This window comes from Citrobacter sp. A316, from assembly GCF_002042945.1.
Lineage (GTDB): Bacteria > Pseudomonadota > Gammaproteobacteria > Enterobacterales > Enterobacteriaceae > Citrobacter > Citrobacter portucalensis.
The window spans coordinates 1-55,515 of sequence record NZ_MVFZ01000010.1; the positions used below are offsets into that span (position 1 = coordinate 1).

The window sequence follows — 55,515 nt, forward strand, 5'->3', positions numbered from 1 at the left end:
AATTGAAAATCACTTATTAAAAGATGATTCTATACCAATGGTGAATATAATATTTAATATTGGTTTCTTTATTGTTAAATCTTCAGGGTGTGTTAGATGAATTAATCTTGACTGTGGTTTTTGTTTATTATTTCAATCCAATCGCTAAGTATTGTAGCTTATTGTTTTTTATGTTATTTATTTTATGAAATAATTCAATTTGCAATATATTTTAGTAAATAAAGTCTTATGATTATTATTTTGGTTACATTTTGTTACATTTTGTTACATTCTCAGTGTTCATTAATATCCTTTTATTTTGTGATGATAAGAGGGAGCACAGATTTTCGACATCTGTGTTTATGGAAAGTTCATACAATAGAGGAAATAAAATGAAAAAAATTACAGTGGCACTTTCAGCTATCACAACAGCTATGATTATGGCTGGTTCAGTTCAGGCAGCTGAAGTTTATAATAAAAATAGTAATAAACTTGATCTTTACGGTAAAGTTGTAGGCTTACATTATTTTTCTGATAACGGTAAACAGGATGGGGATAAAACCTATGTTCGTTTAGGCGTTAAAGGTGAAACTCAAATTAATGATATGCTGACCGGATTTGGTCAGTGGGAATATGAGTTTAAAGGTAACCGTGCTGAATCAGGAAATAGTTCTAATTCTGACAAAACCCGTCTGGCTTTTGCTGGTTTGAAATTCGGCGAGTATGGTTCAATTGATTATGGCCGTAACTATGGCATTTTATATGATGTAGGTTCTTATACCGACGTTTTGCCAGAGTTTGGTGGTGATACTTACACCAATACGGATAACTTCATGACAGGTCGTACATCGGGTGTTGCTACTTATCGTAACACTGATTTCTTCGGTCTGGTTGAAGGTTGGAATTTTGCTCTGCAGTATCAGGGGCAAAATGGTAATGGTTCAGAATCAAACAACGGTCGTGAAAATCTTAAAGAACAGAATGGTGATGGCTGGGGTATTTCATCATCTTACGATTTTGGCATGGGCGTCAGTATCGTAGGTGCGTTTGCTTCTTCAGATCGTACAAACGATCAGACTCAAAAATCTACTGCTCAGGGTGAAAAAGCAGAAGCCTGGACCATTGGTGCAAAATATGATGCTAATAACATTTATTTAGCGACAACTTATGCACAGACTTACAATATGACACCTTATGGTGATTCAAGACTAAATATTGCTAACAAAACTGACAACTTTGAAGTTACCGCACAGTATCAGTTCGATTTTGGTTTACGCCCTGAAATTTCATACCTGCTGTCAAAGGGTAAAGATTTAGGTCAGGTTGTTAACGGTAAACCAGCTAATGACAAAGATCTTGTAGAATATATTTCTGTTGGTGCGAAATATTACTTTAATAAAAACATGTCTACTTATGTAGACTACAAAATCAATCTGCTTGACGATAAAGATGCGTTTTACACAAATAATGGCATTAACACCGATGATGTTGTTGGTGTAGGTATGGTTTATCAGTTCTAATTTTGATGAATTCAGACGGGGCAAATTGTCCCGTCTGTTTTGCAGAACCCGCCAGTTCTGTATAGCAAGTTGCTGTAACTAATTTATCCTCATTTTATGCCTTGATTTTTATATTTCTAATTTCAATTGGGACGCGTAAGCGTCCTTTTTTTATGTTGGAGATTTAATGAATGCCATTCCTGTTGACACACTGAATGAAACTACCAGAACCGAACAGTCCGCCCGTATTGATTTATGGGAAATCGACCTGACGATGTTTGGTGGTCAGCGCTATTTTTCTGTAACGAACCGAACGAGAAGGGCGAACCGGTCACCTGGCAGGGACGACTTTATGAGGCATATCCTATTCAGGGTACGCCTGTAAGGGGTATGACAGGAGTAACCTTTATAATAATTTAAGGAAGATACTCCATGTAGCTTCCGCAAATCACTATTGAAAAAAGTGGGGCGCGATAAGTCGCCCCAATGCTTGCATGATACTCAACTTCTTTATCGTTATTTAAGGAACATACGGGCCGTATTTTCCGCAAATAACACTAAAAAAATGGGCCGCACACAGCCCGAATACGAGTCAAAGCAATTTCATCCAATCAAGAAAGGCGTGTTTCACCAAGGTTCGTACCACCACTGATCCTGATGCCTGCTCTTTATGTCATGAGCAGGAGGGAGCATATTTGATAAATATCAATAATGCAGCCATGTATGGCAGAACTGACAGCGTTTTCAGATAATGTCAAAAGATGGTTTTACCCGAACATCAGCATCGGGGAAGGTCCGGTGAACCCTCCTGGTTAACTCACCTAGAATGATATCTTTTGCACCGGGCAAACCATCAAAATTCCTTGTGTCATAACCGAGTTCCACGAACATTGCTTATTGCCTCTTTTCTGGATGGATATACAGTATTTGTGCTGTGTTTTTATCTGGTATTCAAGAGAGGGCGTAATGATGCCACGACGCAGCGATATTGAAATAGTCTGGTATGCTTCGATACAGCAAGAGCCGAATGGTTGGAAGATCGTCACCACGCAACGGTTTGTCCAGGAACTGAGCAAGGTTAACTGGAACTGGACGATGAAGCAGGCCAACGAATGGAATGAGTGGTATGTGACAACCTTTCGCGATTTATCAACGCAGGAAGGCGAGAACCGTACCTTTTAGTTGTTTAATCCAAACGGAGGGCTTTAGCTATGGGCTTCCCTTTACCTGCCAGTGATTATGTTGAAACAAGGATCTCCCTCGATTAGCAGCTAATCAGCCAGCCTGCAGCGACTTATTTCATGCGGGCATCGCGTTCACATTTTAGAGAAGGGATACTCCAGGAGGCGCTGCTTGTTGTGGATGTGTCGCTTTCAGACTGTGATGGCTCGCTGCTGATATGTGCAATAGACGAGGAATTCAGGATCAAGCGATATCGAACTCACCCTCAGCCCCACCTGATAAATCTGGAGAACGGGAGCGCTGCCAGAAGATGGTGATGGCTACAATTCCTCACACGCAATATTTGGAGTTATCACGTACATCATTAATGATGCCAGGAACGTGGAATTTGATGACTGCCCGGTGATGTGAATAGTTGAAACTTTACGATAAACTCGATGTTTTGTGTCGAGGTTTTCCCCGATTATTCCCGTTGCTTCCCCGTTCAGAAAACAGACATAAAAAACCAGCCGTAACAGGCTGGTTCTGACCCTGGCCCAAAATCAGTACAGTGGTAAATCAGAGATCTTCGTCTTTCCGGAGACTTCGGATAAATTCAGCCGGAGTCATGTCATTTAATGATGAATGCGTTCTCTCATGATTGTATTCCCTGCGCCAGTTGTCGAGTTTGTCCTGCGCATCTTCCAGTGACAGGAACCAGTGAATGTTCAGACACTCATCCCGCAGACTTCCGTTAAATGATTCAATAAACGGGTTATCTGTCGGCTTTCCGGGGCGCGAGAAGTCCATGGTCACTCCGTGTTCATACGCCCATTTATCCAGACTTTTCGAGATAAACTCGCTGCCGTTATCTGTCTGAATACGTACCGGCAGGCGCTTACCCAGCACCCGTAACCCTTCCATCACACCGACCACGTCCTCACCTTTCAGCGATTTTCCGGCATGGATCGCCAGACACTCCCGACTAAAATTATCGACTACAGTCAGCGCCCGGAAACTCCGTCCGTTAAACAGATTATCCGACACGAAATCCATACTCCAGCACTGATCAATATGGGTCAGGGCCGGACGTTGCTGGCGATGTGCTGCACTGACATGTCTGCGGGGGCGCTTTCTGCGCAGTTTGAGGCCTTCCAGACAGTAAATCCGGTGTGTTTTCTTATGGTTAACAAGCCAGCCTTCCCGTCGCAGCTGGATATGAATAAGTGGACACCCATACCGTATCTGGGTTTCCGCTATTTCCCGGATACGCAGGGCTATCGCCCGATCGTCACGCCGACTCTGCCAGTGGTAGACCGTTCTGCTCTGCGTCAGCAACCCGCATCCCCGGCGGACACTGATACGATATGCTTCCTGCAGAAAATGCACTGCCTGGCGCTTCTGAGCCGGCCTCAGAACTTTTGCTTCAGTACCTCCTGCAGCATCTCTTTATCCAGACTCAGGTCAGCTACCAGCTTCTTCAGCCGCTGGTTTTCATCTTCCAGCTGCCGCAAACGTCGCAGTTCCGTCACGCCCAGACCGGCGAATTTCTTCTTCCAGTTGTAAAAGGTGGCCTCAGAAATGCCCATCTTTCTGCAGACTTCCCCGACACGAGTGCCGGTTTCGGCCTGTTTCAGCGCAAACGCGATCTGTTCTTCGGTATAACGGGTCTTTTTCATAGCAATAAGCCTCTCTGTGAGCAGGAAGAAAGACCGGAGACTTCAGTTTAGCCTGGTACTGTTTTCAGGGAGGAGATCACGTATGAACGGCAACAATGATAATTAATGCCTGGCTACGGGGAAGGGCGGCTATCAGAGCCTGGTACTCATGAAGTAAAAGTGGGTCGGGATCATTTTTAGATAACTTGAGTCGCGACACTCCTTCATAAGGAGCATGCAATATAAACTGGCTTCGGTTTGCGAGCTTAAGCATTTCTGATAAAACCGCCATCTGTTTATTGAATGTTGAGGGGGCGGCCCTACCAGGCCGGATTAGGCATTGTCGGGTTGGCATTTCGCAACCTGAAACTGATAGCCCACCCGGACTCCGGGGGAGGCAAAGCCTCCCAGATGTTGTGCAAGTGCAACCGCAAGCGTGCTTCCGTCGGGATTGCGGTGGGTGCTATGGCCAACATTCCGCATGTGATCCAGAGTTAAATAGTACGGTTAAAAGTAACTTCAACATTAAATCAAGAAAACGACAAGATTAACGTTAATAGGATTATTTACATGCCAACTATTCTATTTTTACCTTCTGCTTTTGCCTGATAAAGATTTTCATCTGCATTTTTTAGCACTTGTTCAACTGAGCCCATGTTTTTGCTTGATGAAATTCCTGCACTGAATGTTACACTCAATTCGAGTTCACGCCATTTTCGCATTGAAACCATTTTTAACCATGTGTCAATGAGTTGATAAAAATAATCATAATCTTCACCCTCATAGATAACACATAGTTCTTCACCGCCAAACCTGTAAATATTGTGTTCGTTGCCGATTACCTGCATGCCTATTTTACTGACTACTTTCAATACACTGTCACCGATATCATGTCCGTACATATCATTGATTTTCTTGAAATCGTCAATATCAATCATGGCCAAATAAAATGTTTGTTTTTTGTTGAAGAGGCTTCTCGTGTCCTCATCAAATTTTCTACGATTGAAAATATTAGTTAAACCATCAGTTGTTGACTCATACATTGCTCTTTCAAGGTGTTTTTTGTTCTCCTTGATATTCTCATAAATAGAGCTAATTGTAATCTTATCTTTCTTAGGGTTAATTCCATGTATCCCCATATATAATCTGGAGATTATTTTTTCCATGTACAATTTAACTAAGATAACCACCACCATATAAAACAATATGCAAGAAAGCATAACAATCCAGAATGTTTTCTTTGCAACTCCAGTTATATCGTTATAATCATTTTCACTAACCACAGTGAGGGCTAGCCAGTCGGGGTTGTTGTATGCTTTATAAAACACAAATACCTTTTCCTGGTCATCATAAAAATCACCTTCAATATTAGATGCCAGCTCCAACCAGTTTTGAGGGATATTTTTCCTTAAGATTTCCATTTTATTAGCGCTCAGCACGATCTCACCATTAGAGGAAGTGATCAAAAACCTACCATTATATGGAGGTGTTTTATTATTGATAGTGGAGCTTATAGACTTTAAATCCAAATCAAAAGCTATATTCCCGATGAGTTTAGATTGCTTGTTGAACAAGTTCATACTGACCGTGATTGCTTTTTTCTTTGATTTGGATGTTCCATTGATATCATCAAAGATAGAACTATATGGCTCTGAATAACTAATAAAGTCTTTAGTTGCTGTTAGTGGATACCATGGTCTTGAGTGTGGAGAAAAATCAACTAACTCTGAGGTTGGATATGTTTTATATTTATCATTTGAATTGGAAACCATAACGTTGCTAAAAAAAATAGTTGAGTCTGTGATGGCTGGAATGACTGTGTTTAAATCAGTAGGTTGGTCAGATAAATATTTTTCAATATCTTCCTCATCTGTATTTGCAGAAAGACTTCTGAAAACTAATTTTATTTCGTTTAAAGGAGTTTCAATGTTAGCTTTTGATGCGTTAACTGTAAACCGAGACATTGTGTTTTTAAATTCATTTCGGCTGCTTAAATCAATATAAAAATATGTGTAAGCGCACATCACGATAAAAGGAATGAGTGGTATGAAAAATAAGCAAGCAATCGTACTGTTAGTGTTGTAGCTTTTCATACTTAATATCTCAATGAAAGACATTATAAAATTTGCGTGTAATTCTATCATGGTAATAATTTATTATCATTAGTCGCTGATAGAAACTATTCTGGTTGTCCATTTTTTGAGCTTTTATGCCTTTCGTTAATGTTGACAATACTCATTGTCAACATTATAAAGACGCGAGTCCGTACCATGAGAAGTAGAAATTATCCAAATTAGGCAAGCTTTTTGATTTGTATGATGATTGACAGTTAAATAATAAAAGCTAAAATCTAGCTTCTTCGCCCATTAATAGAAAAATGCCCATAGGTATAACGGCTTATCCCACCACGCCAGCCATATGTCAGACTGAAAATATAGGATACCAGCTGATACGAGATGATTTGAACCTCCGCAACCCCATAATAGCGGGCTACCATCTTGAGGGATAATCTCGCGGGTAATAAAAAAGCCGGAAACGCTTACACGTATCCGGCTTACTACGATATGAACGGAAGACCGGAACAGGCACAAGCGCGCTCCGGCACCAAACAGATTACTTCAGTTCATCAACCATGGTGATGGCGCGACCAATATAATTGGCAGGCGTCATTGCTTTCAGGCGAGTTTTCTCTTCTTCCGGCAGCGCCAGACCATCGATAAACTGCTTCATACCTTCGGCGTCAACGCGCTTACCGCGGGTCAGTTCTTTCAACTTCTCGTACGGCTTCTCAATACCGTAGCGACGCATCACGGTCTGAATCGGCTCTGCCAGAACTTCCCAGTTATGGTCCAGTTCATCCAGCAGATGATCGCGATTCACTTCCAGTTTGCTCACGCCCTTCAGCGTGGACTGATAGGCGATCAGCGCATAGCCAATACCTACGCCCAGGTTACGCAGAACGGTAGAGTCAGTCAGGTCACGCTGCCAACGGGAGACCGGCAGTTTGCTCGCCAGATGCTGCAGAACCGCGTTAGAGAGACCCAGGTTACCCTCGGAGTTTTCGAAATCAATAGGGTTAACTTTGTGTGGCATGGTGGAAGAGCCGATTTCACCCGCGATGGTTTTCTGTTTGAAATGGTTCAGCGCCACGTAACCCCAGACATCGCGGTCAAAGTCGATCAGGATAGTGTTGAAACGGGCGATGCAGTCGAACAGCTCAGCAATGTAGTCGTGCGGCTCAATCTGCGTGGTGTACGGGTTCCACTGGATGCCCAGCGAGGTGACAAACTCTTCGCTGAACTGATGCCAGTCAACTTCCGGATAAGCGGCGATGTGGGCGTTATAGTTACCGACTGCACCATTGATCTTACCAAGAATTTCAACCTGGTTGAGCTGACGATACTGACGCTCCATACGGTAAGCCACGTTAGCCATTTCTTTGCCCAGCGTAGACGGAGTGGCTGGCTGACCGTGGGTACGGGAGAGCAGAGGAATATCGCGATACTGTACAGACAGATCTTTCACCGCGTCGATAAGCTTACGCCAGTACGGCAGAACCACTTCGTCGCGTGCGGTTTTCAGCATCAGCGCGTGAGACAGGTTGTTGATGTCTTCTGAGGTACACGCAAAGTGGATAAATTCGGAAACAGCGTGCAGTTCCGGGATATCCGCCACTTTCTCTTTCAGGAAATACTCAACTGCCTTCACATCATGGTTGGTCGTACGCTCAATGGTTTTGATGCGCGCAGCATCTTCTTCATTGAAGTTAGCGACGATCGCATCAAGGAAACCGATTGCGTCGGCAGCAAAAGCAGGAACTTCCTTGATCGCTGCGTGCGCGGCCAGTTTTTGCAGCCAGCGTACTTCAACCTGTACACGGAATTTCAGCAAACCGTATTCGCTGAAAATCCCGCGCAGCGCGCTGACTTTATCGCCGTAGCGTCCATCGACAGGGGAAACGGCGGTCAGTGAGGATAATTCCATAGATCACAACTCCGGGGTTAAATGAGCAAGAATTTGTTTTGCCTGAGTCGTCAGGCGATTACGAGAAAACATGAGTTGCAGACGGCCTCCACCAACCTGATGCCAGAGCACGGCAGCACGGATGCCAGCCAGCAGCGAAGCGCGTACTTTAGCCTGTACCTGTGGGCTCTGAAGGATGGCCGGGGAGCCCGTGACCTGAATACGTGGGCCGAGAGGGCTGATGACGTCAACATAAATGCCAGCCATCGCACTCATCAACGTTTCTGACTGCAAATCAAAATGGTCCAGCTGGCGCTGCAAGCCGCTGATACGGTCTCCCAGCGTGTTCATAGCGCCCTTGGCCGCTGACAGCTTACGCTCCAGCACCATCAGGCTCAGCGTATAGCGGGTGAGTTCCGCGTTCAGTCCCTGACGACTGCTGGCGTTCAGCACGCCAAGCAGCGTTTCAAGGCCAAGACGCAGGTTGGCTTCGCTACCGCCAAACACGCCCAGCGTAGAGCTGGGATTCAAGTCGATGACACTGTTCAGTGAAACGTGTAATGCATCGGCATCACAATGCCCCTGGTGCGCCAGTTCCTGCACCAGGCGTGCCGACTGACAAATGCCTGCCAGGGCGAGGGTGATGTCATAATAATTCTTTGCCACGTTCACTGCTTCCTTGTATCAAATGTGTAAGTAATTATACCGGCAGAGGCAATCGTTGTTCGATAATGCCGCCGCCGAGGCACACTTCGCCATTGTAAAAGACGGCCGACTGACCCGGCGTGACCGCCGCGACTGGTTCGTCGAAAATGACTTCAATACGCTCAGCATCCAGTGCCTTAACGGTGCACGGAATGTCGGTCTGACGATAGCGGGTTTTCACCGTACAGCGCATGGTGCCGGTGAACGGTTCGCGATCGACCCAATGCAGCTGTTGCGCCACCAGGCCAACGGACATCAGACGTGGATGTTCATGACCCTGAGCGACAACCAGAATGTTGTTCTCAACGTCTTTATCCACCACATACCATGGATCTTCTGTCCCTTCTTTCGTTCCGCCAATACCCAGACCTTTACGCTGACCCAGAGTGTGGTACATCAGCCCCTGATGCTGGCCAATCTCTTCGCCATCAACGGTGATGATTTTGCCTGGCTGAGCAGGCAGGTAACGGCCAAGAAACTCGCGGAACTTACGTTCGCCAATGAAGCAGATGCCGGTGGAGTCTTTTTTCTTAGCTGTAATCAGACCAAGATCTTCGGCAATTTTACGCACCTGCGGTTTTTCCAGTTCACCGACCGGGAACAGGCTTTGCGCGATTTGCTCATGGCCGAGCGTATAGAGGAAATAACTCTGGTCTTTATTGCCATCGAGCCCACGCAGCAGGCGGCTCTTGCCGTCGACATCCGCGCGACGCACGTAGTGGCCGGTGGCGATGTAATCGGCACCTAAATCTTCGGCGGCAAACTCAAGGAAGGCTTTAAACTTAATTTCTTTATTGCACAGAATATCCGGATTCGGCGTACGGCCCGCTTTGTACTCTTCAAGGAACAGTTCAAAGACGTTGTCCCAGTATTCTGCGGCAAAGTTGACGGTATGCAGTTCAATGCCGAGTTTGTCACAGACAGCCTGCGCATCCGCAAGGTCGGCGGCCGCTGTGCAGTATTCCTCGCCATCGTCCTCTTCCCAGTTCTTCATGAACAGGCCTTCTACCTGATAGCCCTGTTGTTGTAACAGCCAGGCAGAAACGGAGGAATCGACACCGCCGGACATGCCGACGATCACTTTTTTTGGGCTTTCAGACATAGGAATACTCACGACATTGAACTTCAAGGCGGCATATTCTAGCACGCAGCCCTTTACTTGACACCCTCTGTAAACGGCCAGTTAAATTCGCCGATCATGGCCAGCGGGTAACGCTGTCCACTCTGATAACAGCGAATACTCTCTGCAACCAACGGCGAACGCAGGTTTGGCGCAGAGAAAATCTCTTCTGCGCTGACCCAACGGCAGAAATCTATATCGCTGTCATGGGGGTCAGTAGCGCACATATTGGCAAGCTCGATAGAGAAAAGAAAACGCAAAAAGGGCGTTCTGTCCGGCGCAATCCATTGATGCATACGAATGAAATGCTGTGGCTGCGCTTTAATGCCCGTTTCTTCCCACAGTTCGCGTGCCGCGGCTTGCACCAGCGTTTCATCGGCTTCCAGGTGTCCTGCAGGTTGATTCCACAAGGCTTTGCCATTAATCGTTTCTTCAACGATTAAGAATTTATCTTCTGCATGCACAATGCATGCGACCGTAACGTGTGGTTTGAACATACCTGTTCCTTATTCAGTTAGTTACATCTCGCCACTCGCCGTTAGCAAGATTTTCCAGCGTGTAATCCCCCATGGCATAGCGAATGAGGCGTAGCGTAGGAAATCCAACATGCGCTGTCATACGACGTACCTGACGGTTGCGGCCTTCATATAAGGTGACTTTCAACCAGCTGGTGGGAATGTTTTTCCGTTCCCGAATCGGCGGATTTCTCGGCCACAGCCATACGGGTTCCTCTACTACTTCAATACCTGCGGGTAGTGTGGGACCATCATTGAGCGTTACACCGGTACGCAGGGCGTCCAGCGCTTCAGCTGTCGGCTCGCCTTCAACCTGGACGTAATAAATTTTCCCGGTACGCTTACCGGGTTGCGTTAACCGCGCCTGCAGCGCGCCGTCATTGGTCAGCACCAAAAGCCCTTCGCTGTCCCGGTCGAGTCGGCCCGCTGCATAAATTCCCGGCACGGGAATAAAATCTTTTAACGTGCTTCTGCCAGCCTCGTCAGTAAATTGTGGCAAAACATCGTAGGGTTTATTGAACAAAACCACGCGTTTTGGCTGGTTTTCTTTACGCTGCTTAGTGACTTGTCGTGAGCTGAATCGCTCAACCCGGTGATTTCTAAAAGAAGTTTTTTGCATGGTATTTTCAGATTATATCAATTGCCGCATTATAGCCTAAGAACGAGTGTCTTTCATGGCGGCGAACAATAGGGTAGTATTGACACGCTCATTACAAATCATTAACAAAAAGTTGCTCTAACGCATCCGTGTAGCAGGACGCAAACGCACATGCAGCGTGATGACAGACGAGCAGAACCAGAAGCGCTCGAAGGAGAGGTGAATGGAAAGCAAAGTAGTTGTTCCGGCGGAAGGTAAGAAGATCACCCTGCAAAACGGCAAACTCAACGTTCCTGAAAATCCGATTATCCCGTTCATTGAAGGCGACGGTATCGGCGTTGATGTAACCCCACCGATGATCAAAGTTGTCGATGCTGCTGTCGAGAAAGCCTATAAAGGCGAGCGTAAAATCTCCTGGATGGAAATCTACACCGGCGAGAAATCCACTCAGGTTTATGGCCAGGATGTCTGGCTGCCTGCTGAAACCTTAGATCTGATTCGTGAATATCGTGTTGCCATTAAAGGCCCTCTGACCACCCCTGTTGGCGGCGGTATTCGCTCTCTGAACGTAGCTCTGCGTCAGGAACTTGACCTGTATGTCTGCCTGCGTCCGGTGCGTTATTATCAGGGCACACCAAGCCCGGTTAAACACCCTGAACTGACCGACATGGTCATCTTCCGCGAAAACTCCGAAGATATCTACGCGGGTATCGAGTGGAAAGCTGACTCTGCTGATGCTGAGAAAGTGATTAAATTCCTGCGCGAAGAGATGGGCGTGAAGAAAATCCGCTTCCCGGAACATTGCGGTATTGGTATTAAACCGTGTTCTGAAGAAGGGACTAAACGTCTGGTACGTGCAGCGATCGAATACGCCATCGCCAACGATCGTGATTCAGTTACCCTGGTACACAAAGGCAACATCATGAAGTTCACTGAAGGCGCGTTCAAAGACTGGGGTTACCAGTTAGCGCGTGAAGAATTCGGTGGTGAACTGATCGACGGCGGTCCATGGGTGAAAATCAAGAACCCGAAAACCGGTAAAGAGATCGTAGTTAAGGATGTTATCGCCGATGCGTTCCTGCAACAGATCCTGCTGCGTCCAGCTGAGTATGATGTGATTGCCTGTATGAACCTGAACGGTGACTATATCTCCGATGCGCTGGCCGCACAGGTTGGTGGTATTGGTATCGCGCCGGGTGCAAACATCGGTGACGAATGCGCACTGTTCGAAGCAACCCACGGTACTGCACCGAAGTATGCAGGTCAGGATAAAGTGAACCCAGGTTCCATCATTCTGTCTGCTGAAATGATGTTACGCCACATGGGTTGGGTTGAAGCGGCTGACCTGATTGTTAAAGGTATGGAAGGCGCAATCAACGCCAAGACCGTAACCTATGATTTCGAACGTCTGATGGACGGCGCTAAGCTGCTGAAATGTTCAGAGTTTGGTGACGCGATCATCGAAAACATGTAATTTCCACATGTGTTAAAAACTGTAACGGGCGTATAACACGCCCGTTGTTTTTTGTTAGTCTGCTAACGGTTATCAAAATTTTATCAAAACAAGTTATCAAAACCCCCTGGTAGTTTGGGGGAGGCTGGTCGGTCAAATGGCAGTTCTATTACCAGGTTACAATCAGGCATACCTCAGCTGTTTATGGTTATTATTGCTGAACGTTTACTAATATTTATGTCTGATCAATGCTAAATCGGTCACTTATTCTAGTTAATCTTACATTACCCCTATACTTTAAAAATTATTTATATCGTCGCTCAGTCCACTATGTGGGATGAATGGGTTGCATAGAGAGATTGTAGGCAACACTTCGTTGAAATTTTATGTGATGAGCGTTTAGAATTTTTCCTTTTTTGTTCACTAGTTGTATTCAATTATTGCAACTAAAAATAAAAACAATATGATGAAATAATGTGTTTCAGGATTGAGTGTTTGTATAAAAAGGAATGATGTATGCAACTTAAGAAAATTTTTATCTCCGGTTTTAAAAGTATTTCCAACGAAAATCCTCAAACGATTCATTTTGAACATGAATTAACAACGTTCATCGGTCATAACGGAACTGGTAAAAGTTCAGCGATGGAAGCACTTAATAAATTGTTCTCAGTGGATCATTCATTACGTAGTTTGTCAATAAATGATTTTCACAATGCGGATGTAGTAAAAGAGGAAAAGGATAGAAACTTAATTATAGAAGCTTGGTTTAGCTTCCCAAAGCCAAAGGAAGGAAAAATTTCAATTCCTCCTTTAATTGAACATCTCACTATTGATAAGTCTGATGGGGGCATTCTTTTTAGAGTAAGGCTCGAGGGCAAACTTTCATTTGAAGTAAATCCAATTGGAGATATTGACGAAGATACTTGGGTAGTTAGTACTAGTGATGATGTGGTTGAGGAGAGCAGTAAGCAAAGATTATCTGCTGCAGTAAGAAATGCAATCCAAGTTAATTATGTTCCAGCTAATAGGGATCCTTCGTTACAATTAAAATATTCATCTAAAGCTGTTCTTGGTCGCCTGCTAAAGGCTATAGAATGGGCAGGAGGAAGTCAGAAAATAATAGAAGAGCAAGCATCCAAATTAAATGCATTAACGAGGCAAAATTCTGCACTTACGGAGATTGCAGTAGCAATCAACGAAAGTTGGGGAAGTATCTACAAAGGACGATATTTGTCACAAGCGTCGCTTAACTTTCCAGTTGCTAATATTGATGAAATTCTTAAGTTGATTCAACTTCAGTTTAATCCAGATGAGGTGGGAAATACAGTTAATGTAGACCGATTAAGCGATGGGCAAAAATCACTGGTTTATTTCTCTCTCATTAAAGCGATGTTTGATATTGATAAAAACACAAGGAAATTTATTTCATCAGGAGAGACTTCTAATTTTAATCCTGAAAAAATGAGATTGCCTATATTCAGCATGATTTCTTTAGAGGAACCAGAAAATCATCTTTCACCTCATTACTTAGGTAGAATAATTAAATTAGTTAAAGACTATGGTCGTAATGAGTTGTGCCAAGTTATAATTTCATCCCACTCATCCTCTATATTAAGTCGAGTAGAGCCTGAACAAATACGTCATTTCAGGCTAGATCATTATTTGAAAAGTACCGTGGTGAGTGAATTATCCCTACCTAAAAAAGATGATGAACTTTCCAAGTTTATCAAAGAGGCGGTTAAAGCTTATCCAGAAATTTATTTTTCAAAACTAGTTATATTTGGTGAGGGAGATAGTGAGGAAGTTATAATACCTAAAGTGCTTAAACTGCATTCAACAGAAATTGACAGCCATTCTATATCAGTTGTTCCACTTGGTGGACGTCATGTGAATCATTTTTGGCGTCTTTTAAGATCACTACAGATACCGTTTATTACTTTGCTAGATTTTGATATCGATAGAAATGGTGGTGGATTTGGAAGAATTAAATATGCTGTTGAACAATTAGCTGAGTTTGAGGAGCGTGGAAGCATTTACATCAATAAAAATATAGTTGAATCGATACCATCATGGGATAATAAACAAGATCCTACAAAATTCACTATTCATTATGAAGATGGTGCGACAATAAATATTGTTGATGAACTAGAGAAATGCAATGTATATTTTTCTTCTCCTTTAGATATTGACTATGCAATGATTGAAGCATTTCCAGATATCTTCTGTGAAAAAGATATAATGTATGGTGAAATTGGCCCTAGAAGTATCGAGAAAGGAGACGTTGAGGAGGGTGAACAAGGAGAGCAAGATAATCTCAGAGCACAAAAAGAATTAATAAAAGCAGTGTTGAAAAAAGGTAACTCCGGGGTTCGTTACGGATTTTCCGCTGATTATCTCAAATATTTTCTGTGGTATCGCTATCGTTTTTTATCGAATAAAAGCAAACCGGCATCTCATGTCAGAATGTTCACAAAAATTGAAAAAAAATACACTTCGGATGAAATTAAAGAAAAATTACCTCCTGTGCTAATTAGGGTTTCCGAAAAAACAGTAAAAATGCTAGCGGAGATTATTGAATGATAAATCAATGGAGTCCTTCTGAAGGTATTACACCGACAAATGAATTGATGGATATTATCTTATGTGACCAATCTGTTTCTGTTCTCGCTGGTGCCGGGGCGGGGAAAACAGAACTTTTGGCTCAGAAATCTAATTATTTATTACAGACGGGTAAGTGCATGTGGCCTAAACACATACTATGTCTTTCTTATAAAAAAGAGGCGCAAGAGAATATAAAAGAGCGAGTTATAAAAAGGTGTGGGCAAAAAAGCGATCGCTTTGATTCATATACTTTTGACGCTTTTTGTAAGAGCATTGTTGACCGATTTAAAGATATCTTGCCTGTGGCTCAAAGGCCTTATAATAGCTATGATTTAGTTTTTAACGCTAAGCAATGCAACGGTAAGGATAAGTTGTCATTTGATCTCATAAGACGTCTGGCTTTAGATATTTTAAGAGCTAGAGCAGATATTGTTGATCTGTTTTCTTTAACGTACTCACATGTTTTCATTGACGAGTTTCAAGATACGCGCTCCGATCAGTATGAGTTGATTAAACTTCTTTTTAAAGATAAAGGAGTACAATTGCTAGCTGTTGGCGATATTAACCAGAGCATCATGCTTTGGGCTGGTGCTAGGAAAACAGTATTTGAAGACTATGAAAAAGAATTTGATACTATCAGGAAATTGTTAGTTCAAAATTTTAGAGCCAGTGATGAAATTCAGGAAGTATTGAGGTGTTTTGTTAACTTTGTACAAGGTAGTACTAATTTTTTACCGATAACAAGACCTGTCAATAATTGTACCATTCATCACTATGATAATGAGATTTATGAGGCAAACGATATTGCTGATAAAATAGAATTCTTTATCGCATCTGGCATTAAAGAAAGTGAGATTTGCGTATTGTCTAAACAGCAGTCAGAACAATATTCGAAAAAACTACGCGATAAGCTTACGACAAAAGGGATTAACAATCTTGAAATGTCGGAGTTGCAGGATGTTTTAAAAGAACCATTAGGGCAAATATTTTCTGCACTGTTTAAGGTTTTTACATCACGTTCGTTATCAAGCTATACTAAGCTTTGTGATTTATATCTTAGTGTACACAGGGTTGAGCGCGGTAATGAGAAAGAAGATGCTCTTATTAAATCACTGTCGGATAATATTGCGTCAAAAAAAAGAATTTTAGAGGACGAATTTAATCCTGGTTTATTGATTTTTTGTATTAAAGATATTATTAGTTTTTTTGGCAAAAGTAGAATGATTGGGCGCTGGAGTCAGTATAAGTCTACTGAATATTGGGGACAGATTTGGCGCAGTCTTGAACTTCATTTACGCTACACAATAGATGTAACGAAAACTTTCTCTGAGGCAGCCTTAATGTTTCAGGCTGAGAACTCAGTGCATGTCATGAATGTGCATAAATGTAAGGGTTTAGAATATAAAGTAGTTATTTTTATCGGCTTAGAGGATCAGGCATTTTGGAACTATAATAAATCTAAGTTTGAAAATGATTGCGCCATCTATGTTGCATTATCCAGAGCGAAGGAGAAAATTATAATTACAACAGCAAAGCATAGAGAGCACAGAGTAAATAATGGATACGACAATAGAATTTCTAAATACCAGACGGTTAGCCCTATATATTCATTCTTAACTACTCATTGTAAGTTTAAATAAGAAACTTATCATTGAGTTATTTTTATAATTTTGTTGTGCCAGGGTGAAAATTCAATCTGGCATTTTTCAGTCTTAATATCTATTATTCATAATTAATTTATATTGTAGTTTCCTAACTCTAGTTAATACAGAATGTTTCTCTTTATTCATTTATGGATAAAAATTTAAAGGTGACGCTGAGAAGTTCAAATTTTCACAACGCTACTTTGATCCATCCTTTGCCTCGGTCGTCATGATATCGATCTGTCTGTCGCTGCGTTTTATGACCAAGTAGTTTTTGTGTATCTAACCCCTGTTCTTTGTACAGACGTTCAGATAAAGACCTTTGCTCATGGAATGTGGCAGGTGAACCTTCTCCCCAGTCAATTCCTGCTAAATCTCTCGCTTTACTAAAATTCATCGTTAATGTATTGGATTTAACCTGCGCCCCACGTTCTGCCTGTGATGTTGAGCGGAAAAAATGAACTAAGTATGGACTGACTGCATAATCACGGCAGCGGGCTATTACATCGCGTAAACTCCAGTTAATCGCATTGAGGCGAAGAGAAAGGGGGATAGCGATTTTGCTCCCGGTTTTTTCCTGAATGACATGAAGATGGTCATCCCAAATATCGCTGAATTTCATTTTAGATATATCCCCCAAACGTTGACCGGTAACCAGCGCTAACAACATTGCATTTCCCATGTAACGATGACTGGCGTCTGCGATATCGAATATTTTTTGCCATTCTTCCAGGCTGAGGCGTTGACGGGTAATTTTCCTTCTGGGTTGCTTCGTCGCAAGAGCAGGGTTATACCCTGGTGGAACTTCGCCATAATGCTGTGCTTCCTTAAACACATCGATCAATACAGACCTTACGACTTGGGCCATTCTAGGTTGTCCAGCAGAGATATACTCTTCAAGCAATTGTGCTATATCTCTGACATCAACGGCTGAGATCAACTTCATTCCTGCTCGTTCCCTAAGCAAGGATACTGGTTTAGCTTTCTGCTTATAGGTGTTGAGTCTTATATCACCACTTTTCAGTCTGTCATCCTGGATCGCTTGGTAGCGATCTAACCAGGTTGACGTTGTGATTGCTTTCCCTTTGCTGGTTGCGATCCTGTCACTGATAGCCAGAATCTGCCGAGTTCTTTGCTCAGCCAGGCGTGTATTGGCTTCAGTGGCAATAGCGATGGCTTCAGCTTCGTTTGTTCCCAAAGCATGGAATTTCCCTGTTATTGGATGCTTATACCGCCAATAGACTTTATTTACCTTCCGACTATAAAGCGGATATAAGTTAGGGACTGAAACATTATTCTTACGCGGTCTGGCTGCCATCACTCAAAATCCGTTGCAAAAGTAATGAGTCATTTTTCTTGATTACTGGTGTTACCAACTCCCCAACTAATTCGGCGTCCTCACGCACTCGCCATAACCGACCTTGTTTCATGGCCGGTGGGCAAAATAAATTCTGCTTAGCATAACGACGCAATGTGGACACACTTGGAGGATTACTTCTGTATTTTTCAGAGGCCCATTCTTCAAGAGTTAACATTTGAAGCATATGCGATCACCTTGTTACTTCACTAACTGTTCAGTCTCTGCATATCGACCCTGTAAGGTCGGTTAGTTTCTCCACAAAACAGATAAGAGCATCAGTGGCCACAACTATCAGGATGGATCGGGTTATGACCCCGTCATCCGGGGATACTTTTCTCTGTTTTGTAAAAAGGTCGGTACCAGAAAGGACTAAGGAAAAAACTGGTACCGCCAAAGCAATGGGAGTTGTGGCGGGATTGCCACTCAGGCGTATGGTCAACCTGACAATCCGGTGTCCTCAACTCGGGAAAGCGTAACCCGGCCATACTTACCGCCGCGCCATTTCGCGGATTACCACAACGCTGAGAGCACTTAGCCAGTTAAGACACCACATTTGTTGCGGATCCATAAATGCTCTCATCGTTGCATCCTGGTCTCTTCCCAGGCGTCAAACCGAATCGCCACGCTGGTTAGGCGCCCTATACGTACCCTCATTGGCTTGCACATTCCGGCTACCTGACTTGTTCGCCGAGCTAGGGGAGGTTTGCCCCTTTAACGTTGCCAGACCGCTAACGACGCATGTGCCATACGCCGTGTTACAACCAAAGTTTCTTTGGTGTTTCGCCTGTTCGTTTGTCTGTGGGGAAAGATAAAATGAAATTGCGTAGTGTGCAAGTATTTTTATTGCGAGATATGCAACCCATAGGGTAAAAAAAAGCCACCTAGTGGTGGCCGATGAAGAGTATGCTGGCTTAATTGTGTCGCTTAAGGGTTTGCGACTGACTGATTAAGACCTTTCCAAAGACCATGAATCGGTGTTCGTTTTCGCTGGTGATTCCCCATTCACGGTAAATCTGGTTATCAGAAATTACCAACAGTTTGTCTGGGATCATTTGCAGTCGTTTAACGTATATTTTGTCGTCAAAACCAAAGACATAGATACCATCACCATCGAACTGATTGATGCTGATATCAACGAAGATTAGATCTCCAGGCTCAATGGTTGGACACATACTGTCCCCACGAACGTTGATGACTTTTATGTGATTGGCAGGTCGGCCGCCAAACATCGATAAAGCATTATCAGTTCTGTATTCGATAGCATGAATCACATCAATGACATCACCACCCTGGATAAGGCCATTTCCCGCACTGGCACTGACATCCAGCAATTCAATACGGAATACATCCTTCACCTGCACATCACCCTCACTAATACTGTTTTTATATACAGTATTATTTTTGAGTTCAGAGGTAAAGAGATCAGCAATTTCAACGTCTAAGCTCTTGGCTATATTGCCCAGGGCTTGCTCGGTAAATTGCTTCTGCTTACCTGTTTCAAGGCGTGAGATATTCGCCGAATCCACACCAATGGCTTCAGCTAGGTCGGCAATTTTCATGTTCTTCGCTTGGCGAAGCTGTCTAACTCGGTTTCCTATGCTCATGCGTTTATTACATTTCTTTATTGCGAGTTAAGCAAATCAACTTGCGCAATTTACTTGCGTCAAATAACATGCACATGACGCAATAATTGGAGGGTGTATGCAATCACCATTACGAAATGTGCGTAAGGCGCATGGTTTTACATTACAGCATGTAGCTGAGTGTGTTCAGGTCAATCAGGCGACGTTAAGCCGTATTGAGAGACTGGAGCAGGTTCCATCCATCGATCTCGCGGAACGTCTCGCCAAATTTTTCAAGGGTGAAATTAGCGAAATGCAGATTCTCTACCCGGCTCGTTTTCAATCTAGCCAAAACCAGAGCGAGCTGAAACCACAGGAACAGGAGGTGAGCCGTGGGTAAGTGTCACTGGAAGGTAGAAAAACAGCCTGAGTGGTATGTGAAGGCTGTCAGGAAAACTATTGCGGCGTTGCCGGGGGGTTATGCCGAAGCAACTGAGTGGCTGGATGTAACTGAGAACGCATTATTCAACCGCCTTCGTGCAGATGGCGATCAGATTTTCCCGCTTGGCTGGGCAATGGTGTTACAGCGAGCAAGTGGTACTCACTACATCGCTGATGCTGTCGCACAGTCTGCTAATGGGGTGTTTGTATCGCTTCCGGAAGTTGAGGACGTGGAGAACGCTGATATTAACCAGCGTCTGCTGGAGGTTATTGAGCAGATCGGCAGTTATTCAAAACAGATTCGTTCAGCAATTGAAGATGGGGTGGTGGAACCTCACGAGCGAACAGCCATTAACGACGAGTTGTATCTGTCAATTTCGAAGCTCCAGGAACATGCAGCACTGGTCTACAAAATTTTTTGCGCCCCAGAAAAGAGTGACGCCCGCGAGTGTGCAGCTCCGGGCGCCGTGGCGTTTTGTGTCTGTGGAGAAACTAACGCATGAACAGTTTAACGGCAAATAACCGTTTGTCGCAACAGGTGGCGCCAGAGGCTTATGAGCGCCAGCCGTTACGACATGAGTGCAGATTATCAAATGGCCTGGTCGTAAGTAACCACAGAGAACATTACCTGACTGTGGGGGATGAGTCGTGCAGGAACTTAACCGCTGGTTTCGTGACAGGAGAGGGTTTTATGTTCATGTCATTAGGTGGGAGCCAGAAACCAAGCGAGTTATCTACCTGCGCGAAGGATACCCGCATGAGTGTTTTAGTCCTTTGTGGAAATTCAGGCGTGACTTTGTTGAGTGTGAAGCACCAACAGGGCGTTGATATTGATTCTGCAATTTCTGGACGTTACACTGTTCAGGCACCTTATAAAGCGGGTGCCGGGATTGGCGTCCTGAAATTCGCACATGCGCATAACCGCGCTTCAGCGGTTTTTTTGCGCACGTTTCCTCACATCCAAATTATGGTGGGGCGTGCAGGGGCATCGAAAGATGCGCCGGGGTCATGTGCGACCGGTTACGCCAACCCTGTACGTCTCACCACCTCTATGATTGGCGTCTTATGTGGTGAGTTTTCAAAATTCGCACATGAGGATGTCACTATGGCAACCACCCCTACCCAAACTCACCCAAAAATCGATGTTATCCACGGTAAGGTCGTTACCTCTTCTTTGGCAGTCGCCGAATATTTCTGCAAGCAACATAAAAACGTTATTCAAAAAATCCAGACGCTTGAGTGCTCGGTTGAATTTGCTGAGCTGAATTTTCAGCCAAGCGAATACACCGATTGCACAGGCCGCAAACTTCCTTGCTATCAAATCACCCGCGATGGCTTCGCATTCCTTGCTATGGGCTTCACTGGCAAACGTGCAGCCCGGTTTAAAGAGGCATACATCAATGCCTTTAACCAGATGGAGAAACAGCTTTCAAAGCCTTCTTCACTGAACGACGTAGCGCAGAACGCCAGCGTTCTTTACTCCCATCTGTCGGTAATTCACAAAGTCTGGCTGCAACAACTCTATCCCATGCTGGCCAAAATGGAATCTCCGCTGGCTGTAAGCCTTTATGACCGCATCAATGACGCTGCGGCGCTTGCCAGTCTCATCAATATGACACTGAACCCTTCAGAGGTAAGGGGGCGCAAATGATCCGGAATATCTTCAAACGTCTTATCAACCAGACTTCCTGCTGCCCTCGTCCAGGGCAGTGGTACACGACACCCAAAGGACATGTTCTACGTGTAAGCCTGGTTGATCTCGAATGCCAGAAAGTCGTGTGTGAGCCGCTGGGCCGTAATTACCGTGTCAACATGCCGCTTATTGCATTCCGTTCCGGTAAAAACATGAGGCGCATCGGAGGTGCAGCATGAGCATGGAGCTGATGGTCAAAGCGATGAAAATTCGTGTGGGTAACCCATTGCGGAAACTTGTCCTGATTAAGCTGGCTGATAACGCCAGCGATCAGGGAGAGTGCTGGCCTAGCTACCAGCATATTGCCGATCAGTGTGAGATCAGCAAACGCTCGGTGATGAATCATATTGCGGCGCTTTGTGAGTCAGGGCTGGTAAAAAAGGTTACCCGGAAAGGTGACAAAGGTAACTCAAGCAATATCTATCGTCTGCATCTGGATGGTGCAGGAAATTCACTAGGGGGGAGTGCAAATAATTCACTACCTAGTGAAGCAAATTCACCAGGTAGTGCAAGACATTCACCAGGGGGTAGTGCAGGAGATTCACCCAGAACCAGTCACTCTTTTGAACCAGTCAAAGAACCAGTCAATGAACCAAAGACTATTGGCGCATCTGCTGAGGCGTCTGCACGGGTACGTTCAACACGACTTGAATACTCGCCAGAGTTTGAGCTGGCATGGCGGTCATATCCCGCGCGTGCTGGTGGCAATTCAAAATCAGCAGCCTTCAAAGCCTGGAAAGCTCGACTGAACGAAGGGGTAAATCCTGAAACCATGCTGGAAGGTGTGAAGCGTTACGCTGGCTGGGTATCTGCGATGGGTAACAGCGGCACGCAATTCGTGAAACAGGCTGTCACGTTCTTTGGCCCAGACCGCCATTTTGAAGAGTCCTGGGTAGTTCCATCGGTGTCTGGTGCCAGAAGTGAAGATCCGTTTTTCAAGTCCAACTACGACAGCGTGGATTACAGCCAGGTCCCGGCAGGGTTCAGGGGGTGAGTATGAGTTTAATGGCAGATGTTCAAAAATTTATTGAGCAAAATCCGGGCTGCACTTCCAGCGATATCGCAAACGCTTTTGAAGGTTATTCGCGGCGGTGTGTTTTGCAGACGGCTAGCAAGTTACGTCAGAGCGGGAGAGTGTCCCATAAGTGCCAGGGTGATATTCACAGGCATTTTGCTCTGGGGGAAGAGCCAGAGTTGGAACCCGCTGTTGAGACTAAACGGGTACGAGATTGCTATACCGGCACTAACGATCCACGGGTGATTTTTCGCCTGACCCGTAAGGCAGAAGAACTTGAGTCGAAGGGGCTCTACCGACGCGCAGCAACGGTCTGGATGGAGGCATTTTGCGAGAGCCATTCACAGACAGATCGAAACAATTTTCTGCAACGTCGTGAGCGGTGTTTACGTAAAAGCAAAAGGATCGTTGTGTCGGCTGATGGATGGTATCTGTCAGGGAATTATGTGGGGGCTGAATGACGACATTAACTCCATGCCAGCAGCAGGTGCTGGATATGCTGATTTCTTACCAGAAAGAACGTGGCTACCCGCCAACCAATCAGGAGGTGGCAATCATGCTGGGATACCGTTCGGTAAACGCTGCTGTGGAACATCTTCGCGCACTGGAGAAAAAAGGTTTTATCACGATAAAGCGTGGTGTGGCACGGGGCATCACGATTCACACCGCGATAAAGGACAACGACTGCGAGGCCGTAGGGATCATCCGCGCACTGCTTGCCGGTGAGGAGAATGCCAGAAAGCGTGCAACCCACTGGTTACATGAGAGGGGCGTGAAAGTATGAAGCTGATCCTGCCATTTCCACCCAGTGTGAACACTTACTGGCGGCATCCAAACAAAGGACCTTTTGCCGGAAAGAGCCTGATAAGCGCGGCGGGGCGAAAATTCCAGAGCGAGGCGTGTGCAGCAATTATTGAACAACTGCGGCGCCTGCCTAAACCAACGACGGCACCAGCATCAGTAGAAATCGTGTTGTTTCCTCCGGACAACCGGATCCGCGATCTGGACAACTATAACAAAGCGCTGTTTGACGCCCTGACCCACGCGGGTGTGTGGGAAGACGACAGCCAGGTGAAAAGGATGCTGGTGGAGTGGGGACCGGTTATTCCGGAAGGGAAGGTCGAGATCACTATCAGTAAGTACGAGAAAGCGAGTTGCAAATTAGCAACTCGGTAACGGAATTGAGCAACACCCTAAATTTGGGTATTACCTCGTTAAAGATACTGTATTTATGAACAGTGTATCCTTGATAACTATTAAAAATCGCAGTAAGTTCATCTTGCATCAACGAAAAGGGAGTGCAGTCCCGCTCGTGGATAAAAATTTGTGGAGAAACCAATGAATCAGTTGCTTGTAATTGATGGCGTTTCTGTGCGCCAGTACTTCGAATCTAACTACTGTCTTAACGACCTTCAGAAAGCTGCTCTTCTTGCCGCTGGTGAGAATCGCTCCTCCCGTTCGCTGGAAGTTCACGAGTTTATGCGTCGTCCTGAAACGAAGGCTCTTGTGGAATTACTGGAAGAAGAAACTACGGGAGATTCCCGTAGTATTCCTGTCATCACCATTCAGGGGCGCAATGGTGGGACGTATGTCTGTAAAGAGCTGGTCTATGCATATGCAATGTGGATCAGCCCGGCATTCAGCTTAAAAGTGATACGTACTTTTGATGCGCTTCATAATTCATCACCAGAAGAAACCACATCCGACAAAATTAAATCCGGGGTCATTCTGCTTGAATCAGCAGCAAAGACTCTAAATCTGTCTAACTCCTCGAAACTTGATGCATACCAGAAATTATCAAAGGTAGCTGGTCTTCCTGAACTTATGCCGATCTATGCCATTGATGCTCCTGCTGATGCGCCCGATGGCTCAAGCCGCCCTACGTTGTCACTGAGTGCATTGCTGAAGCTGTACGGCATCCGCCTGACGGATAATCAGGCATATCACCAGATGGCGAAGCTGGGGATCGTTGAACAACGCGAACGATACAGCCGTACCGCAATTAACAACATCAAAAAATTCTGGTCACTGACGGCGAAGGGCTGCATGTTCGGCAAGAACATCACCAGCCCGGCAAATCCGCGCGAGACGCAGCCGCATTTCTTCGAGTCCAGATTTCCTGAGCTTCTGAAGCTGCTAGATACCGTTCATTGAGGTGATCGTGAGAGCGTTACTGACCCCTGAAATTGCCCCACGAATGGGGATCGTATTGTTCAGGCCCGGTTCAGAGCTGATGCCCCTGTTTATGCAGGGGCGTGTCCTGCTAGAGCCAGAGCCGGAACGTTATTCTTCTTTTGCCAGTGGTGTCGTTCCGGCGGCATCACAACCATTAGCTGAGGATCCCGTTATTCGGGAGGTTTTCCGCAATGAATCTGTTATCCGTCGAGCTGGTGGAGTAGAGAGCCTTGAAAGCTGGTTGCTTCGGGAAAATGGTTGTCAGTGGCCGCACTCTGACTGGCACAGCGAGCACGTAACAACAATGCGCCACGCTCCTGGGGCGATCCGCTTGTGCTGGCATTGTGATAATCAGCTGCGCGAGCAGTTCACGGAACGGCTGGAATCAATGGCAACGGATAACTGTGCCCGCTGGGTGCTGTCTGTTGTTCGCCGGGATCTCGGATTTGATGATAACCATGTCGTTACGCTACCGGAACTGTGCTGGTGGCTGGTTCGCTATGAACTGGCTGATGTTCTGCCGGAAAGCGCAGCCTGTAAGGTCCTGAGATTGCCGGAGCCAGTAGTTCAATCGGTAACCCGTGAGAGTGACCTTGTACCTTCGGTTCCGGCCACCAGCATCATCCAGGATAAAGCCAAAAAGGTGCTGGCGCTAAAAGTGGATCCGGAGTCGCCGGAATCTTTTATGTTACGTCCCAAACGTCGCCGCTGGGTTAACGAAAGGTATACGCGCTGGGTTAAGACGCAGCCGTGTGCATGTTGTGGAAAGCCCGCTGATGATCCGCATCACCTGATTGGCCACGGTCAGGGTGGAATGGGGACAAAAGCTCATGACCTCTTTGTGTTGCCTTTGTGCAGAAGGCATCACGACGAGCTACATGTGGACACCGTGGCATTTGAAGAAAAGTATGGCTCCCAGTTGGAGTTGATATTTCGTTTTATCGATCGCGCGCTGGCAATTGGCGTTCTTGCGTAAGTGGGGAAGAATAATGCGTGATATACAGAAGGTTTTAGATTTATGGGGAGCCTGGGCTGCGAGTGATAGTTCAGGTGTTGACTATTCACCGATAGCTGCTGGTTTTAAGGGGCTTCTGCCATATACCGGCAAGACGCGTATGGCTTGTTCAGATAGTGATGCATTAATCATTGAAGGTTGCCTTGCTCTTCTTAAGAAGAGAAAACCGTATGAGCACTCTCTGATTGTGGCTCATTACCTGTATGGCATCCCGAAACGGAAGATCGCAAAGGTTCGCAAAAAAGATGAAAAATTGATACGAATAGAGATCCAGATGGCAGAGGGCTTTATAGATGGCTGTCTTTCTATGCTGGGTGTTAAACTTGAAATGGAGTAGAAAAAAAGGCATTTCTGCCCTTTTTAAATGTGGGGGAGTATCCAGTTTACTTTTCTCCATGTAAAGGCAAAAGTTATTACTGAAATGATAAGAAGATATAAAGATTCGATAATTAAAATGAATTCTATTTTTTCTCCATGTAACAATGTCTTTTCATTGGCAAACATTGCTATCAAAGCAATAACGCATGCCGTAATTAAAGTTGCACCTGCGGTTAATAGGTTTACAATAATAACTTGAAGTATTTTATTGTTTTTTGAAGCTTTTATTATTCCGTTTGAGTTTTCGCTAGCTGCACTAAAAATTGAGATCGTGGCTAAAATAAAACCAAATAAAATACCGGATACAGTTGAAATAACCCCGGAGGCTGTAAGTATGTCAGTATGCCCCATCTGAGGGATATACCTCAGTAGGAACAATGTGCAAAAAACACTTGCAATCAGGTTTCTTAAGTATTTCAATAACATATCCTATACCTTCTTTTTGCTGATATCGTATTGCTTAAGGTATTCATTGTTATCAATTTTAGCAGAAATCATGGCTTGCAGAACATCACTATCAGTGCCATAACCATTAACGGTATATATGTTTTTTTCTGAAATGAGTACCTGATCAAGAAGACTTTGTTCAACGGTATTTTTGGGCTGTGTTACTGCCGCTTTTTTTACAATTCCCGGCATTTTTTCAAGGAGTTCTTTAATACCATCCTTCACGAGATCTGATAAATAACCTTTAACTTTTAATCTCCCTGATGCACGCCCCCTTAGATTTAACTTGAGACGTGTTCCACCCAGACCTACCATCATATTTACCAGTTCCTTAGAAAATGAACTATTTAGCTGGTAATTTGTTGCATCAAAGTTCCTGGGAGCAGCCAGGACAATATCACAACTTCTCAAAGTACTACCTGTTTCAAGTAGCTCTTTGACGCTCTCTTTTTTCCAGATGGCTTGGAATGAAAAGTTATTTCCAGGGTTACCACTCTGGCTGTAAAGCAGATAAGCTAAATCTGATTCTTTCGGCCCAAGATGATTTTGAGTTAATATTAAAATATCACTATCGTAATAATATAAAAAATAGGTTCTTTCGACTATGTATTTTTTATCATCTAGTGGTATGTTGTGCTCATTCCAGTGTTCATCACCAATATAAGGAAGGAGATATTCTTCTCGTGAGCATGACATGTAGCCGAAGAAATATTTAGCTTTTGTATCTTTATTTATAAAAGCTATTTTTAACTTTTTATTTCTATAAATGGTATCAAAATGATTATTCGTAACGGTTACGCAAGTATTATACAGATTTTCAATTGCCTGCTTAGCAACTGAATGGCTGCGGATAGTCCCAGAACTACTGGTGTAAAAACCAATTTTAAGTTTTTTTTGTTTCTATGATTGCGCAATAGTAGTCATGCTAAATCTTAGCATCCTAATAATTTCTTGTAAGTCTTATTTTTTATATGGCTTTAATTTAGCAAAAAAAATTACCGCGGTCCGCAAATTTTATCGTAATCTGTTAAGAGTGGTTACTTCGCCACACAGCTTAAACCCGCCATTGAGCGGGTTTTGTTGTTTCTGGGCCTGGGTGTGCGTTGGCTTGGTCTATCCCGCAGTTATCCTCTGGCTCGGCTTCTTTGACGTTTCCGCTTCTGATGTGCGGTACGTGGTATTCCCTCAATTTGTACTTGCTGTATCAGCGAGGTGAGAGATAACTACAAATGCCTCATAACTCAAATACTTGGCCGGACTGGCTGGAGTTGTTCCAGAGCAGGTTGTGTGGAGATACCCCGCTGGGTGCAGTTATTATGTTGATCGTTACAGCTGGTTTGCGCATTGCCTATTTTGGCGGTGATGGCGGTGATGGCGTTGGGCTGATCGGTGTCGATGCTATTCGTGGGGCTGCAATGCGAGTAACCGGTAACAAATACGCTTCGCAAAACTGTATTGTGAGGTGAATTGAAGGGCATGAACTTTTTATGAAACCCGAATCTCGCGGTTTTTATTTCAAAACGAAAATAAATGCATATTCAAAAATAAAACAGCATTAGTATTCTTTTATTTTTTTATCTAATAGTTCTATTTAATGAATGGATAATAAAACTTTACATTTTTTGACATTGATTTTGTTGAATACAAATGCTCTATCCGTATTATTTGCAGCGGTTCTGATGGGTGACTTTATATTGCTCGGTCATGGATGTCCCTGAAGAACCAACTTAATGCCGACTTAGCTCAGTAGGTAGAGCAACTGACTTGTAATCAGTAGGTCACCAGTTCGATTCCGGTAGTCGGCACCATTTGCGGGTATCGTATAATGATTATTACCTCGGCTACTTTAGCCTTCCTAGCTGATGATGTGGGTTCAACTCCCGCTACCCGCTCCGATTTCCTTTCAGGTGAGTAGAGTGTCTGAAAGGGAAAATGAGAGTTCAGTACTGCCTACATCCCCGTGCAGAACAGGAATGGCTCTCAAACTTAGACTGACAAATTTGGCTTATGAGTCAATGGCACAGATTAACGAAAGTTAGTCGAAGCGGGGCAGAAATAGTGGGTAATTTCGCTTCTCAGCTGCATAGGGGGCTGTGTGCCATGTTTTTTGCATTCAAATGGTGTCTTGCCGTTATTTGTTGTTGTGATGAACGGGACTGACATGGTGGTGAGACACCATTTTAATGCAGTGATACCCACGCAATGTGGGGCAAAACAGCATCCTCGTCTGCGTTTGATCAAATCGTTGCGAATCCCAGTGGCTGACTGAGGATTCTCCGGGTATAACCGGCGCTGCATTTAATATTGAGGAGCTCCCAGCTGTGGAACGACCGGGTAATATCACGTCAAAGGTCGTGGGTTTGTTTTGGGAGTAGGGAACCACTCGATGCCTCATGGGAAATGCTACGTCCGGCATGCAATAAACGATAGTACCAATAATAACTACATGATTTATCACGTGCCTATTGCCATCCACTTCCTGTGAGGTGGTTTTTTTTATCAAATGTATATTGTGTTGTATGTTTGACATGAATGATTATCCGTGCCCCCGTCAAAGTTATAAAGATGATCGAGGCACATTGGTAACAATAATCAGTGTTGAGGAGAGGCGTGTTGTTTTTATGCGTGATGGTTATCCCTATCCATGTATAAGGCCAATGTATAACTTCCTGGCAAAATTCAAGAAAATTGCGGAGGAAGAAGGGCAACCGAGTAGGTAGATGATATATGTTTGTAGTTCATGGATTACCGCACGATCCGACAGACCATGAAAGAGTGATTGGCTGGGCTGTAATTCGTCCTGCTCCGTGGCATCTTGTGGGTGTTTTTGCAACTGAATATATGGCAAGAAAAGAACTACAGGTACGTGGCGATGGTTATCACGTGCAATTAGGCTCCTATAAGCTTGGATCTCAGGATTTTAGGGCATTCACTTTTGAATTGTGACAACAGACAAGGGATTCTGAACAAATAAGAGTTTGTTCAGATGTTGTGCTGGTTGCGACTATAAGCCAGTAAAAGGGCGTTTGTGGAGAAAGGGGATATCGATGGGAGTATGGTTTGTTTTAGGTGGAATGCTTTGCTTCTTTATCGCTCATCTGGCCGATAAGCATATAAAAACCCGAGTAGCCGAAGCTGCTATTTATACAGGAATATCGCTGATAGCGCTGGCGGCCTTATTCTGAGGGTTGGGTATTTCAATTACATGGAGTTTAAGCCATACCTTACAACTCAATTTAATCACATAGAATTCGAATGGGTCATTTCCGAGAGAGTGGCTGAGGTAGACATGGGGAAATCGTTCGGGGATGGCCCATCCGAATTTGTTATGTAAAAATGCCAATGCAGCATCTTTTTTTATGCCGCCATTGTGTGGGCATTTTTAATGGAAATGCGAGCTAATTAAATAAATTTTACTGATTTGTTTTTTTGGATTTAATGGATAATTAGAACTGATCTATAGAAAGTGGCATTGCTTTGGGTTGAAAAAAAATAATTCTAACTGTACTATATAAGCTTACGAAGGCGCATTTATTATTAAGGTTTCCTATCTATCGTTGGTGGCTTATTTGTGGCGCGAGTAGGCGAGAGTTTATGGGGATGGTTTAAAATTTGGCGTTGCATCGCCACTCTGTCACACTCCTCGGTCTGTGGTATAAACCAGTTGCAGACCTCGTGTCACACATTTTTAATGTATTCAAATAGTACTTTTTATAGTTGTTGGGACCGGGAAAACAATAAAGTTCTATCTGAATGCAGTGAAACTCAGATTAACTGAGGTAAGTCAGCACAGGTCTGCGTTTATTCAATGCGTTACGGGTCTTGATGCTGGCGCAAGACCCTCCGGGAGGAAGAACCCGGCACTGCATTAATATTCTGAGACACAGAAATCCTGATTCTGTCACGCATATAACCTGCAACAGGTGTATGAATTATAATAAAATATATCTCATGCAATTTTTTGACCGCCATCTCCCGTGAGGTGGTTTTTTTTGTTTTACAGGGGTTGTTAGCATATTACTTCGTGCTTTGAAGGGATAATATGATTAATCCAGTTCCAGAAGCATCAGAACGCTGTGAGTATCTAAAAAAACAAATCGACAATGTTTATGCTGAGCGCGCTCAGGCATTTAGTCTGCTCTCAGTTTTATATTGCACTCCGGACCGCTATTGTGATGACGATGTTAAAATTGTTAATTCCGAAAAAATGAAAGCCACTTTTGAAGCCTTTATGTATGCCAACGAAAAATTAGTGAAATTGGTGAAGGCTTATAATGAACTTGCTCCTGAGGCCAACAGAAATAACATTCAGGTGCATGTTCAGGGATGAAAATCACACTTTTTATCAGTTGTAACAACTTGTGTTGACAGGCTCGCTACGGCGGGCCTTTTTCATATCCGCGCCACGCCCGGCGCACATCAAAAACCACAGAGCCTTTCAGGGGTGAGCTTACGGGATGGTCAGTGTGACTTTCTCTGTGGGCTGGTCACTCCTGGGCGCAGGCTCACCCACTTAAAGGAAAAGTCACGATGTTTGGTATTTTCAAAAAGAAAACCCGCAAGGCAATTGTTGAAGTGAAGAAGATGGAGAACCGCGACGCGGTGGAGGCGACCGTCTGGGGCGCATATTCCATTGCATACGCTGACGGTACCTGTGATGCAAAAGAAATCGCGGTGCTGGAGAAAACCATTGCGGCACTTCCGGCTTTTGCGCCGTTCTCTGGTGAGATTGCCCAGATGAGCGCGAATATTCGTGCCCGTTACGAAGCATCACCGCGTAGCGCGAATGCTCAGGCATTGCGTGAACTGGCTGATGTGGCTGGAACAGCTGAAGCGGTTGATGTGTTGTGTCTGTGTCTGGATATCGCTGACCAGGACGGCATCGGTGAACAGGAAGAAGCCCAGCTCAAGAAAATTGCACAGGCGTTGCAACTGCCGCTGGACCAGTACCTGTGAAAAGTGCGCGCCTTGTGCTGGCTGCCGTCCTGCTGTTTCTGGTAGTGGCGGTGGATTTTACCGGGCACCTGATGTCGATGCTGGCGGATGGTGTGCTGGTGGTCGGAGTGGTTGCACTGCTCTGGCCGTTAATCCGTAAGGTTGAATAGCACCATACAAAAGGCATCTGCGGGTGCCTTTGACTGGGTGTTGTTTTTTACGGGCCGCTGGTGGCCCTTTTTTATTTACAGGAGAAATTATGGCTACAGAACCCGTCTCCGGGACGGGCACTGCTGCAGCGCTTGGTGGGGCGACTGCATATGGCGTGTTCACCGGTACGGATTTTGGGATTGTGTTTGGCGCATTTGCCGGGGCGCTGTTTGTGGCCACGATGCCACAGGCGCTTTCAGCCTGGAGGATTGTGGGCCACTTTGTGGTGTCTTTCATCATCGGCGTGCTGGGGGCAGAAGTGCTGGCTTCATTCCTGGCTGATAAGGCCGGATATGACAGCGCCTCGATAGATGCATTGTGTGCGGTGCTGGTGTCTGTGGTGTCAGTGAAGATTCTGTCGTTCATCCACCAGCAGGAGATTTCATTGCTGATATCTGGGCTGTTCTCTCGTCTGCGGGGCGGAGGAGGTGGTAATGGTGGGTAATCTTCCCGGTTTGCTGAATGTGGCGCTATGTACGGTTATCGTGCTGGCGCTTTTTTTCTACCGTCGAAAAGGTGCCACACATAAACCGCTGGTGTCGTGGCTGGCCTGGCTGCTGATGCTTGTCTATGCGGTTGCGCCGCTCAGTTATCTGTGCGGTCGTCCTCTTCCCGGTAACTGGGTGGTGGTGCTGGCTAATCTGTTGTTCTGCGTGCTGGTGATATGGGCGCGCGGGAATGTGTCAAAAATCCTTTCATTACTGAGGTAAGTATGTCGGGAAAATTCAGATTCAGTCGTCGCAGTGAAAAGAATCTGGAAGGCGTTAAGCCGCAACTGGTGGCGGTAGTGCGTCGCGCTCTGGAACTGACGGAAGTTGATTTTGGTATCACCGAAGGTCTGCGCAGTAAATACCGTCAGAAACAACTGGTCGCCGCAGGCAAAAGCCAGACGATGAACAGTCGCCATCTGACCGGCGATGCGGTTGATGTTGTGGCCTACGTTGGCAGCCAGGTGTCATGGGAGTGGCCTTTGTACGAGAAAATTGCCAGGGCATTTAAGCAGGCTGCATCAGAGCTTGAAACACCCATTGAATGGGGTGGAGACTGGCGCACGCTGAAGGACGGGCCTCACTTTCAGTTAAAGCGTTAGTGTGTTGGTGGTGATATGAAACGAAGACACTGGACACACCGAACGCCACGCGTGGCGGCAAGATGGGCACTGGTAGCGATACTGGTGCCCTTTTTGTTGGTGGGCTGTGTCAGCCTGGAAAAAGCGCGTCATCTTTTCGATGCAGCTTCTCAGATCTGCCAGCTTATTAATAGCGTGCGGCAATGTACGCAGAACTGATCACCCGCACAGGCAGAATATTTTGCTGAAAAATGACATGGACCAGCGTGTCCGGAAAACAAAAAATTCTGCTGCATGCGGTGTTTTCGAATAAGTAATGCTGATTTCAGTTTTCACGATTCAGATATCGAACATTGGTATTACAGCAGCCCTTCATGATGGGCTGCAACAATATTTTCAGTAGCCTTTAATGAAACCGTTGATAGTCCATCCGACAAGTCTTAGCGCGCCGTATACAAACAGTGCGCATATCAGAGAAATTAACATTCCCATCTCCGGTGTATCTGCTGATAAAAATAAAAGGCCAAAGATGAATATTGGGGTAGCAAACAGAATACCTGTCCGGTGAAATCCTTTCGAAATAGTGTTTTTCATGTTTTCTCCGTATTGGTTTTTCATGGGGTAGCTATTTTAGCATCAGGAGAGTGAAGTTCTATGCCATCACGAATTCCCCGCGCATGCCGTAAGCATGGTTGTGCAGGCTCAACGACAGACACCTCGGGTTACTGCAAAAAACATCGTGGTGAAGGATGGGCACAGCATCAACGCGGACTGAGCCGCCACCAGCGTGGCTATGGCTCGAAGTGGACTGTTATCCGCGCCCGTATCCTGAAACGCGATAAAGGATTGTGCCAGCTGTGCCTGCGTGGTGGTGTGGTGCGTGAGGCCAAAACCGTCGACCACATCATTCCTAAAGCTCACGGTGGCACTGATGCAGATAACAACCTGCAAAGTCTGTGCTGGCCTTGCCATAAAGCGAAGACGGCGCGCGACCGTACAAGATGATAATTATTATCACTAACAAAGGGGAGGGGCGGGTCAAATCTCTGTAGCCCTGGCTGTCCGGGACCGCCCGCCTCGTCAAATTTTTACGCGCCCAAAATAAGAAACTTTTTTCCGGAAGTTTTTACCTATTGAATTGGAGGTTTTAATGGGTGCTGTTGTTCGATCTTCCGGTGGTGGCCGTAAGCGCAATTTGTCTCAGGGCCAGAAAAGCAAGCTGACCAGGATTGCGCCGCCGGATGAGTTAATGAGCGATATAGCGATCCGCATCTGGAAAACACAGAGCAAAATTTTAATCGAACGCGGTGTCTTTGAACTGGAGGACGCCCCGCTACTTCTGGCTTACTGCAATGCGTTTCACTTGATGGTTGAGGCCGAAAAAGTTATCGCGAAAGATGGACTTACCGTATCAAGTGAAATGGGGGGAGATAAAAAACACCCTGCAGTCAATGTCCGTAATGACTCTGTTTCGCAGCTTGCCCGTCTGGGTTCACTTCTCGGGTTAGACCCGCTCAGTCGCATAAGAATGACCAGCGGTAAAAATGATACAGATGATGAAGGGAATGAATTTGATGAGTTTGACTGATGGCTACATATCCAAACGTCAATGCGGCGAACCAGTATGCGCGGGACGTCGTGAGCGGGAAGATACTGGCCTGCCGGTTAACGATTCTGGCCTGTCAGCGACATCTGGACGACCTGGAACGCGCCAAAGATCCACGCTGGCCTTACCGCTTCGATAAAAATAAAGCAGAACGTTTCCTCCGCTTCTCCCAGAAAATGCCGCACACCTCCGGTGAGTGGGCTCGCCGGAAGCTGCGGATAGAGTTTGAACCGTGGCAAAAATTTGCGCTGGGCGTGCCGTTTGGCTGGGTGCGAAAAGATTCAGGCTATCGCCGCTTCACTGAGATTTACATCGAAGTGCCGCGCAAAAATGGTAAATCGGCGATCGCTGCGACCGTCGGCAATTACATGTTCTGTGCTGATGGAGAGTACGCAGCGGAAGTCTACTGTGGCGCCACGACGGAAAAACAGGCATGGAAAGTCTTTGCGCCTGCACTGGCGATGGTGAAGAAACTTCCGGCACTGCGTCAGAAGTTCAGCATCAAACCCTGGGCGAAAAAAATGACGCGTCCTGACGGCTCCTTGTTTGCGCCAATTATTGGCGACCCCGGAGATGGAGATTCACCTTCCTGTGCCATCATCGACGAGTATCACGAGCATGAAACTGACGCGCTCTATACCACGATGACAACCGGGATGGGGGCAAGGGAACAACCAATTACGCTTATTATCACCACGGCGGGTTTCGATATTGCCTCGCCGTGTTATGAGAAACGCACGCAGGTAGTCGAGATACTGGAGCGTATCAGAGAAGGTGGTGAAAACGAGGCAATTTTCGGGATCATCTATACCCTGGATGATGATGACGACTGGACACAGCCAGAAGCACTGATAAAAGCCAACCCAAATTACAACATTTCGGTGAAAGAGGATTTCCTCAAGGCCAAGCAACTGCTGGCGATGTCAACGCCCAGCCAGACCAACAAAATACTTACCAAGCATTTCAATAAATGGGTGAGTTCAAAAGCGGCGTACTACAACCTGCAGAAGTGGATGGCTGCGGCAGATAAGTCACTCAAACTGTCCGATTTTGCGGGGGAAGAGTGTTATGTCGGCATCGACCTGGCATCAAAACTTGATCTGAACGCGGTGGTGCCGGTTTTCCGCCGAGAAATCGACGGCCTGAGCCATTATTACTGCGTTTCGCCTCTGTTCTGGGTTCCTGAAGACACCGTCTACGCTACTGAGCCGGCGCTGCAAACAATCGCCGACCGTTACCAGTCCTTTGTTAATCAGGGCGTGCTGGTTCCGTCGGAAGGGGCCGAGGTGGATTACCGCCTTATATTTGAATCGATCCTGAAATTACGGGAGACGGTGAAAATAGCGGCATGCCCGATTGACCCCTATGGTGCTACTGGCCTTTCTCATATGTTACAGGATGAAGGGCTGGAGCCAGTCACTATTACCCAGAATTACACCAACATGAGCGACCCAATGCGCGAGGTTGAGGCCGCGATGGCAGCTGGTCGATTTCATCACGACGGCAATCCTTTGATGACCTGGTGCATATCAAACGTGGTCGGCAAATATTTGCCTGGGAGTGACGATGTTGTACGCCCGGTGAAAGAAGGCGCAGGCAACAAAATAGATGGTGCAGTTGGCCTGATGATGGGGGTTGGCCGCGCAATGCTGAATGATCCGAAAGACTTCCTTTCTAATCTCGATCCTGATGAGGACCTGTTATTCCTGTGAAATCACTAATTATTGATGTGGCCGGGCTGGCAGGCTTCGGTGCGCTGGTGGGAGGGGTTTACCTCCAATTTGGCGTGGCGACCGCCCTCATGGCTGGTGGTAGTGGCTTGTTGCTATGGGCGCTGCTGGCGGCCAGGAGAATGAAAACATGCTGATTGATGCCATTTTTAGAAGTCACTCGCTGGAAAACCCGGCAGTTCCGGTCACTGTAGAAGCCGCCGATAACGACGGAATTTTTAATGGTGATGTGAACGTCAACCCCAGGACAGCGATGAAACTGGCGGCGGTATACGCCTGTATTTATGTGATTTCGTCTAACGTTGCGCAGATACCACTGCACGTCATGCGGCGTACCGGAAAGAAGGTCGAAGCTGCCCGGGATCATCCTGTCTTTTATCTGGTTCACGATGAACCGAATATCTGGCAGACCAGCTATAAGTGGCGCGAACTTAAACAGCGACACATCCTGGGCTGGGGAAATGGTTTCACGCGGGTAATCCGCCATCGTCGGACTGCTGAAGTAACAGCACTTGAAGCGTGTATGCCGTGGGAAACAACGCTGCTAAACACTGGTGGACGTTATACGTACGGTGTTTATAACGAAGAGGGTTCCTTTGCTATCAGTCCTGACGACATGATCCACGTCCGGGCGCTGGGCAACGATCAGAAAATGGGGCTTAGTCCGATACTTCAACATGCTGAAACGATTGGTATGGGTATGAGCGGGCAGAAATATACGGAAAGTTTTTTCAGCGGTAACGCCAGACCTGCAGGTATCGTCTCTGTGAAGGGGGAACTGAATAAAGACTCCTGGTCGAGGCTGAAAGATATGTGGCAAAAAGCCACTGTAATGCTGCGTAGCCAGGAAAACAGGACGATGTTGCTCCCGGCTGAGCTGGACTATAAAGCGCTGACAGTCTCACCTGTTGATGCCCAGCTCATCGACATGATGAAACTCAACCGCTCAATGGTCGCCGGAATTTTCAACGTACCGGCGCACATGATTAATGACCTCGAAAAAGCCACTTTTTCCAACATTTCCGAACAGGCTATTCAGTTTGTCCGCTACACGATGATGCCGTGGGTGATGAACTGGGAGCAGGAGCTTAATCGTAGATTATTCACTCGTGCCGAACGGGAAGCCGGGTATTACGTGCGCTTTAACCTGGCCGGGCTGCTGCGCGGGACCGCAAAAGAGCGTGCGGAGTTTTATCACTTTGCTATCACCGATGGCTGGATGAGCCGAAATGAGGCGCGTGCGTTTGAAGACATGAACCCGAAAGAGGGTCTCGATGAAATGCTCGTCAGTGTCAACGCTTCCCAGCCTGCCAAATCGACAACCCAGGAGAACACTCAAGATGAGTGAGCGAGAAATTCGATGTTACAGCGGCGAGGTGCGCGCTGAAACGCACAACGATGAACCAAGCCGGATCATCGGGTATGGCTCGGTTTTTGATAGTCGATCAGAACTGATTTTCGGTTCATTTCGCGAAATCATCCGGCCCGGTGCGTTTGATGATGTGCTTCAGGACGATGTCCGGGCGCTGTTTAACCATGATCCCAATTTTATACTGGGACGCACCTCTGCGGGCACGCTTGCACTGACAGTGGATGAGCGTGGCCTGCGTTACGATATCACTGCGCCGGAAACCCAGACAATACGTGATCTCGTGCTGGCTCCCATGCAACGCGGTGATATTAACCAATCCTCATTTGCTTTCAGGGTCGCCCGGGATGGTGAGGAGTGGTACCACGATGAAGACGGTGTTGTCATCCGGGAGATTACGCGCTTTTCCCGCCTGCTGGACGTCAGCCCCGTGACTTATCCGGCGTATCAGGATGCGGACTCTGCAGTTCGTTCCCTGAAAGCCTGGCAGGAGGCTCAAGACAGCGGAGCCCTGCAAAAAGCCGTTAACCAACGAATGGCGCGTGAGCGCGTACTGACCCTTCTTAACGCGTAAGGAAGAAACATGAAACTGCATGAATTGAAACAAAAACGTAATACTATCGCGACCGACATGCGTGCGCTGAATGAAAAAATCGGCGATAACACATGGACGGAAGAACAGCGCTCTGAGTGGAACAAAGCAAAGTCTGAGCTCGAAGCTCTCGATGAACGCATTGCCCGCGAAGAAGAACTGCGCCGCCAGGATCAGACCTATATTGATGAAAATGAGAATGAGCAGCGCAATGATCAGGATCCGGATAAAAACTCGCAACAGAATGAAAAACGCGGCCAGATTTTCGATAAATGGATGCGTCACGGCGCCAGCGAACTGAATTCAGAAGAGCGTAAGGCTTTGCGGGAGTTGCGTGCCCAGGGTGTGGCTCCGGATGAGAAGGGCGGTTATACCGTACCTGATACTTTCCTGGCGAAAGTTGTCGAGCAGATGAAAGCTTATGGTGGAATCGCCAGTGTGGCGCAGATCCTGACGACATCCGATGGTCGAACGATGGAGTGGGCAACCGCTGATGGTACAGCTGAAGTCGGTGTTCTTCTGGGCGAGAACGAAGAGGCTGGCGAAGAAGATACCGAATTAGGTATGGACAGCCTGGGTGCGTTGAAAATGACGTCCAAGATTATCCGCGTGTCCAACGAACTGCTGCAGGACAGTGCGATCGATATGGAAGCTTATCTTTCCCGACGAATTGCAGAGCGCATTGGTCGCGGTGAAGCACGTTACATCATTCAGGGGACCGGCTCAGGCACACCAAAGCAGCCGAAAGGACTGAAAGCATCGGTGACTGGCACTACTCAGACGGCAGCTGCCGGCGCTGTGAAGTGGCAGGAAATTCTGGCTCTGAAACACAGCATTGATCCGGCGTATCGTCGCGGGCCAAAATTCCGTCTGGCGTTCAATGACAACACACTGAAACTCATCAGTGAGATGGAAGATGGTCAGGGTCGTCCGCTCTGGTTGCCGGATATTGTCGGTGTGGCACCAGCGTCGGTTCTTAATGTTCCGTATATTATCGACCAGGAGATTGATGATATTGGTGCAGGTAAAAAATTCATGTTCTGTGGAGACTTCGATCGCTTCATTATTCGTCGCGTTCGATACATGATCCTGAAACGTCTGGTTGAGCGTTACGCAGAATTTGACCAGACCGGCTTCCTGGCATTCCATCGCTTTGACTGCATCCTTGAAGATACTTCAGCTATTAAGGCGCTGGTGGGCAAAGGTTCAGCAAGCAACTGATAAATCCCATCATTGGACAAACGATGCCGCGTAATGCGGTTTTTTGTGCCCGCACATTGTTGCGGGCAGGAGTTTCTGATGACAGCAATAGTGGAAAAACTCAGGGTGCAGTGCCGTATTGATACAGATGATGCAACTGATGATGAGTTACTGATGCTGTATTTCCGGGCTGCCTGTCGCAAGGCAGAAAACTTTATCAACCGTAAGCTTTATGAGGAGACTGTGCCGGAGGGTGATCCTGAAGGGGTGCTTATTGCTGATGATGTTTTGCTGGCGCTCATGTTGCTGGTTGGGCACTGGTACGAAAACCGGGAAAATTCCTCAGATGTCAGCAAGGCGCCAATCCCGTTTGGTTTTTCTTCTCTGCTGGAGCCTTATCGTTTTATTCCTTTGTAGGAGGAAGCATGCAGGCGGGAAGATTACGTGATCGCGTAATTATTCTGAATGTTACCACCGCCCGCTCTCCGTCAGGGCATCCGGTGGAGACAGTGACGGAGGGCGCTACCGTATGGGCAGAAGTTAAGGGGATTAGCGGAAGGGAGAGAATATCAGGCGGAGCAGAAACCGCTCAGGCTACGGTGAGAGTCTGGATGAGATTCCGGCGCGATGTGACGGCAACGTCATGTCTGAAAGTGCTTACTGGTGCATTTAAAGGAGTCATTCTGAGTATAGACGGTCCACCGATATCGGACGCCCGTGCCACCCGGCTTGAAATACTCTGCAGTCAGAAGGGGAATGTGTGATGGATTTCAGTCTTGATTATTCTGGTCTGGCAGATATTGCACGTGATCTGGAGACGCTCAGCAGGGCAGAGAACAATAAAGTGCTGCGCGATGCCAGCCGTGCCGGTGCTGAAGTTATCCGGGAGGCGGTTGTTGAACATGCACCGGAGCGAACCGGAAAACTGAAGAAAAATGTGGTTGTTCTGACGCAGCGCTCAAAGCGTCGGGGGGAAATTATCTCGGGTGTCCACATTCGCGGACGGAACCTGCGAACAGGAAACAGTGATAACAGCATGAAAGCCAGCGATCCCCGAAATGTGTTTTACTGGCGCTTTGTTGAACTGGGAACGGTAAATATGCCTGCTCATCCGTTCATTCGCCCGGCTTTTGATACGACAGAGGAACTGGCGGCGCAGGTTGCCATAAAGCGAATGAATCAGGCTATTGATGAGGTATTAAGTAAATGAGGGAGGCCACACTGTATTCCCTGCTGTGTCAGCTGGCCGGAGGACAGGTTTATCCTTATGTGGTCCCGCTGACAGAGGGAAAGCCTGCGGTATCTCCGCCGTGGCTGGTTTTTTCTGTAGTGTCTGACACAGCGTCTGATGTGTTTGATGGTCAGGCTGAATCCAGAATTACCGTGCAGATCGATGTCTGGGCAACGGTACCTGATGACGCAGATGATATCCGTGAGCAGGCGCTTGATGCGGTAAGGGAACTGGCACCCTCCGTCATTTCGAAAACTCAGGGATATGATCCCGATTCCCGTCTGAGCAGGGCCACGCTTGAATTTCAGGTAATAGCCTGAGGTCGTAAATGATTTTCCCGCCCGCCGCTGGCGGGTTTTTTTATTTTCAGGAGACGAGTATGTCCTCTAATTTTGAACGTTCGCAACTGACGAAAATTATGATTTCGTCTGCACCGGTAACACCAGGAACCCTGGGCTCTGCCAGCTTTCTTGGGTTGAGCTGTACAATCAAAGAGATTCAGTTTACTGCAGGACAGAAGCAGGATATTGATGTTACAACGCTGTGCTCTGTTGAGCAGGAAAATATCAACGGCCTCGGCGCTGCGTCAGAGATTTCTATGTCCGGGAATTTTTATCTGAATGCGGCCCAGAATGCGTTACGCAGCGCCTATGACAATGACGCCGCGTATGGTTTTAAAGTTATTTTTCCGTCAGGCAACGGATTTACCTTTATGGCAGAGGTGCGTCAGCATACCTGGTCTGCGGGAACCAATGGTGTTGTGGCTGCAACGTTTTCCTTGCGTCTGAAAGGTAAGCCAGTACTGACAACAGAACAGCTGAAAGTTAAGGTCGATTTAAACAGTACACTGCAGGTTTCTGCCGGAGCGAAACTGGAAATGATGGTTGAAGCTGCCGGTGGTGTGCCACCTTATTATTATGTATGGAAGAAAGGGGGGGCCCCTGTTTCCGGACAGGCGGCGGCAACGTTCAGTAAGGCGTCAGCAGCATCCGGAGATGCCGGTGCGTATATCTGCGAGATTTCTGATTCAGCAAGCCCGGTGAACAAAGTGACCTCCACTTCCTGCACTGTAACCGTCAGTTAATGAGGATGGGGGTTATGACTAAAAATATCCGCAATCTGGCACTGGCAACGATGTCAGGATTTCGCCATAAAACCGTTGATGTGCCTGAATGGGAAGGAGCAACGGTTGTATTACGGGAACCCTCTGCAGAAGCCTGGTTACGCTGGCAGGAGATCGTTAAAAGCGGAAATGATGACACACCGCTATCAGTCGCTGAGCGTTCCCGTAGAAATCTGGCCGCTGATGTTGAACTGTTTATCGATATTCTGTGTGATACCGGGTTGAAACCCGTATTTTCACCAGATGATCGTGAACAGGTGCTTGCTGTGTATGGCCCGGTACATGCGCGGCTTCTTCGTCAGTCTCTGGACCTGATCACTGATGCCGGAGAAGTTAAAAAAAAGTAGCGCTTCCGGGGATGCGTTTCCTGATGATGCTGGCGCTCAGGATGGGGCGCACATTGTCAGAGTTACGCCGGGAAATGTCCGCATCGGAAATCATGATGTGGGCAGAATTTGACAGGATCAGCCCGCTGGGTGACGAGCGGGCTGATATCCGGACTGCCCAGATTGTTTCTGCTGTTTATGGTGCGCAGGGCGTGAAAGTTCCTCTGAATGATGCACTTCTTCAGTGGGGACAGGAGCAGACAGAAGGCACCTCAGATCCATTTGCCGGACTGGAAAACGCGCTTTTAACAGTGTCTCAGTGAATCAACATAACCGCTTCGGCGGTTTTTTTTCGTCCGGAGAACGAGAGTGGCGACATTACGTGAACTGATTATAAAAATCTCGGCAAATTCCCGGTCATTCCAGTCAGAGATAGCCCGGGCTTCGCGTATGGGGCAGGATTACTACCGCACCATGCAGAACGGGGGCCGACAGTCTGCTGCCGCTTCCCGTGAAATGCGGCGTGCGCTGACAGAAGTGACTGATCAGATAAATACAGCGAAATCTTCGGCACTGAATATGGTGGGGGCATTTGCCGGGGCTTTTGCTACCGGTCATCTTATTTCCCTTGCTGATGAGTGGAATTCAGTAAATGCCCGTCTGAAACAGGCCACACAATCCAGTGATGATTTTCAGGCATCACAGCGTGAATTAATGGCGATCAGCCAGAGAACTGGGACGGCTTTTTCTGATAACGCCAGCCTTTTTGCCCGCTCTGCAGCTTCCATGCGGGAGTATGGTTACCGTTCTGAGGAGGTACTGAAAGTCACCGAGGCGATCTCCACGGGCCTGAAATTATCCGGTGCCAGTACAGCAGAAGCCAGTTCGGTGATCACGCAGTTCAGCCAGGCACTGGCGCAGGGAGTGCTGCGCGGTGAGGAGTTTAACGCAGTGAATGAGAGCGGTGATCGTGTTATTCGTGCACTGGCTGCGGGAATGGGCGTTGCCCGTAAGGATCTGAAGGCCATGGCGGATGACGGAAAGCTGACCGCCGACAGGGTTGTTCCTGCGTTGATTAGCCAGCTTGGGGCGTTGCGTAATGAATATGCAGCACTGCCTGATACGGTTTCATCCTCTGCAACCAAAGTTGAAAATGCCTTTATGGCCTGGGTTGGTGGTGCGAACGAGGCAAGCGGGGTTACGAAGACGCTCTCCGGGGTACTGAATGGTGTTGCGAATAATATCGACACGGTTGCAACGGCGGCAGGTGCACTGGTTGCGGTCGGGGTTGCCCGATATTTTGGCAATATGGCATCTTCTGCGGGATCGGCAACTGCCGGGCTAATCACTGCGGCCAGAAACGAAGTGGCTCTTGCTGAAGCGCAACTCCGGGGGACACAGATAGCAACAGCCAGGGCGCGTGCGGCGGTTTATCGTGCGCAGCAGGCGGTTGCGGCTGCCCGTGGCACCGAAAGGCAGGCAGCAGCAGAAGCGAAGCTGGCTGCAGCCCAGGCATCGCTTACCCGTAATGTTGCAGCCAGAACAGCGGCACAGACAACGCTGAATACTGTCACGTCAGTGGGGAGTCGTTTGTTAAGTGGGGCGCTGGGGCTGGTTGGTGGTGTGCCGGGGCTTGTCATGCTGGGGGCCGCAGCCTGGTACACGATGTATCAGAATCAGGAGCAGGCCAGAGAATCAGCACGCCAGTATGCCGCAACAATCGACGAAATTCGCCAGAAAACGTCTGCAATGTCGCTTTCTGAAGCGTCAGATAATGAAGAAAAGACGCGGCAGGCACTGGAGGAGCAAAACAGGTTAATTGACGAGCAGAAAAGCAGAGTTAAATCGTTACAGAAACAGATTGCCGGTTATCAGTATGTTCTGGCAAATCCGGGCTGGACAACTGATAACGGTTTTATGATTAACCACATGACGTCGGTAAAAACTGTTACGGAGGGGCTTGCAGAAGCAACAAATCAACTGGCAGTTGAACAGTTCCGTCTCGCACAAATGCAGGGCAAAGCACAGTCCATCCAGGATGTACTCGCCGGGCTGGAAGAGCGACGGGTGGCGTTGATCCGTCAACAGGCGGCGGAACAAAACAAAGCGTATCAGTCCCTGTTGATCATGAATGGCCAGCATACCGAGTTTAACCGTCTTCTGGGTCTGGGTAATGAATTACTTCAGCAGCGACAGGGGCTGGTGAATGTACCGTTACGGCTGCCACAGGCAGCCCTGGATGATAAGCAGCAGGGTGTACTGAATAACAGTGAGCGTGAACTGACCCTGTCCCGCCTGAAGGGGGAAGCGCGTGAGCGTACCCGGCTGGGCTATGCCGCGGATGACCTCGGTTTTGTGGGGGATGCTTATCAGACGGCAAGGCAGACTTATATCAACAATGCGCTGGAAGCATGGCGTAACAACCAGGCGAATACGCCAAAGATTCGCGGTGGAAAGTCGGAAGCAGAAAAGACAGAGGATGTTTATAACAGGCTGATCAGTCAGCAGAAAGAGCTGATAGCCCTGTCCGGGCAGAATACTGAACTGACGAAGATAAAATACCGAATCAGCCAGGGCGATCTTTCTGCCATTTCACAGGCCAGAAAGGAGGCGCTGTTGCGTAACGCCGCCATTCTCGATCAGCAGTCTGCGACTGAGAAGTTAAAAGCCCTGAATGAAGAATTACTGACTCCGGAAGAAGCATTGCTCAGTAAAACGAAGGAACGCCTGCGTCTGCTGAAAGAGGCTTCTCCGGCCAGTGCTGAATACAGAGACGTGCTGGAAAAAATCTCCCGTGCTGCTGTTGAGAATGCACCTGAATATTCAGGTGTGTCGTCAGATATTGGTGGCGCGGCCAGTGAACTGTTCAGGGTTGCTGGTGCAGAAAAGGAACTGAAGCAATGGCATAAACAGCAGCTCGACATGCAGAAGCAACTTCTTGATGAAAAACTGATTAATGAGCAGATGTATGCGGATAGGATTGCTGAGATTAACCAGAAGAATTCGGAAAAACTGCAGGATATTCAGAATGGATATACAACCGCCAGCCTGTCTATGTTTTCCGATTTAACAGGGCAGTCAGCAGAGTTACTGAGGGGGCTGGGGCAGGAGGGAAGTGCTGCGTATAAGTCCTTGTTCATTGCCAGCAAGGCAGCTGCTGTCGCACAGGCAATTATTAACACAGAGCTGGCTGCCACCAAGGCGATGGCTGAGGGGGGCATGATTATGGGGATCCCGGCAGCAACCGCCATGCGTGCCGCGGGCTATGCCTCTGTAGCTCTGATTGCCGGGCAAACGCTGGCGGGTATGGCGCATGACGGTATTGATCGCGTCCCGGAAACGGGGACGTGGTTACTTCAGAAAGGGGAGCGGGTAGTGACCGCCAGTACATCCGCAAAGCTGGATGCCACACTGGAAAAAGTCCAGCAGGCTCAACAGGCACGTCAGGTTAGTTCTGGCGGAAGCATTCGTATCCAGAATTCATTTACCGGGAAACCGGATGAGGCAACGCTGGCGGCGATTGACAGTCGCAACCGCCAGCTTGTTGTAGCTATCAGAAAGGAAATGGCAGCCCAGGTCATCTCTCCCACCAATGAATTTGGCCGGGCACTGAAAGGCTATTATGGCCGAACGCGCAAGGAATAAGACGTGACTGAACACAGCTATCCACACGATTACCTGCCGCTTCCCCTGATGGATAATTACGGTTTTCAGGCGGCATCTCCTTTATTGAGAACTGAAATGGTGTCGGGCAGAGCACGGCAGCGGCGCAGATATACGTCAACGCCGACGGTGGCAACCGTGAACTGGACGTTCACGACCAACCCTCAGGCTATGCTGTTTGAAGCGTGGTACCGTGATGTCCTGAAAGACGGTGCAAACTGGTTCATGATGCAACTGCAAACCCCTCTTGGTGATCTGCAATGGTTTAAATGTCGGTTTACTGATATTTATCAGGGACCCACGCTGGTAGCGCCCCGTTACTGGCGCTATTCGGCCACGCTGGAGTTATGGTCAAGAGCAGTTCTTGATGGTGGGTATGGCGAATACCCGGATTTTATCCGCAACAGCGATATTATCGACAGAGCGATGAACAGGGAGTGGCCGGAAACATGACGATCCTGAACCGTCTTTATGCCTCATCCGGTGAGGATGTGATTATCGAGACCCTGCAGATTAACACTGGCGACCAGCGGCATTTCCTGTGTACCGGTTATGACGACATCATGGCCAGATCGGAGTCAGGGGACTGGGTGACCTTTGTTGCCTGTCCGATGGACATTGCTTTGCCGAAACGTAACGCCGATGGTACCCAGGATCTACAGTTTGCGATCAGCAATATTGACGGGGTGGTGTCGACAGCGATCCGCAATGCACTGGATGATATCAACAGCGCTTCGATAGTATACCGGCACTACCTTTCCACAGATCTTTCTGCTCCGGCGTCGCCACCCTACACCCTCAGTATTAAATCCGGTCACTGGACCGCCACGCAGGCGCAGATCACCGCCGGATATCTTAATGTGCTGGATCTGGCCTGGCCCCGGTACCGTTATACCCTGAATAATTTTCCTGCCCTCAGATATATGAGTTAAGAGGTTCATCATGTTCAGTCCTGACAAATACCGTTCAGTCACCTGGCTGAAGGGCGGGCGCGTTTACCCTGAACTTGACTGTTTCGGTATTGTGAATGAAATCCGCCGCGATCTTGGTTTACCAGTCTGGCCCGATTTTGCGGGGATAACGAAAGATGATAACGGGCTGGATCGTGAAGCCCGCAGGATGATGCAGACGTTGCAGCGCTGTACGCCCTGTGAAGGGGCCGGGGTGGCCTGTTACACAGGGAGTACCGTCACCCATGTGGGGATTGTGGTCAGCATGAAAGAACAGCTTTATGTGGTGGAATGCAACCCGAAAAGCAACGTTTCCATTATTCCCCTGGCACGATTCATGCGTCGTTTTGTGAAAGTGGAGTTCTGGCAGTGACTATCCGAATCTATCCTTCCCGCCTGCCGGGTGAGCCGCTGGAGACGCATGAGCATGGCGCCACAACTTTGCACCACTGGATGCAGGAGAATGTCCGGGGGTATCGGGCTGATATGACACACCCGGTGGTCGTAGAGGTCGATGGAGAATCAATCCCACCCAAGGCATGGTTTGACTATGCCCTCCGTCCGGACAGTGATATCCGTATTTATCCGGTCCCGTTTGGTCTGGGGGCCGCCACCATTGCCTGGATCGGCGTGGGGATTTCCGTGGCAGCGGCGGCATATTCACTGATTATGATGGCAAATATGGATAAGGGCGGGTATTCCTCTGCATCCGGTAATCCCCTTGATCTCAATCCGGCAAAAGCCAACACCGCCAGGCTGGGTGACCCCATCCGCGAAGTGTTCGGTCGATACCGGATTCATCCTGACTATGTGGTGCAGCCGGTCACCCGGTTCGACAAAGACGATCCGACCAGAATGACGGTGGAGATGTTTCTCTGTCTGGGGGCCGGGCGTTTATCTTTTGCTGAAGGAGATGTCAGGATTGGTGCCACCCCCGTGACGTCTCTGGGAAAGGGATTCAGTTATACGGCATATCATCCGGGGGCGGTGGTCTCCGGCGACAGCCGGAGTGAGAACTGGTTCAACTCCAGCGAGGTGGGGGGGACATCATCCGGTACCGGACTGGACATGGCGCAGACTGCCCCGACATCGGCAGATATTCTGGCGCAGTCTGTTACGGTATTCGGTGCTGGTATTACCTTTAACGGGCTGGAAAATGCCGACAAACTTCCCTGGTGGGAAAATAAGACGGTGCAACTGGTGGTGCCGGCGTCGTATGTGGTAACCAGTGATGGTGACTACAGTCGTATCACGGGCGATATTCTGGAAGAAATTGCGCCTTATGTGGGGATGCCGGTAACCCTGAATTACAGTGGGACAGACTACACGCTGGTGATAGCTTCATACACACCGCATTCAGAGCCGGTGGAGGATAGCGGTGCGGTGACGGCCAGCATCACGCTGGCTTACGACACGGCAACGGGTGTGGCCTTTACAGGCTTACCGGAGGGCTGGCTGCGGCTTTCGGTGGCGCATGCCGGGAACAGATATCGTATTCTCGGCCTGGACGGGGCCACTGCCACGGTCAGACGGGTGCTGAGCAGTGGCGCAACGGACACACAATGGCCGGGTTTTACGGCAAGGACCGTGCTGGATTTTGAGGCTGATGGTGTCAATGATAATGAGGCCTGGATGGGACCGTTTCTGGCCTGCCCGGAAAATGAAACGGTTGATATGTTTGAGGTGAATTTTTCGTTCCCAAACGGGATTTGTGGATTTAATAAAAAAGGTAAAAAACGCAGTCATACGGTGGAGTGGGAAATCCAGTACCGGACATACGGCAGTGGCGATGGCTGGGTGAGCCGCCACGGATATTACAGCCTCAGCAACGTGAACGGGCTGGGGTTTACGGAGCGGGTGACGCTGCCCGTGGCGGGACTGGTGGAGGTCCGTTGTCGCCGCCGGAATGAACAGGGGCGTGATAATGCGCGTGACAGCATGTACTGGCAGGCACTGCGGGGCAGGCTGTTGACCCGTCCGGCTTCTTATCCGGGCGTCACAACACTGGGGATCACCGTGGAAACCGGCGGGAAACTGGCGGCGCAGTCAGACCGCCGGGTGAATGTGGTGGCCACGCGCATATATGATTTTGGCAAGCCGCGGAGTATCTCCGGGGCGCTGCACCATATCGGGAAGTCAGCCGGACTGCGCATGGATGCGACAGCGATTAATGAAATGGACCGGCTGTACTGGCGCCCACGCGGTGAATATTTTGATTATGCCACCACAGACAGTGATTCGGTGCTGAACATGCTGCAGAAAATCACAAATGCGGGGCACGCCTATTTTCTGTTTGCTGATGGTATGGCCTCAGTGGGATATGAAGGGGTGAAGCCCTGGACTGGCATCATCAGTCCGCAGGAAATGACGGAAGACCTGCAGACGGCGTTCACAGCCCCCTCTGATGATGACTATGACGGCGTGGATGTGACGTATATCAACGGCACCACATGGGCAGAAGAGACGGTGCAGTGCCGGACGCCGGATAATCCGGTCCCGTCGAAGCTGGAAAGCTATTCGCTGGATGGCGTTACAGACCGCGACAGGGCTTACCGCATCGGTATGCGGCGGCTGATGAAATACCGTCATCGCCGTCTGTCCTTCACGGCCACCACGGAGATGGATGCACTGTGTTACAACACCGGAGACCGTATCATTCTGACGGATGATATCCCCGGCAACCTTACGCTGTCGTGCCTGATTACCGGGATGACGACCGACAAGGGTTTCACAACGTTTACGCTCAGCGAAGCGCCCGACTGGACGTACCCGTCGCCCAGGGTATTGATACGCTACCAGGACGGAACGGTGTCCGGGTTACTGAAACCGTTGAAAGTGAGCCGGTTCAGGCTGTCTGTCCCGCACCAGAGCGCGTTCGATGAGATAATTCTGGGTTCGACCATCACTGAACCACCCCGGCTGATTTTCTGTGATTCATCACGTGTGGGTTATGACGCCGTGATAGACGAAATAGCGCCGCAGTCTGACGGAACCTGTACGGTAACCGCCCGTGAATACAGGGACAGTTTTTATGACCATGACAACGCCACGTACCCTGGCGATGTGAGCTGATTTTGTACCCGTTTCGGCGGGCTTTCTTTTTTTTAAGAGGTAATTATGCCCACCAGAACCACGCCAGAGCCGCTGGGGGCGGCGTCTGCAAAAGTCCTGTATACCAACGCCGGTAATCTTGACAGGGCATCCAATGACCGGGAATGCGAATGGTGGACAGACCGTTTTAGTGTTCTGCGCCGTACCTGGTACGGTTTTGAGCAGGAGCAGCATCGTTCGATTGTCAGGCTGGGGCTGAATCCTGTCGGCACGTTTCAGGCCGGTTGTGAACTGACCGCGGCGAATGACATCATTCAGGATGAGGCCACAAAACTCTGGTACCGCTGGGATGACCTGCTGACCCTGCCGAAAGTGGTCTCAGCAGACTCAACGCCGGAATTGTCGGGAGGGATCCAGAAAGGTGCCTGGCAGGTGGTTGATGTGACGGATGTGCTTCGCCGCGATCTGGCAAAGCCTGCCGGAGCCGGACTGGTGGGCACCACATCAGGTATTTCTGTTCAGTCTGTCCTGGATGCTTACCATTTGAGGATCGCTACCTGTGAACGCAACAGCCGGGTGGAAAATTTTCACACGCTGGCAGAGACCTGCACTGCGGAACTCCTGTCACTGGATGCGCCGGAAGCGTATGACAAATCTCTTACGCTGACGGTCAATGAGGAACTGACCACGGACTATACCGGTCCGGTTACGGGTCGTTGCAGTATCGGAAATCCACAGAATTACACCCTGGTACTGTGTACCAGTACCACGCTGGAATACCAGAGCACGTCAGTGGTACTGAATACAGACGGCACCTTTTCCTTTAAAAGAAGCTGGTCCGGTGTGAAGTCGTTCCGGCTGCTCCGAACGGCGACGGCTGGGCTGGTGACAGTCTGGGAAGAGCCGCTGTGTATCCGCTCTTACCGCATGCCATCGGATGCCGGGGATGAAACTGTGCGGGTAATGAAAGACCGGACATATACCTATGACCAGGCCGTGTCAGCCATTGCCCTGATGGCGCAGGGGCACAGTCAGGCTGAGCGTTTTGTTCGTGGGTTGTGTGCGATAGTGGGCAGCGGTGGCAGTGAGGGGAGTGTTCCCTTTTTTGTAAACCGTATGTCGGCGCAGACGTCATCGCAATATTACCGGACGGGGAATGCGGCATGGGTGGCATATGCGCTGGCGTATTATTTGCTGAAGTATCCTGGCGGAGAACTGGCGGTTGTTGCGCGGGATAAACTGACGCAGTGTGCCGAATGGATTGAAAAATTCAGGGTGACGGATAGCAGCGATGTTCGCTCTGGCTTATATATCTCAGGCAGCGGGCGGTATCAGAACGGTGTGTTTTATCCGGATTTTAAAGCGGACTGGTGTACATCTGAACACCAGTTTGACCTGTGGTTTTTGTTTGACCTGATGGGGCGGGTGGGATTCACCGGCTATGCGGAAAAAGCGGCAGCCCTGGCGGACAGTATTATGGAAAAACTGTGGGTGGAGGATGAAGGGCGATTTTATGCCGGGATGCGCACCACCGGGCCTGACAGGGCGTCACCACTGGACTGTTCAAGCTGGGGCGGGCTGTTTGTGGCCAACTTTGATACAGAGAAAGCCTGGCGGTGTTTTACGTACCTCGACAGATTCTGGTACGCCACGCATGATGCGACGGGGTATACGCCGTATCACCCGAAATATGGTTACCCGAGTAAACAGCGTGGTGTGTGGGTGGAGGGAAGTGCAGGCGTGGCGTTACTGGCCAGAAGGCTGGGTGAAGATGCTATTGCGACGGATATTCTGGCCCGGCTGGCACCGCTGCGCACACGTTACGGTTATATCGACTCATGTGATTACCCGGACGATGACGATATGCCGCCGTGGCCCTCATCCTGTAATACAGCCTGGATGATCCTGGCATGTAATCCGCAGGGATTCTGGAATGTGGATTCCCCCACGATAGATGCCGGATATTACCGGTACTAAGTGGTTGAAGAGGTATGGTGTAAGTTGGGCGCAACGACTAAATTTACCGTCGTCAGCGGGGAATGAAAGAAGCGTTGGATAATATTGGGGATTAAGCTTGATACGGGGATTAAAAATTCAGTGATAAGAACCGCAGCATACTGGATAAAACATGTGCTGCGGTGATTAAATTGTGGGAAGGGAACCAAGAATGTGCTGTGGCTGGCAAACTCCGATAGTGCGAGTATTGAATGAATACCAACTGGTGGCAAATTCCTAGATGTAATGGAGGTACTGAAAGTACCGTGCTGGAGGCGCTGGGTTATATATTGTGCCGTTCGTATCTTTAGGCGAGGCAATTATGGAAAAAGTAATAAGAACAGAACATTCTGACATGGCGCAAAATCCGTTTTATATGAAGTATGACGAGACATTAAAAATAACGTGCGGAAATATTAATCATGCATGCTTATGCGTCATAACAATTACTATATAGATTAAGTGTTGGCTAAATAAAAATATGTAAATACTATGTAAATGCACCAGTGGCAAAGATGGTGAGTTGATAAATTTTGCTTAATTAAAGAAGGATTTGTTATGAAGAAAATAGTTTTGGCAACTTTTATTATGGGTACCTGTATGGTATCTGGCGCAGCAAACGCTGAACTACTGAATAATAGCCTCTCAATAGGGTATGCTCAAAGCCATGTGAAAGCAGGTGGCGACAAACTTGATGATAATCCGAAGGGCATAAACATTAAATATCGTTATGAGTTGGATCAGCATTTGGGGATTGCATCTTCATTTACTTACACTAATTTAAGTTATAATTATTATTATGCTGGTCACAAAGTTGGAAATGAAGACTTAGATTATTACTCGCTATCTGCGGGGCCAGCCTATCGTTTCAATGATTACATCAGTGCGTATGGTTTGATTGGTTTCGGACATGGGCGAGTCGAGGCCGACATGTCGGGATATTCCAATTCTGAGAGCAAAACTTCAGCCGTATATGGTGTAGGCCTACAGTTTAACCCAATCCCTAATTTGGTGCTTGATGCTTCTTATGAATATAGTAAGTTGGGACGTGTAAAAGTCGGTACCTGGATTGCTGGTATCGGTTACCGCTTCTAATAATTAATTTTTACTCTGTTGCTTGGCCCTGCGTAACATGCAGGGCTTTATGCTTTGGAATATCAAATTAAAATCAATTTATGTTTCTGTGTATCATGAAGAGCAATATTTTCTTCATGATACATACTATTATCCGCGTAAAAAAATTTTAATCATCAAAGTGGGGGTAAGTCATGATGAGCTCTCGCACGATTGCATGCCTTATTTATTTCCCCATTTTCACCCGACATAGCAAATTCCCTGCATGTTGACGAGCGATTCTCATAAATTGTGCAAAAGGCACTTTCCCCAGGTTTTCCGGCAAGAGCAATACAGCGGGGGTTTTTCTGATTTGTGCCACTCATACATCGATGATAGGGCGAAACCTGTTCAGTGAGATACGCTGGAACGGTGCCGCCTGCATCATCGCCTTCGGCCCAGTAGAAGGAAACACGAAAAAATGCACAACATGCTCCACAAGTCATGCATGGATTCAGATTGCTCACTATCTCATTTCTCTCGGTATTACTAGTTAATTACGGGCTAAATAATTTATCTGTTAGGCTCTAATGAGTGAATATTGTAGTGCTAAATAGTTACACTTGGTTACATATGGAAAAGCCCCAGACTGTGAAATCTGAGGCTCTTTTGAAGTGCACGTGCATTTCACGTGCATATTTTTGTCTTTTCTTGGTCTGTTTACTGTCTGGTCAGTTTCCATAAGTGGCTGTTTTTATAGCCTCTGTCCGGTTGCAGTCCTATCAAAAGTGGTGGAGCTGGCGGGAGTTGAACCCACAGCCAGTATGAAGAATATAGAACATGAATTATTGTTTCAAAATTGCCTCAGCCATCGCCCTCAGACGTTCAATTTGAACGTTTATTTCCGAAACAATTTCTTCAGGTTTCAGTCCCTTGTTAGATTGCACAAAATCTCTAATTTGCATCATTTGATGTGCACGAATTTCTAATTCGCTATAAACACTTAGCTCGTCAGGATCATCTTGCGATTGTTCACCTGTTTCAAATTCTACATAGGTATGTGGTGGCTTGTGATAAACACGAGAAATCGGGGTTGGCCACCATTCCTCACCGGTCACTACGTCCGCATCGAATGGCACAGTTTTGTCAATTTCCATTAATTTCTGAATGAGAACAGAAGTTTTCAAGCGAAGCTCCATTTAGCTTTAAAGTGGTTATCAAAACGCTACTTAAACTATACAAAATCAGTGAGTTATCGTGAAGGCAAAAAAACAAGATTAGATACTTATTAAGCATGAAATCGTTTTAATTCAATAGGATATAATAAATTGCTAAATCTACTGCTGCGCCACATGGGTTGGGTAGAAGCGGCTGACCTGATCGTTAAAGGTATGGAAGGCGCGATCAACGCCAAGACCGTAACCTATGACTTCGAACGTCTGATGGATGGCGCTAAGCTGCTGAAATGTTCAGAGTTTGGTGACGCGATCATCGAAAACATGTAATCCAGATTCTGGGTTGTGTGAGAACGGGAGCCGAGAGGTTCCCGTTTTTTTTACCTGCAAAATGCTTTCCTAAATCGCAGACTATTAAACTCATTTTAATAGCACTGAAGATAAAATTTTTATCTTCGTTGTTACAATTTTATTTATTGATAAAAGATATCCATATCTGTCAATATTTCTTTGTTTAACTCTATTCGGGTATGAGAACTAACTATAATTGAGTGGTGTTTTTATATTATTGATTATTAGATGGGGGGCAATCATTTTAAAAATAAGAAAAATATCGGAAATATTTACAAGGAAGAAGCGTTATAAGGTTTTTTTACTCTAATTTTAAATCTATTTTTATCAGCATGTTATGACAGATGATTATTCTGAATATTAGTAATGTCCAAAAAAGAACATTTTACCCGATTGATGTTTTTTTACCTTTCTGTTTTTCTCTTGGCGACATGCTTGAGAAATGAAAACCAAAGCATGATTCCTTATTATGTGTGTAACTTACTATTAGTTGATGATGAAAATGGTTATTAAAATGCTAAGTTTAAAAACAGGTTTAGTGGCTGTTACATTGTGTTTTGCTATGTCAGTTTATGCAGGAGAGAGCGTAGTCACCGGCGGTTATGTACATACCCGGACAGATGGGCAGAACCTTAATGGTTTTAACGCTAAATATGGTTATACCCCAGATGAGAGTGATTTTGGTGTTATGACATCCTTAACCATTTCAGCAAATGACGATAATGATATAGATCGTGGTTATGGTTCTGCATTAGTCGGTGCAAGTTATAAAGTAAATGATGTGGTAAAACCTTATGTAATGGCGGGTATTGGGAGAGGTGCGATCAAAGCTAATGGTGAAACTGACACTTCTACAGGCTTTGCCTATGGCGCTGGTATTCAGTTTACCCCCATTGCAGGTTTCA

At 47.1% G+C, this 55,515-nt stretch carries 63 protein-coding genes, 2 tRNA genes and 6 pseudogenes (1 of these 71 only partly in view); 53 read left to right on the forward strand and 18 right to left on the reverse strand.

The annotated features are described in order from the left end of the window. The first annotated feature begins 371 nt into the window (after positions 1–371). Both ompC and BZK41_RS13315 read left to right on the forward strand, forming a co-directional pair. On the forward strand, positions 372–1,499 hold the full coding sequence (gene ompC, locus BZK41_RS13310; protein WP_079938429.1) for a porin OmpC: 1,128 nt from the start codon (positions 372–374) through the stop codon (positions 1,497–1,499). 166 nt (positions 1,500–1,665) lie between these two features. Then, a pseudogene (locus BZK41_RS13315) lies at positions 1,666–1,856 on the forward strand (phage minor tail protein L); the annotation flags it as partial. Between the two features lie 384 nt (positions 1,857–2,240). On the opposite strand, the pseudogene BZK41_RS13320 reads toward BZK41_RS13315, so the two are convergent. Continuing rightward, positions 2,241–2,369, reverse strand: a pseudogene (locus BZK41_RS13320) (DinI-like family protein); the annotation flags it as partial. A 93-nt stretch (positions 2,370–2,462) separates the two neighbouring features. Next, positions 2,463–2,543: pseudogene (locus tag BZK41_RS26940) on the reverse strand (DinI family protein); the annotation flags it as partial. A gap of 30 nt (positions 2,544–2,573) precedes the next feature. Here BZK41_RS26940 and BZK41_RS13330 point away from each other — a divergent pair. Then, positions 2,574–3,071 (forward strand): annotated as a pseudogene (locus BZK41_RS13330) (S24 family peptidase). Between the two features lie 147 nt (positions 3,072–3,218). Here the strand turns inward: BZK41_RS13330 and BZK41_RS13335 are convergent. The 7 genes from BZK41_RS13335 to rluE form a co-directional block, all read right to left on the reverse strand. Continuing rightward, positions 3,219–4,318 (reverse strand): IS3 family transposase gene (locus BZK41_RS13335; RefSeq protein WP_139762610.1). Its coding sequence is split into 2 segments (ribosomal slippage): positions 3,219–4,063 and positions 4,063–4,318, totalling 1,101 coding nucleotides; the frame shifts between segments, so codons are not numbered across the junction. A 545-nt stretch (positions 4,319–4,863) separates the two neighbouring features. Further along, the gene (locus tag BZK41_RS13345; RefSeq protein WP_172313181.1) at positions 4,864–6,390 is read right to left on the reverse strand and encodes a sensor domain-containing diguanylate cyclase; all 1,527 of its coding nucleotides are present in this window, start codon (positions 6,388–6,390) and stop codon (positions 4,864–4,866) included. Positions 6,391–6,910: 520 nt separating this feature from the next. Then, the gene (gene purB, locus BZK41_RS13350) at positions 6,911–8,281 is read right to left on the reverse strand and encodes an adenylosuccinate lyase (protein ID WP_003832400.1); all 1,371 of its coding nucleotides are present in this window, start codon (positions 8,279–8,281) and stop codon (positions 6,911–6,913) included. 3 nt (positions 8,282–8,284) lie between these two features. Beyond that, positions 8,285–8,926 carry a high frequency lysogenization protein HflD gene (gene hflD / locus BZK41_RS13355; RefSeq protein ID WP_079938573.1) on the reverse strand — a complete coding sequence of 214 codons (642 nt, stop codon included), beginning with the start codon at positions 8,924–8,926 and terminating at the stop codon, positions 8,285–8,287. 34 nt (positions 8,927–8,960) lie between these two features. Then, entirely contained in the window at positions 8,961–10,067 is a 1,107-nt protein-coding gene (gene mnmA, locus BZK41_RS13360; RefSeq protein ID WP_003832402.1) for a tRNA 2-thiouridine(34) synthase MnmA, read from the reverse strand. Between the two features lie 53 nt (positions 10,068–10,120). After that, on the reverse strand, positions 10,121–10,582 hold the full coding sequence (locus BZK41_RS13365; RefSeq protein WP_079938434.1) for an NUDIX hydrolase: 462 nt from the start codon (positions 10,580–10,582) through the stop codon (positions 10,121–10,123). A 13-nt stretch (positions 10,583–10,595) separates the two neighbouring features. Next, positions 10,596–11,219 carry a 23S rRNA pseudouridine(2457) synthase RluE gene (gene rluE, locus BZK41_RS13370; RefSeq protein ID WP_079938435.1) on the reverse strand — a complete coding sequence of 208 codons (624 nt, stop codon included), beginning with the start codon at positions 11,217–11,219 and terminating at the stop codon, positions 10,596–10,598. Positions 11,220–11,421: 202 nt separating this feature from the next. On the opposite strand from rluE, the gene icd reads away from it, so the two are divergent. The 3 genes from icd to BZK41_RS13390 all read left to right on the forward strand — a co-directional run bounded on the left by icd (position 11,422) and on the right by BZK41_RS13390 (position 16,892). Then, positions 11,422–12,672: an NADP-dependent isocitrate dehydrogenase gene (icd, locus tag BZK41_RS13380; RefSeq protein WP_003030769.1), complete on the forward strand. Its 1,251-nt coding sequence runs from the start codon at positions 11,422–11,424 to the stop codon at positions 12,670–12,672. 495 nt (positions 12,673–13,167) lie between these two features. Then, a complete protein-coding gene (locus BZK41_RS13385; RefSeq protein ID WP_079938436.1) occupies positions 13,168–15,231 on the forward strand; it encodes an AAA family ATPase in 2,064 nt (687 codons plus the stop codon). Beyond that, the gene (locus BZK41_RS13390) at positions 15,228–16,892 is read left to right on the forward strand and encodes an ATP-dependent helicase (RefSeq protein ID WP_079938437.1); all 1,665 of its coding nucleotides are present in this window, start codon (positions 15,228–15,230) and stop codon (positions 16,890–16,892) included. Before BZK41_RS13385 ends, BZK41_RS13390 begins: the two co-directional genes overlap by 4 nt. Positions 16,893–17,085: 193 nt before the next feature. Here the strand turns inward: BZK41_RS13390 and BZK41_RS13395 are convergent, their stop codons facing one another. The 4 genes and pseudogenes from BZK41_RS13395 to BZK41_RS13415 form a co-directional block, all read right to left on the reverse strand. Continuing rightward, the gene (locus tag BZK41_RS13395; RefSeq protein WP_079938438.1) at positions 17,086–18,213 is read right to left on the reverse strand and encodes a site-specific integrase; all 1,128 of its coding nucleotides are present in this window, start codon (positions 18,211–18,213) and stop codon (positions 17,086–17,088) included. After that, positions 18,194–18,439: an excisionase-like protein from lambdoid prophage 14 gene (locus BZK41_RS13400; protein ID WP_000939946.1), complete on the reverse strand. Its 246-nt coding sequence runs from the start codon at positions 18,437–18,439 to the stop codon at positions 18,194–18,196. Before BZK41_RS13400 ends, BZK41_RS13395 begins: the two co-directional genes overlap by 20 nt. 30 nt (positions 18,440–18,469) lie before the next feature. Beyond that, positions 18,470–18,671, reverse strand: a pseudogene (locus BZK41_RS13405) (hypothetical protein); the annotation flags it as partial. A gap of 495 nt (positions 18,672–19,166) precedes the next feature. Then, positions 19,167–19,859: a helix-turn-helix transcriptional regulator gene (locus BZK41_RS13415; RefSeq protein ID WP_079938439.1), complete on the reverse strand. Its 693-nt coding sequence runs from the start codon at positions 19,857–19,859 to the stop codon at positions 19,167–19,169. Positions 19,860–19,956: 97 nt separating this feature from the next. On the opposite strand from BZK41_RS13415, the gene BZK41_RS13420 reads away from it, so the two are divergent. From BZK41_RS13420 to BZK41_RS13470, 12 genes are all read left to right on the forward strand, one after another. Continuing rightward, a complete protein-coding gene (locus BZK41_RS13420; protein ID WP_079938440.1) occupies positions 19,957–20,217 on the forward strand; it encodes a helix-turn-helix transcriptional regulator in 261 nt (86 codons plus the stop codon). Beyond that, entirely contained in the window at positions 20,210–20,761 is a 552-nt protein-coding gene (ymfL, locus tag BZK41_RS13425; protein ID WP_079938441.1) for a protein YmfL, read from the forward strand. Before BZK41_RS13420 ends, ymfL begins: the two co-directional genes overlap by 8 nt. Before the next feature lie 145 nt (positions 20,762–20,906). Continuing rightward, positions 20,907–21,086, forward strand: a complete 180-nt coding sequence (locus BZK41_RS27555) for a DUF4222 domain-containing protein (protein WP_249025132.1) — start codon at positions 20,907–20,909, stop codon at positions 21,084–21,086. Then, on the forward strand, positions 21,016–21,909 hold the full coding sequence (locus BZK41_RS13430) for a Rha family phage regulatory protein (RefSeq protein WP_249025131.1): 894 nt from the start codon (positions 21,016–21,018) through the stop codon (positions 21,907–21,909). The genes BZK41_RS27555 and BZK41_RS13430 overlap by 71 nt, the downstream gene beginning before the upstream one ends. Beyond that, entirely contained in the window at positions 21,906–22,130 is a 225-nt protein-coding gene (locus tag BZK41_RS13435) for a hypothetical protein (RefSeq protein ID WP_079938443.1), read from the forward strand. The genes BZK41_RS13430 and BZK41_RS13435 overlap by 4 nt, the downstream gene beginning before the upstream one ends. After that, entirely contained in the window at positions 22,127–22,945 is an 819-nt protein-coding gene (locus tag BZK41_RS13440; RefSeq protein WP_079938444.1) for a helix-turn-helix domain-containing protein, read from the forward strand. The genes BZK41_RS13435 and BZK41_RS13440 overlap by 4 nt, the downstream gene beginning before the upstream one ends. Positions 22,946–22,947: 2 nt before the next feature. Further along, on the forward strand, positions 22,948–23,427 hold the full coding sequence (locus BZK41_RS13445) for a PerC family transcriptional regulator (RefSeq protein WP_079938445.1): 480 nt from the start codon (positions 22,948–22,950) through the stop codon (positions 23,425–23,427). After that, positions 23,424–23,750, forward strand: a complete 327-nt coding sequence (locus BZK41_RS13450) for a LexA family transcriptional regulator (protein ID WP_079938446.1) — start codon at positions 23,424–23,426, stop codon at positions 23,748–23,750. The genes BZK41_RS13445 and BZK41_RS13450 overlap by 4 nt, the downstream gene beginning before the upstream one ends. Beyond that, entirely contained in the window at positions 23,747–24,142 is a 396-nt protein-coding gene (locus BZK41_RS13455; RefSeq protein WP_079938447.1) for a RusA family crossover junction endodeoxyribonuclease, read from the forward strand. The genes BZK41_RS13450 and BZK41_RS13455 overlap by 4 nt, the downstream gene beginning before the upstream one ends. Before the next feature lie 162 nt (positions 24,143–24,304). After that, positions 24,305–25,120, forward strand: a complete 816-nt coding sequence (locus tag BZK41_RS13460) for a KilA-N domain-containing protein (protein ID WP_079938448.1) — start codon at positions 24,305–24,307, stop codon at positions 25,118–25,120. A 7-nt stretch (positions 25,121–25,127) separates the two neighbouring features. Next, the gene (locus BZK41_RS13465) at positions 25,128–26,117 is read left to right on the forward strand and encodes a DUF968 domain-containing protein (RefSeq protein WP_079938574.1); all 990 of its coding nucleotides are present in this window, start codon (positions 25,128–25,130) and stop codon (positions 26,115–26,117) included. Between the two features lie 10 nt (positions 26,118–26,127). Beyond that, positions 26,128–26,493, forward strand: a complete 366-nt coding sequence (locus BZK41_RS13470) for an antiterminator Q family protein (RefSeq protein WP_211280438.1) — start codon at positions 26,128–26,130, stop codon at positions 26,491–26,493. A 23-nt stretch (positions 26,494–26,516) separates the two neighbouring features. Here the strand turns inward: BZK41_RS13470 and BZK41_RS13475 are convergent, their stop codons facing one another. Next, the gene (locus BZK41_RS13475; RefSeq protein WP_079938450.1) at positions 26,517–26,960 is read right to left on the reverse strand and encodes a hypothetical protein; all 444 of its coding nucleotides are present in this window, start codon (positions 26,958–26,960) and stop codon (positions 26,517–26,519) included. Between the two features lie 3 nt (positions 26,961–26,963). Continuing rightward, on the reverse strand, positions 26,964–27,863 hold the full coding sequence (locus tag BZK41_RS13480; protein ID WP_366557295.1) for a DUF6731 family protein: 900 nt from the start codon (positions 27,861–27,863) through the stop codon (positions 26,964–26,966). A 347-nt stretch (positions 27,864–28,210) separates the two neighbouring features. On the opposite strand from BZK41_RS13480, the gene BZK41_RS13485 reads away from it, so the two are divergent. The 12 genes from BZK41_RS13485 (at position 28,211) to BZK41_RS13535 (ending at position 33,414) form a co-directional block, all read left to right on the forward strand. After that, complete coding sequence (locus tag BZK41_RS13485; RefSeq protein ID WP_079938452.1) at positions 28,211–28,447, forward strand: hypothetical protein; 237 nt, start codon at positions 28,211–28,213, stop codon at positions 28,445–28,447. A 266-nt stretch (positions 28,448–28,713) separates the two neighbouring features. After that, a tRNA-Thr gene (locus BZK41_RS13490) sits at positions 28,714–28,789 on the forward strand. Between the two features lie 3 nt (positions 28,790–28,792). Further along, positions 28,793–28,873, forward strand: a tRNA-Gly gene (locus BZK41_RS27270). A 627-nt stretch (positions 28,874–29,500) separates the two neighbouring features. Then, positions 29,501–29,701 carry a DUF4222 domain-containing protein gene (locus tag BZK41_RS13495; protein ID WP_079938453.1) on the forward strand — a complete coding sequence of 67 codons (201 nt, stop codon included), beginning with the start codon at positions 29,501–29,503 and terminating at the stop codon, positions 29,699–29,701. A gap of 327 nt (positions 29,702–30,028) precedes the next feature. Beyond that, positions 30,029–30,166 carry a hypothetical protein gene (locus BZK41_RS27275; RefSeq protein ID WP_158083350.1) on the forward strand — a complete coding sequence of 46 codons (138 nt, stop codon included), beginning with the start codon at positions 30,029–30,031 and terminating at the stop codon, positions 30,164–30,166. A gap of 857 nt (positions 30,167–31,023) precedes the next feature. Then, positions 31,024–31,311, forward strand: a complete 288-nt coding sequence (locus BZK41_RS13505) for a hypothetical protein (RefSeq protein ID WP_079938455.1) — start codon at positions 31,024–31,026, stop codon at positions 31,309–31,311. A gap of 200 nt (positions 31,312–31,511) precedes the next feature. Then, complete coding sequence (locus BZK41_RS13510; RefSeq protein WP_079938456.1) at positions 31,512–31,937, forward strand: tellurite resistance TerB family protein; 426 nt, start codon at positions 31,512–31,514, stop codon at positions 31,935–31,937. After that, entirely contained in the window at positions 31,934–32,086 is a 153-nt protein-coding gene (locus tag BZK41_RS13515; RefSeq protein ID WP_079938457.1) for a DUF3927 family protein, read from the forward strand. Before BZK41_RS13510 ends, BZK41_RS13515 begins: the two co-directional genes overlap by 4 nt. Positions 32,087–32,175: 89 nt before the next feature. Further along, positions 32,176–32,571 (forward strand): putative holin, encoded by a 396-nt coding sequence (locus tag BZK41_RS13520; protein WP_079938458.1) that lies wholly within the window; start codon positions 32,176–32,178, stop codon positions 32,569–32,571. After that, positions 32,561–32,836, forward strand: a complete 276-nt coding sequence (locus BZK41_RS13525; RefSeq protein ID WP_079938459.1) for a phage holin family protein — start codon at positions 32,561–32,563, stop codon at positions 32,834–32,836. Before BZK41_RS13520 ends, BZK41_RS13525 begins: the two co-directional genes overlap by 11 nt. Positions 32,837–32,838: 2 nt before the next feature. Next, positions 32,839–33,216, forward strand: coding sequence for a M15 family metallopeptidase (locus tag BZK41_RS13530; protein ID WP_079938460.1), 378 nt, complete (start codon positions 32,839–32,841; stop codon positions 33,214–33,216). A gap of 15 nt (positions 33,217–33,231) precedes the next feature. Further along, the gene (locus tag BZK41_RS13535; protein ID WP_079938461.1) at positions 33,232–33,414 is read left to right on the forward strand and encodes a hypothetical protein; all 183 of its coding nucleotides are present in this window, start codon (positions 33,232–33,234) and stop codon (positions 33,412–33,414) included. A 177-nt stretch (positions 33,415–33,591) separates the two neighbouring features. Here BZK41_RS13535 and BZK41_RS13540 read toward each other — a convergent pair whose 3' ends face one another. Continuing rightward, positions 33,592–33,789, reverse strand: a complete 198-nt coding sequence (locus tag BZK41_RS13540; protein ID WP_079938462.1) for a hypothetical protein — start codon at positions 33,787–33,789, stop codon at positions 33,592–33,594. A gap of 60 nt (positions 33,790–33,849) precedes the next feature. Here BZK41_RS13540 and BZK41_RS13545 point away from each other — a divergent pair, with 60 nt between their 5' ends. The 21 genes from BZK41_RS13545 (at position 33,850) to BZK41_RS13640 (ending at position 53,126) form a co-directional block, all read left to right on the forward strand. Next, a complete protein-coding gene (locus BZK41_RS13545; RefSeq protein ID WP_079938463.1) occupies positions 33,850–34,200 on the forward strand; it encodes an HNH endonuclease signature motif containing protein in 351 nt (116 codons plus the stop codon). Positions 34,201–34,345: 145 nt separating this feature from the next. After that, positions 34,346–34,783, forward strand: a complete 438-nt coding sequence (locus BZK41_RS13550) for a phage terminase small subunit P27 family (protein ID WP_079938464.1) — start codon at positions 34,346–34,348, stop codon at positions 34,781–34,783. Continuing rightward, entirely contained in the window at positions 34,783–36,513 is a 1,731-nt protein-coding gene (locus BZK41_RS13555) for a terminase TerL endonuclease subunit (protein ID WP_079938465.1), read from the forward strand. The genes BZK41_RS13550 and BZK41_RS13555 overlap by 1 nt, the downstream gene beginning before the upstream one ends. Next, on the forward strand, positions 36,510–36,668 hold the full coding sequence (locus tag BZK41_RS27280) for a hypothetical protein (RefSeq protein WP_172313184.1): 159 nt from the start codon (positions 36,510–36,512) through the stop codon (positions 36,666–36,668). The genes BZK41_RS13555 and BZK41_RS27280 overlap by 4 nt, the downstream gene beginning before the upstream one ends. Further along, a complete protein-coding gene (locus BZK41_RS13560) occupies positions 36,662–37,879 on the forward strand; it encodes a phage portal protein (protein WP_079938466.1) in 1,218 nt (405 codons plus the stop codon). Before BZK41_RS27280 ends, BZK41_RS13560 begins: the two co-directional genes overlap by 7 nt. Then, positions 37,872–38,474 carry an HK97 family phage prohead protease gene (locus BZK41_RS13565; protein ID WP_079938467.1) on the forward strand — a complete coding sequence of 201 codons (603 nt, stop codon included), beginning with the start codon at positions 37,872–37,874 and terminating at the stop codon, positions 38,472–38,474. The genes BZK41_RS13560 and BZK41_RS13565 overlap by 8 nt, the downstream gene beginning before the upstream one ends. A gap of 9 nt (positions 38,475–38,483) precedes the next feature. Beyond that, positions 38,484–39,713 (forward strand): phage major capsid protein, encoded by a 1,230-nt coding sequence (locus tag BZK41_RS13570; RefSeq protein ID WP_079938468.1) that lies wholly within the window; start codon positions 38,484–38,486, stop codon positions 39,711–39,713. Positions 39,714–39,791: 78 nt separating this feature from the next. Continuing rightward, a complete protein-coding gene (locus tag BZK41_RS13575) occupies positions 39,792–40,109 on the forward strand; it encodes a head-tail connector protein (RefSeq protein WP_079938469.1) in 318 nt (105 codons plus the stop codon). A gap of 8 nt (positions 40,110–40,117) precedes the next feature. Further along, entirely contained in the window at positions 40,118–40,456 is a 339-nt protein-coding gene (locus tag BZK41_RS13580; RefSeq protein ID WP_079938470.1) for a phage head closure protein, read from the forward strand. Continuing rightward, positions 40,453–40,902 (forward strand): HK97-gp10 family putative phage morphogenesis protein, encoded by a 450-nt coding sequence (locus BZK41_RS13585; RefSeq protein ID WP_079938471.1) that lies wholly within the window; start codon positions 40,453–40,455, stop codon positions 40,900–40,902. The genes BZK41_RS13580 and BZK41_RS13585 overlap by 4 nt, the downstream gene beginning before the upstream one ends. Beyond that, positions 40,899–41,243 (forward strand): DUF3168 domain-containing protein, encoded by a 345-nt coding sequence (locus BZK41_RS13590; RefSeq protein WP_079938472.1) that lies wholly within the window; start codon positions 40,899–40,901, stop codon positions 41,241–41,243. The genes BZK41_RS13585 and BZK41_RS13590 overlap by 4 nt, the downstream gene beginning before the upstream one ends. Positions 41,244–41,302: 59 nt before the next feature. Next, positions 41,303–42,007 (forward strand): phage tail protein, encoded by a 705-nt coding sequence (locus BZK41_RS13595; RefSeq protein ID WP_079938473.1) that lies wholly within the window; start codon positions 41,303–41,305, stop codon positions 42,005–42,007. A gap of 14 nt (positions 42,008–42,021) precedes the next feature. Then, positions 42,022–42,393 (forward strand): phage tail assembly chaperone, encoded by a 372-nt coding sequence (locus BZK41_RS13600; RefSeq protein ID WP_172313188.1) that lies wholly within the window; start codon positions 42,022–42,024, stop codon positions 42,391–42,393. Between the two features lie 23 nt (positions 42,394–42,416). Then, positions 42,417–42,695 (forward strand): DUF4035 domain-containing protein, encoded by a 279-nt coding sequence (locus tag BZK41_RS13605; protein WP_079938575.1) that lies wholly within the window; start codon positions 42,417–42,419, stop codon positions 42,693–42,695. Positions 42,696–42,741: 46 nt separating this feature from the next. Further along, complete coding sequence (locus BZK41_RS13610; RefSeq protein ID WP_079938475.1) at positions 42,742–46,017, forward strand: phage tail tape measure protein; 3,276 nt, start codon at positions 42,742–42,744, stop codon at positions 46,015–46,017. Positions 46,018–46,020: 3 nt separating this feature from the next. Beyond that, complete coding sequence (locus BZK41_RS13615; RefSeq protein WP_079938476.1) at positions 46,021–46,488, forward strand: hypothetical protein; 468 nt, start codon at positions 46,021–46,023, stop codon at positions 46,486–46,488. After that, positions 46,485–46,967, forward strand: a complete 483-nt coding sequence (locus BZK41_RS13620) for a DUF1833 family protein (protein ID WP_079938477.1) — start codon at positions 46,485–46,487, stop codon at positions 46,965–46,967. The genes BZK41_RS13615 and BZK41_RS13620 overlap by 4 nt, the downstream gene beginning before the upstream one ends. 10 nt (positions 46,968–46,977) lie before the next feature. Then, positions 46,978–47,358 (forward strand): nitrite transporter, encoded by a 381-nt coding sequence (locus tag BZK41_RS13625; RefSeq protein ID WP_079938478.1) that lies wholly within the window; start codon positions 46,978–46,980, stop codon positions 47,356–47,358. After that, positions 47,355–50,057, forward strand: a complete 2,703-nt coding sequence (locus tag BZK41_RS13630; protein ID WP_079938479.1) for a host specificity factor TipJ family phage tail protein — start codon at positions 47,355–47,357, stop codon at positions 50,055–50,057. Before BZK41_RS13625 ends, BZK41_RS13630 begins: the two co-directional genes overlap by 4 nt. 45 nt (positions 50,058–50,102) lie before the next feature. Further along, positions 50,103–52,013: a phage tail protein gene (locus tag BZK41_RS13635; RefSeq protein ID WP_172313191.1), complete on the forward strand. Its 1,911-nt coding sequence runs from the start codon at positions 50,103–50,105 to the stop codon at positions 52,011–52,013. Between the two features lie 576 nt (positions 52,014–52,589). Further along, entirely contained in the window at positions 52,590–53,126 is a 537-nt protein-coding gene (locus BZK41_RS13640; RefSeq protein WP_079938480.1) for an Ail/Lom family outer membrane beta-barrel protein, read from the forward strand. 155 nt (positions 53,127–53,281) lie between these two features. Here the strand turns inward: BZK41_RS13640 and BZK41_RS13645 are convergent, their stop codons facing one another. Together BZK41_RS13645 and BZK41_RS13650 are read right to left on the reverse strand one after the other, a co-directional pair. After that, complete coding sequence (locus tag BZK41_RS13645; RefSeq protein WP_079938481.1) at positions 53,282–53,611, reverse strand: YkgJ family cysteine cluster protein; 330 nt, start codon at positions 53,609–53,611, stop codon at positions 53,282–53,284. Positions 53,612–53,929: 318 nt separating this feature from the next. Continuing rightward, positions 53,930–54,271, reverse strand: coding sequence for a hypothetical protein (locus BZK41_RS13650; protein WP_249025168.1), 342 nt, complete (start codon positions 54,269–54,271; stop codon positions 53,930–53,932). A 150-nt stretch (positions 54,272–54,421) separates the two neighbouring features. Between BZK41_RS13650 and BZK41_RS13655 the strand changes: the two are divergent. Further along, a pseudogene (locus BZK41_RS13655) lies at positions 54,422–54,589 on the forward strand (isocitrate/isopropylmalate family dehydrogenase); the annotation flags it as partial. Positions 54,590–55,124: 535 nt separating this feature from the next. Beyond that, on the forward strand, positions 55,125–55,515 hold the 5' portion of the coding sequence (locus tag BZK41_RS13660; protein WP_253193762.1) for an Ail/Lom family outer membrane beta-barrel protein. Its footprint extends 83 nt past the window's final position; only the first 391 of its 474 coding nucleotides appear in the window; its start codon is at positions 55,125–55,127; its stop codon lies off the right edge, out of view.

What these genes read in the sequence shown, in the direction of transcription:
- BZK41_RS13580 (WP_079938470.1), top strand. Translation starts at nt 40,118, where the DNA reads ATGCAGGCGGGAAGATTACGTGATCGCGTAATTATTCTGAATGTTACC.
- BZK41_RS13495 (WP_079938453.1), top strand. Translation starts at nt 29,501, where the DNA reads ATGTTTGACATGAATGATTATCCGTGCCCCCGTCAAAGTTATAAAGAT.
- BZK41_RS13520 (WP_079938458.1), top strand. Translation starts at nt 32,176, where the DNA reads ATGGCTACAGAACCCGTCTCCGGGACGGGCACTGCTGCAGCGCTTGGT.
- ompC (WP_079938429.1), top strand. Translation starts at nt 372, where the DNA reads ATGAAAAAAATTACAGTGGCACTTTCAGCTATCACAACAGCTATGATT.
- BZK41_RS13430 (WP_249025131.1), top strand. Translation starts at nt 21,016, where the DNA reads ATGAGTGTTTTAGTCCTTTGTGGAAATTCAGGCGTGACTTTGTTGAGT.
- BZK41_RS13550 (WP_079938464.1), top strand. Translation starts at nt 34,346, where the DNA reads ATGGGTGCTGTTGTTCGATCTTCCGGTGGTGGCCGTAAGCGCAATTTG.
- BZK41_RS13415 (WP_079938439.1), bottom strand. Translation starts at nt 19,859, where the DNA reads ATGAGCATAGGAAACCGAGTTAGACAGCTTCGCCAAGCGAAGAACATG.
- BZK41_RS13590 (WP_079938472.1), top strand. Translation starts at nt 40,899, where the DNA reads ATGAGGGAGGCCACACTGTATTCCCTGCTGTGTCAGCTGGCCGGAGGA.
- rluE (WP_079938435.1), bottom strand. Translation starts at nt 11,219, where the DNA reads ATGCAAAAAACTTCTTTTAGAAATCACCGGGTTGAGCGATTCAGCTCA.
- BZK41_RS13435 (WP_079938443.1), top strand. Translation starts at nt 21,906, where the DNA reads ATGATCCGGAATATCTTCAAACGTCTTATCAACCAGACTTCCTGCTGC.
- mnmA (WP_003832402.1), bottom strand. Translation starts at nt 10,067, where the DNA reads ATGTCTGAAAGCCCAAAAAAAGTGATCGTCGGCATGTCCGGCGGTGTC.
- BZK41_RS13400 (WP_000939946.1), bottom strand. Translation starts at nt 18,439, where the DNA reads ATGCTTCAAATGTTAACTCTTGAAGAATGGGCCTCTGAAAAATACAGA.
- BZK41_RS13575 (WP_079938469.1), top strand. Translation starts at nt 39,792, where the DNA reads ATGACAGCAATAGTGGAAAAACTCAGGGTGCAGTGCCGTATTGATACA.
- BZK41_RS13460 (WP_079938448.1), top strand. Translation starts at nt 24,305, where the DNA reads ATGAATCAGTTGCTTGTAATTGATGGCGTTTCTGTGCGCCAGTACTTC.
- BZK41_RS13455 (WP_079938447.1), top strand. Translation starts at nt 23,747, where the DNA reads ATGAAGCTGATCCTGCCATTTCCACCCAGTGTGAACACTTACTGGCGG.
- BZK41_RS13485 (WP_079938452.1), top strand. Translation starts at nt 28,211, where the DNA reads ATGCCTCATAACTCAAATACTTGGCCGGACTGGCTGGAGTTGTTCCAG.
- BZK41_RS13510 (WP_079938456.1), top strand. Translation starts at nt 31,512, where the DNA reads ATGTTTGGTATTTTCAAAAAGAAAACCCGCAAGGCAATTGTTGAAGTG.
- BZK41_RS13545 (WP_079938463.1), top strand. Translation starts at nt 33,850, where the DNA reads ATGCCATCACGAATTCCCCGCGCATGCCGTAAGCATGGTTGTGCAGGC.
- BZK41_RS13570 (WP_079938468.1), top strand. Translation starts at nt 38,484, where the DNA reads ATGAAACTGCATGAATTGAAACAAAAACGTAATACTATCGCGACCGAC.
- BZK41_RS13535 (WP_079938461.1), top strand. Translation starts at nt 33,232, where the DNA reads ATGAAACGAAGACACTGGACACACCGAACGCCACGCGTGGCGGCAAGA.
- BZK41_RS13365 (WP_079938434.1), bottom strand. Translation starts at nt 10,582, where the DNA reads ATGTTCAAACCACACGTTACGGTCGCATGCATTGTGCATGCAGAAGAT.
- BZK41_RS13390 (WP_079938437.1), top strand. Translation starts at nt 15,228, where the DNA reads ATGATAAATCAATGGAGTCCTTCTGAAGGTATTACACCGACAAATGAA.
- BZK41_RS13525 (WP_079938459.1), top strand. Translation starts at nt 32,561, where the DNA reads ATGGTGGGTAATCTTCCCGGTTTGCTGAATGTGGCGCTATGTACGGTT.
- BZK41_RS13450 (WP_079938446.1), top strand. Translation starts at nt 23,424, where the DNA reads ATGACGACATTAACTCCATGCCAGCAGCAGGTGCTGGATATGCTGATT.
- BZK41_RS13440 (WP_079938444.1), top strand. Translation starts at nt 22,127, where the DNA reads ATGAGCATGGAGCTGATGGTCAAAGCGATGAAAATTCGTGTGGGTAAC.
- purB (WP_003832400.1), bottom strand. Translation starts at nt 8,281, where the DNA reads ATGGAATTATCCTCACTGACCGCCGTTTCCCCTGTCGATGGACGCTAC.
- BZK41_RS13345 (WP_172313181.1), bottom strand. Translation starts at nt 6,390, where the DNA reads ATGAAAAGCTACAACACTAACAGTACGATTGCTTGCTTATTTTTCATA.
- BZK41_RS27275 (WP_158083350.1), top strand. Translation starts at nt 30,029, where the DNA reads ATGGGAGTATGGTTTGTTTTAGGTGGAATGCTTTGCTTCTTTATCGCT.
- BZK41_RS13595 (WP_079938473.1), top strand. Translation starts at nt 41,303, where the DNA reads ATGTCCTCTAATTTTGAACGTTCGCAACTGACGAAAATTATGATTTCG.
- BZK41_RS13475 (WP_079938450.1), bottom strand. Translation starts at nt 26,960, where the DNA reads ATGTTATTGAAATACTTAAGAAACCTGATTGCAAGTGTTTTTTGCACA.
- BZK41_RS13605 (WP_079938575.1), top strand. Translation starts at nt 42,417, where the DNA reads ATGATGCTGGCGCTCAGGATGGGGCGCACATTGTCAGAGTTACGCCGG.
- BZK41_RS13420 (WP_079938440.1), top strand. Translation starts at nt 19,957, where the DNA reads ATGCAATCACCATTACGAAATGTGCGTAAGGCGCATGGTTTTACATTA.
- BZK41_RS13445 (WP_079938445.1), top strand. Translation starts at nt 22,948, where the DNA reads ATGAGTTTAATGGCAGATGTTCAAAAATTTATTGAGCAAAATCCGGGC.
- BZK41_RS13560 (WP_079938466.1), top strand. Translation starts at nt 36,662, where the DNA reads ATGCTGATTGATGCCATTTTTAGAAGTCACTCGCTGGAAAACCCGGCA.
- BZK41_RS13635 (WP_172313191.1), top strand. Translation starts at nt 50,103, where the DNA reads ATGCCCACCAGAACCACGCCAGAGCCGCTGGGGGCGGCGTCTGCAAAA.
- BZK41_RS13620 (WP_079938477.1), top strand. Translation starts at nt 46,485, where the DNA reads ATGACGATCCTGAACCGTCTTTATGCCTCATCCGGTGAGGATGTGATT.
- icd (WP_003030769.1), top strand. Translation starts at nt 11,422, where the DNA reads ATGGAAAGCAAAGTAGTTGTTCCGGCGGAAGGTAAGAAGATCACCCTG.
- BZK41_RS13640 (WP_079938480.1), top strand. Translation starts at nt 52,590, where the DNA reads ATGAAGAAAATAGTTTTGGCAACTTTTATTATGGGTACCTGTATGGTA.
- BZK41_RS13600 (WP_172313188.1), top strand. Translation starts at nt 42,022, where the DNA reads ATGACTAAAAATATCCGCAATCTGGCACTGGCAACGATGTCAGGATTT.
- BZK41_RS13530 (WP_079938460.1), top strand. Translation starts at nt 32,839, where the DNA reads ATGTCGGGAAAATTCAGATTCAGTCGTCGCAGTGAAAAGAATCTGGAA.
- BZK41_RS13385 (WP_079938436.1), top strand. Translation starts at nt 13,168, where the DNA reads ATGCAACTTAAGAAAATTTTTATCTCCGGTTTTAAAAGTATTTCCAAC.
- BZK41_RS13505 (WP_079938455.1), top strand. Translation starts at nt 31,024, where the DNA reads ATGATTAATCCAGTTCCAGAAGCATCAGAACGCTGTGAGTATCTAAAA.
- BZK41_RS13625 (WP_079938478.1), top strand. Translation starts at nt 46,978, where the DNA reads ATGTTCAGTCCTGACAAATACCGTTCAGTCACCTGGCTGAAGGGCGGG.
- BZK41_RS13395 (WP_079938438.1), bottom strand. Translation starts at nt 18,213, where the DNA reads ATGGCAGCCAGACCGCGTAAGAATAATGTTTCAGTCCCTAACTTATAT.
- BZK41_RS13565 (WP_079938467.1), top strand. Translation starts at nt 37,872, where the DNA reads ATGAGTGAGCGAGAAATTCGATGTTACAGCGGCGAGGTGCGCGCTGAA.
- BZK41_RS13540 (WP_079938462.1), bottom strand. Translation starts at nt 33,789, where the DNA reads ATGAAAAACACTATTTCGAAAGGATTTCACCGGACAGGTATTCTGTTT.
- BZK41_RS13555 (WP_079938465.1), top strand. Translation starts at nt 34,783, where the DNA reads ATGGCTACATATCCAAACGTCAATGCGGCGAACCAGTATGCGCGGGAC.